This window comes from Rhodanobacter sp. Root561 (assembly GCF_001427365.1).
Lineage (GTDB): Bacteria > Pseudomonadota > Gammaproteobacteria > Xanthomonadales > Rhodanobacteraceae > Rhodanobacter.
This window is the reverse complement of sequence record NZ_LMGH01000014.1, coordinates 56,227-113,735: the sequence shown is the minus strand read 5'-3', so window position 1 is coordinate 113,735 and position 57,509 is coordinate 56,227. Positions and strand designations below refer to the sequence as shown.

General features: G+C 66.9%; 45 protein-coding genes and 2 pseudogenes (2 of these 47 only partly in view). 25 read left to right on the top strand and 22 right to left on the bottom strand.

Annotation, left to right across the window (positions count from 1 at the left end; genetic code table 11):
* Positions 1-6 carry the start of a phosphoribosylformylglycinamidine cyclo-ligase gene (gene purM, locus ASD55_RS14515; protein WP_056767139.1) on the bottom strand. The gene continues 1,023 nt to the left of window position 1, outside the view, so the window shows 6 of its 1,029 coding nt (coding positions 1-6); the start codon lies at positions 4-6; the stop codon falls past the left edge of the window.
* Between the two features lie 166 nt (positions 7-172).
* Here purM and ASD55_RS14510 point away from each other — a divergent pair, with 166 nt between their 5' ends.
* The 4 genes from ASD55_RS14510 to ASD55_RS18540 all read left to right on the top strand — a co-directional run bounded on the left by ASD55_RS14510 (position 173) and on the right by ASD55_RS18540 (position 3,342).
* Positions 173-1,156: a DUF2066 domain-containing protein gene (locus ASD55_RS14510; protein ID WP_056767137.1), complete on the top strand. Its 984-nt coding sequence runs from the start codon at positions 173-175 to the stop codon at positions 1,154-1,156.
* Positions 1,157-1,160: 4 nt separating this feature from the next.
* Positions 1,161-2,336 (top strand): AI-2E family transporter, encoded by a 1,176-nt coding sequence (locus ASD55_RS14505; RefSeq protein WP_056767135.1) that lies wholly within the window; start codon positions 1,161-1,163, stop codon positions 2,334-2,336.
* The gene (gene hda, locus ASD55_RS14500) at positions 2,333-3,040 is read left to right on the top strand and encodes a DnaA regulatory inactivator Hda (protein ID WP_056767133.1); all 708 of its coding nucleotides are present in this window, start codon (positions 2,333-2,335) and stop codon (positions 3,038-3,040) included. Before ASD55_RS14505 ends, hda begins: the two co-directional genes overlap by 4 nt.
* Positions 3,041-3,168: 128 nt before the next feature.
* Positions 3,169-3,342, top strand: a complete 174-nt coding sequence (locus ASD55_RS18540; RefSeq protein WP_157581863.1) for a hypothetical protein — start codon at positions 3,169-3,171, stop codon at positions 3,340-3,342.
* Positions 3,343-3,416: 74 nt separating this feature from the next.
* Here the strand turns inward: ASD55_RS18540 and ASD55_RS14495 are convergent, their stop codons facing one another.
* A complete protein-coding gene (locus tag ASD55_RS14495) occupies positions 3,417-4,220 on the bottom strand; it encodes an inositol monophosphatase family protein (RefSeq protein ID WP_056717059.1) in 804 nt (267 codons plus the stop codon).
* Between the two features lie 113 nt (positions 4,221-4,333).
* Here ASD55_RS14495 and ASD55_RS14490 point away from each other — a divergent pair, with 113 nt between their 5' ends.
* The gene (locus tag ASD55_RS14490) at positions 4,334-5,092 is read left to right on the top strand and encodes an RNA methyltransferase (RefSeq protein ID WP_056767131.1); all 759 of its coding nucleotides are present in this window, start codon (positions 4,334-4,336) and stop codon (positions 5,090-5,092) included.
* A 55-nt stretch (positions 5,093-5,147) separates the two neighbouring features.
* Here the strand turns inward: ASD55_RS14490 and ASD55_RS14485 are convergent, their stop codons facing one another.
* Positions 5,148-6,470, bottom strand: a complete 1,323-nt coding sequence (locus ASD55_RS14485) for a hemolysin family protein (protein WP_056717061.1) — start codon at positions 6,468-6,470, stop codon at positions 5,148-5,150.
* Between the two features lie 146 nt (positions 6,471-6,616).
* Between ASD55_RS14485 and ASD55_RS14480 the strand changes: the two genes are divergently transcribed.
* On the top strand, positions 6,617-7,246 hold the full coding sequence (locus tag ASD55_RS14480) for a hypothetical protein (protein WP_007805738.1): 630 nt from the start codon (positions 6,617-6,619) through the stop codon (positions 7,244-7,246).
* Positions 7,247-7,324: 78 nt separating this feature from the next.
* Positions 7,325-8,437, top strand: a complete 1,113-nt coding sequence (locus tag ASD55_RS14475; RefSeq protein ID WP_056717062.1) for an inorganic phosphate transporter — start codon at positions 7,325-7,327, stop codon at positions 8,435-8,437.
* Between the two features lie 12 nt (positions 8,438-8,449).
* Here the strand turns inward: ASD55_RS14475 and ASD55_RS14470 are convergent, their stop codons facing one another.
* Complete coding sequence (locus ASD55_RS14470; RefSeq protein WP_056717063.1) at positions 8,450-8,854, bottom strand: hypothetical protein; 405 nt, start codon at positions 8,852-8,854, stop codon at positions 8,450-8,452.
* A gap of 66 nt (positions 8,855-8,920) precedes the next feature.
* Between ASD55_RS14470 and ASD55_RS14465 the strand changes: the two are divergent.
* The 5 genes and pseudogenes from ASD55_RS14465 to ASD55_RS14445 form a co-directional block, all read left to right on the top strand.
* Positions 8,921-9,247, top strand: a pseudogene (locus tag ASD55_RS14465) (MGMT family protein); the annotation flags it as partial.
* Between the two features lie 244 nt (positions 9,248-9,491).
* Positions 9,492-11,318 (top strand): DNA helicase RecQ, encoded by a 1,827-nt coding sequence (recQ, locus tag ASD55_RS14460; RefSeq protein WP_056717065.1) that lies wholly within the window; start codon positions 9,492-9,494, stop codon positions 11,316-11,318.
* 305 nt (positions 11,319-11,623) lie between these two features.
* Entirely contained in the window at positions 11,624-13,048 is a 1,425-nt protein-coding gene (locus tag ASD55_RS14455; protein WP_056767129.1) for a sugar porter family MFS transporter, read from the top strand.
* 156 nt (positions 13,049-13,204) lie between these two features.
* Positions 13,205-14,227, top strand: a complete 1,023-nt coding sequence (locus tag ASD55_RS14450; RefSeq protein WP_056767127.1) for a LacI family DNA-binding transcriptional regulator — start codon at positions 13,205-13,207, stop codon at positions 14,225-14,227.
* 96 nt (positions 14,228-14,323) lie between these two features.
* Positions 14,324-17,206 (top strand): EAL domain-containing protein, encoded by a 2,883-nt coding sequence (locus ASD55_RS14445; protein WP_056767125.1) that lies wholly within the window; start codon positions 14,324-14,326, stop codon positions 17,204-17,206.
* Here the strand turns inward: ASD55_RS14445 and ASD55_RS14440 are convergent.
* Positions 17,203-18,126, bottom strand: a complete 924-nt coding sequence (locus ASD55_RS14440) for a LysR family transcriptional regulator (protein WP_056767123.1) — start codon at positions 18,124-18,126, stop codon at positions 17,203-17,205. The genes ASD55_RS14445 and ASD55_RS14440 overlap by 4 nt on opposite strands.
* Before the next feature lie 103 nt (positions 18,127-18,229).
* Here ASD55_RS14440 and ASD55_RS14435 point away from each other — a divergent pair, with 103 nt between their 5' ends.
* The 9 genes from ASD55_RS14435 (at position 18,230) to ASD55_RS14395 (ending at position 26,843) form a co-directional block, all read left to right on the top strand.
* A complete protein-coding gene (locus tag ASD55_RS14435; RefSeq protein WP_056767121.1) occupies positions 18,230-18,979 on the top strand; it encodes an SDR family oxidoreductase in 750 nt (249 codons plus the stop codon).
* A 129-nt stretch (positions 18,980-19,108) separates the two neighbouring features.
* Positions 19,109-19,849 (top strand): SDR family oxidoreductase, encoded by a 741-nt coding sequence (locus ASD55_RS14430; RefSeq protein ID WP_056767119.1) that lies wholly within the window; start codon positions 19,109-19,111, stop codon positions 19,847-19,849.
* Between the two features lie 157 nt (positions 19,850-20,006).
* Complete coding sequence (locus tag ASD55_RS14425; protein ID WP_056767118.1) at positions 20,007-20,465, top strand: MarR family transcriptional regulator; 459 nt, start codon at positions 20,007-20,009, stop codon at positions 20,463-20,465.
* Positions 20,466-20,521: 56 nt separating this feature from the next.
* Positions 20,522-22,027 carry an efflux transporter outer membrane subunit gene (locus ASD55_RS14420; protein WP_056767116.1) on the top strand — a complete coding sequence of 502 codons (1,506 nt, stop codon included), beginning with the start codon at positions 20,522-20,524 and terminating at the stop codon, positions 22,025-22,027.
* The gene (locus ASD55_RS14415; protein ID WP_056767114.1) at positions 22,024-23,175 is read left to right on the top strand and encodes an efflux RND transporter periplasmic adaptor subunit; all 1,152 of its coding nucleotides are present in this window, start codon (positions 22,024-22,026) and stop codon (positions 23,173-23,175) included. Before ASD55_RS14420 ends, ASD55_RS14415 begins: the two co-directional genes overlap by 4 nt.
* Positions 23,176-23,195: 20 nt before the next feature.
* Entirely contained in the window at positions 23,196-24,725 is a 1,530-nt protein-coding gene (locus tag ASD55_RS14410; protein WP_056767112.1) for an MFS transporter, read from the top strand.
* A 146-nt stretch (positions 24,726-24,871) separates the two neighbouring features.
* On the top strand, positions 24,872-25,201 hold the full coding sequence (locus tag ASD55_RS14405) for a hypothetical protein (protein WP_056767110.1): 330 nt from the start codon (positions 24,872-24,874) through the stop codon (positions 25,199-25,201).
* A gap of 250 nt (positions 25,202-25,451) precedes the next feature.
* A complete protein-coding gene (locus ASD55_RS14400; protein WP_056767109.1) occupies positions 25,452-25,892 on the top strand; it encodes a DsrE family protein in 441 nt (146 codons plus the stop codon).
* 30 nt (positions 25,893-25,922) lie between these two features.
* The gene (locus ASD55_RS14395) at positions 25,923-26,843 is read left to right on the top strand and encodes an SDR family NAD(P)-dependent oxidoreductase (RefSeq protein WP_056767107.1); all 921 of its coding nucleotides are present in this window, start codon (positions 25,923-25,925) and stop codon (positions 26,841-26,843) included.
* Between the two features lie 25 nt (positions 26,844-26,868).
* Here the strand turns inward: ASD55_RS14395 and ASD55_RS14390 are convergent, their stop codons facing one another.
* From ASD55_RS14390 to ASD55_RS18150, 5 genes are all read right to left on the bottom strand, one after another.
* Positions 26,869-28,110, bottom strand: coding sequence for a patatin-like phospholipase family protein (locus ASD55_RS14390; RefSeq protein WP_056767105.1), 1,242 nt, complete (start codon positions 28,108-28,110; stop codon positions 26,869-26,871).
* A gap of 81 nt (positions 28,111-28,191) precedes the next feature.
* Entirely contained in the window at positions 28,192-28,596 is a 405-nt protein-coding gene (locus ASD55_RS14385; RefSeq protein ID WP_056717072.1) for a GFA family protein, read from the bottom strand.
* Positions 28,593-29,147, bottom strand: a complete 555-nt coding sequence (locus ASD55_RS14380; protein WP_056717073.1) for a GNAT family N-acetyltransferase — start codon at positions 29,145-29,147, stop codon at positions 28,593-28,595. The genes ASD55_RS14385 and ASD55_RS14380 overlap by 4 nt, the downstream gene beginning before the upstream one ends.
* Positions 29,148-29,194: 47 nt before the next feature.
* Positions 29,195-29,686, bottom strand: coding sequence for a hypothetical protein (locus ASD55_RS14375; RefSeq protein WP_056717074.1), 492 nt, complete (start codon positions 29,684-29,686; stop codon positions 29,195-29,197).
* Positions 29,683-30,207, bottom strand: a complete 525-nt coding sequence (locus ASD55_RS18150) for a lysozyme inhibitor LprI family protein (RefSeq protein ID WP_162248792.1) — start codon at positions 30,205-30,207, stop codon at positions 29,683-29,685. The genes ASD55_RS14375 and ASD55_RS18150 overlap by 4 nt, the downstream gene beginning before the upstream one ends.
* A gap of 1,326 nt (positions 30,208-31,533) precedes the next feature.
* Between ASD55_RS18150 and ASD55_RS18875 the strand changes: the two are divergent.
* Positions 31,534-31,674: pseudogene (locus ASD55_RS18875) on the top strand (IS110 family transposase); the annotation flags it as partial.
* 350 nt (positions 31,675-32,024) lie between these two features.
* Here the strand turns inward: ASD55_RS18875 and ASD55_RS14365 are convergent.
* The 5 genes from ASD55_RS14365 to ASD55_RS14345 all read right to left on the bottom strand — a co-directional run bounded on the left by ASD55_RS14365 (position 32,025) and on the right by ASD55_RS14345 (position 38,801).
* Complete coding sequence (locus ASD55_RS14365; protein ID WP_056767101.1) at positions 32,025-32,609, bottom strand: hypothetical protein; 585 nt, start codon at positions 32,607-32,609, stop codon at positions 32,025-32,027.
* A gap of 23 nt (positions 32,610-32,632) precedes the next feature.
* The gene (locus tag ASD55_RS14360) at positions 32,633-32,968 is read right to left on the bottom strand and encodes a hypothetical protein (RefSeq protein ID WP_056715970.1); all 336 of its coding nucleotides are present in this window, start codon (positions 32,966-32,968) and stop codon (positions 32,633-32,635) included.
* Between the two features lie 420 nt (positions 32,969-33,388).
* Entirely contained in the window at positions 33,389-35,071 is a 1,683-nt protein-coding gene (locus tag ASD55_RS14355; RefSeq protein ID WP_056717346.1) for an alpha-amylase family glycosyl hydrolase, read from the bottom strand.
* Between the two features lie 35 nt (positions 35,072-35,106).
* Complete coding sequence (locus ASD55_RS14350; RefSeq protein ID WP_056767099.1) at positions 35,107-36,585, bottom strand: MFS transporter; 1,479 nt, start codon at positions 36,583-36,585, stop codon at positions 35,107-35,109.
* The gene (locus ASD55_RS14345; protein ID WP_056767375.1) at positions 36,582-38,801 is read right to left on the bottom strand and encodes a hypothetical protein; all 2,220 of its coding nucleotides are present in this window, start codon (positions 38,799-38,801) and stop codon (positions 36,582-36,584) included. Before ASD55_RS14345 ends, ASD55_RS14350 begins: the two co-directional genes overlap by 4 nt.
* 257 nt (positions 38,802-39,058) lie before the next feature.
* Here ASD55_RS14345 and ASD55_RS14340 point away from each other — a divergent pair, with 257 nt between their 5' ends.
* Together ASD55_RS14340 and ASD55_RS14335 are read left to right on the top strand one after the other, a co-directional pair.
* Positions 39,059-40,069, top strand: a complete 1,011-nt coding sequence (locus ASD55_RS14340) for a LacI family DNA-binding transcriptional regulator (RefSeq protein WP_056717343.1) — start codon at positions 39,059-39,061, stop codon at positions 40,067-40,069.
* Between the two features lie 350 nt (positions 40,070-40,419).
* Positions 40,420-42,903 carry an exo 1,3/1,4-beta-D-glucan glucohydrolase gene (locus ASD55_RS14335; protein WP_056767097.1) on the top strand — a complete coding sequence of 828 codons (2,484 nt, stop codon included), beginning with the start codon at positions 40,420-40,422 and terminating at the stop codon, positions 42,901-42,903.
* 425 nt (positions 42,904-43,328) lie between these two features.
* On the opposite strand, the gene ASD55_RS14330 is transcribed toward ASD55_RS14335, so the two are convergent.
* The gene (locus ASD55_RS14330; protein ID WP_056767095.1) at positions 43,329-45,737 is read right to left on the bottom strand and encodes a TonB-dependent receptor; all 2,409 of its coding nucleotides are present in this window, start codon (positions 45,735-45,737) and stop codon (positions 43,329-43,331) included.
* A gap of 169 nt (positions 45,738-45,906) precedes the next feature.
* Between ASD55_RS14330 and ASD55_RS14325 the strand changes: the two genes are divergently transcribed.
* Complete coding sequence (locus ASD55_RS14325) at positions 45,907-47,487, top strand: tryptophan halogenase family protein (RefSeq protein WP_056767374.1); 1,581 nt, start codon at positions 45,907-45,909, stop codon at positions 47,485-47,487.
* A 37-nt stretch (positions 47,488-47,524) separates the two neighbouring features.
* On the opposite strand, the gene ASD55_RS14320 is transcribed toward ASD55_RS14325, so the two are convergent.
* The 6 genes from ASD55_RS14320 to ASD55_RS14295 form a co-directional block, all read right to left on the bottom strand.
* Positions 47,525-49,078, bottom strand: a complete 1,554-nt coding sequence (locus tag ASD55_RS14320) for a glycosyl hydrolase family 39 (RefSeq protein ID WP_056767093.1) — start codon at positions 49,076-49,078, stop codon at positions 47,525-47,527.
* Positions 49,079-49,239: 161 nt separating this feature from the next.
* Positions 49,240-51,267: a glycoside hydrolase family 13 protein gene (locus tag ASD55_RS14315; protein WP_056767091.1), complete on the bottom strand. Its 2,028-nt coding sequence runs from the start codon at positions 51,265-51,267 to the stop codon at positions 49,240-49,242.
* Positions 51,268-51,330: 63 nt separating this feature from the next.
* Positions 51,331-53,583 carry a TIM-barrel domain-containing protein gene (locus ASD55_RS14310; protein WP_056767371.1) on the bottom strand — a complete coding sequence of 751 codons (2,253 nt, stop codon included), beginning with the start codon at positions 53,581-53,583 and terminating at the stop codon, positions 51,331-51,333.
* A gap of 147 nt (positions 53,584-53,730) precedes the next feature.
* Entirely contained in the window at positions 53,731-55,263 is a 1,533-nt protein-coding gene (locus tag ASD55_RS14305; RefSeq protein ID WP_056767089.1) for an alpha-amylase family glycosyl hydrolase, read from the bottom strand.
* A gap of 22 nt (positions 55,264-55,285) precedes the next feature.
* Complete coding sequence (locus ASD55_RS14300) at positions 55,286-56,794, bottom strand: tryptophan halogenase family protein (RefSeq protein WP_056767087.1); 1,509 nt, start codon at positions 56,792-56,794, stop codon at positions 55,286-55,288.
* Positions 56,795-56,901: 107 nt separating this feature from the next.
* Positions 56,902-57,509, bottom strand: the end of a protein-coding gene (locus ASD55_RS14295; protein WP_056767085.1) for a TonB-dependent receptor. It continues 2,293 nt past the right edge of the window; the window shows 608 of its 2,901 coding nt (coding positions 2,294-2,901); its start codon lies beyond the right edge, outside the window — the gene reads right to left on this strand; its stop codon occupies positions 56,902-56,904.

The window sequence follows — 57,509 nt, the reverse complement described above, 5'->3', positions numbered from 1 at the left end:
AGACATGGCGAGGACCTTGGTCAGGATCTGCGGCGTGGGTGAAACGCGCAAGTTTACCAGCTTGTGGCGCCGTTGCCGTTCGCCTTCGCCGGCTTCGACACCGTCGCGATGGACGCTGGGGACACTATTGGGCAGACTTCCCGGGAGATTTCTCCAAGAAGATGCCTGCCCCATGCGCCTGTCCCGCCTGCTGATGCTCACCTTGCTGCTGGCTTTTGCCGCCTTGCCGTCCCTGCATGCCCAGCTCGCCGGCTCGCCGTATTCGGTGGTGGTGCCGGTGGCCGACACCAGCGACGCCCAGCGCGACCAGGCGTTCTCCACCGCGCTGGCCCAGGTGCTGACGCGGGTCGCCGGCGGGCAGGACCTGCGCAGCAACGCCGGTTACGCCGATGCCCTGGGCAAGGCCACCTCCATGGTGCAGAAATTCCAGTACCAGCGCGCCGCCACCGGGCTGATCCTGAACGTGGATTTCGAGCCCGGTTCGGTGCGCCGGCTGGTCTCGAAGCTGGGCGTGCAAAGCGCGGGCATCAAGCCGCCCGTGCTGTTGCTGGTGCAGGACGGCAATGGTCATCTGCTCGACCAGACGGCACTGGCCAGCCTGGCGGCCAGTGCCAACGCGCGCGGCATCAACGTGGTGTATCCCGATGCGGCCAGCGCGCCCGATCCGGCCAAGATCGCCGCCGCCGACCCGGCGGCGCTGGCCGGGGTCAACCAGCAATACCGCACCGGCCTGGTCCTGCTGGGCAAGCTCGCCGGCAACAGCGCGGACTGGACGCTGATTTCCGGCGGCCAGGCCCAGCACTGGACTGCGCAGGGCGCGAGCGCGGACAGCCTGCTGGGCGATGCCGGCAACGGCCTGGTCGACCGGCTGGGCAAGCAGCTCAACGTGATTGGCGCCGGCCCCAGCGAGGGCAAGCTGTGGGTCAGCGGGCTGGACAGCGCGATGGACTACGCCAGGCTGATCTCCACCTTGCAGGACGACCCGACGGTGAAACAGGTGCTGACCCTGGGCGCGCAGAACGATGCCGTGCTGCTGGACATCAAGGCGGCGGTTCCGATCAGCGCGCTGGCCGCCAACCTCGCCGCGGGCGGCCACCTGCTGCTGCAGGGCGAACCGCATCCGGGCGCCGACGCGAACCTGCGCTGGCTGAGGTGACGGGATGAATCAGGACAGGGACATTTCGCGGCGCTGGCAGCTGCTGGCGATCGTGCTGGTGATCGGCTACCTGATGTGGCTGCTGGCGCCGGTGCTGATGCCGTTCGCGGTGGCCGCGATGCTGGCCTATCTGGGCGACCCGCTGGCTGACCGGCTGGAGCGGCTCGGCCTCAACCGGATGTGGGCGGCCACGATCGTGTTCGTGGTGATCCTGGTGGCGGTGGTCGGCGTGCTGCTGCTGCTGATCCCGCTGATCGCGCGCCAGGTCGAGAACCTGGTCGGCAACCTGCCGCGCTATGGCGATTGGGCGCAGAACACCGTGTGGCCGTGGCTGCAGGCGCGACTGCACCTGGACCCGCACACCTTCGACAGCGATCGGATGCTGACGGCGATCAAGGAACACATCGGCTCGATCGGCGGCGTCGCCACCGCGGTGATCGGCAAGGTCTCGCGTTCGGGCCTGGGCATCGCCATGGCGCTGACCAACCTGGTGCTGATCCCGGTGGTGGCGTTCTACCTGCTGCGCGACTGGGATCGGCTGGTGGCCAAGATCGACGGCATGCTGCCGCGCTCGATCCAGCCCACCATCGCGCACCTGGCCAGCGAGTCGGACAAGATCCTCGGCGCCTTCGTGCGCGGCCAGTTGCTGGTGATGCTGGCGCTGGGCGTCTTCTACGGCGCCGGCCTGGGCATGGTCGGGCTGCAGGTGGGCCTGCTGATCGGCATGGTCGCGGGCCTGCTCAGCTTCGTGCCGTACCTGGGTTTCATCATCGGCTTCGTGGCGGCGATCATCGCCGCGCTGGTGCAGTACGGCGACTGGACCCACGTGCTGCTGGTCTGCGGCGTGTTCGCGGTCGGCCAGTTGCTGGAAGGCTACGTGCTGGTGCCCAAGCTGGTCGGCGACAAGATCGGCCTGCACCCGGTGGCGGTGATGTTCGCGGTGCTGGCCGGCGGCTACCTGTTCGGCTTCCTCGGCGTGCTGCTGGCACTGCCGGCGGCGTCGGTGATCATGGTGCTGCTGCGCTACCTGATCGAACGCTACCGGATGAGCGAGCTGTACAACGAGGAAGGGCCGGACGATCCGGTGATCGCCGAGGTGGATGTGGCCGTGCACCGCGATGGTGAGGTCGAGACTTCCGCGGTCGACGTGGCATCGCCGGGTGACTCGTCCACGCCATGATCCCGCAGTTGCCGCTCGCGCTGCGCTGGCCGCGTCGGCAGCGCTTCGAACATTTCCACGCCGGCGCGAATGCCGCCGCACTGGCCGCGGTGCAGGCGCTGGCGCTGCAGCCCGGTGCACCGTGGGTTTACCTGCATGGCGCCAGCGGCAGCGGCCGCAGCCATCTGCTGATGGCCGCCTGCCAGGCCGCCATCGCCGCCGAACGGCGCGTGCAATACCTGCCGCTGGCGACGATCGCCGACCACGCCGCGGCCTTGCGCGGCGTCGCCGGCAGCGAACTGCTGGCGCTGGACGATCTGGGCGCCATTGCCGGCAACCGCGACGCGGAACACGCGCTGTTCGACCTCTACAACCGCGCCCGCGCCGAAGGCAGCGCCCTGCTGTTCGCCGCCGACGCGACGCCGGCTCAACTTGGCATCGAACTGCCCGACCTGCGCTCGCGTCTGGGCGCCTGCACCCAGTTCGCGCTGAAACCGCTGGACGACGACGAACGCCGCATGGTGTTGAAAGCGCAAGCCGCGTCGCGCGGCATCGAACTGGACGACAGCGTGCTGGACTGGCTGTTCACCCGCTACGCCCGCGACCTCGGTGCGCTGCTCGATCTGCTCGACAAGCTGGATCAGGCGTCGCTGGCGGCGCAGCGGCGGATCACCGTGCCGTTCCTGCGCAGCTTCCTGCGCGAGGCTGACGAATCAGGATATTGAGTCGACTCGGACGATTGTCGATTACTCGCAAGATGCCGGTTTCCGCCTTCCTTTCGTTGGTTGCGCAAGTTCCGTTCAGCCTGCGCGGCATTGATCTTGTTACTTCCATTTATTGACCTGGAACACCGATGAGTGCACTCGAATTCACAGACAGGGAACTGACGTATCTGCTGCTTTCGCTGAAAAAGTACGAGGCGCAATTGCTCTTGAGCGAAGACGAGGATATGGGCGATTCCGTCACCGACCTGCTTTTCGTGCAGGCTCTCATGAAACGGCTGCGGCAGGCGCAGGCGTCACGCTGACGCAGAACCAGTTTCGTTATGACAAAAACAACGGTGCCCATGGGCACCGTTGTTTTTTCACGGAAGGGGGGCGCTCAGGCCTTCAGCAGCGCCGGCGTCGCCTGCTGACCGATCGCGTCGACCATCGCCTTGGCCACGTTGAGGTTGCCGGCGACGATGTTGCCGCTTTCCGGGATGCCGTCGCGGCCGGCGAAGTCGCAGTAGCGACCGCCCGCTTCATGCACCAGCAGCACGCCGGCGGCCATGTCCCACGGCTTCAGGCCGATCTCGAAGTAGCCGTCGTAGCGTCCGGCGGCGACGTAGGCCAGGTCGAGCGCGGCGGAGCCGGAGCGGCGGATGTCCTCGGCCTGGCCGAGGATGGCGCGGGTCATGTCCAACTGCGGCACCAGGTGCTCGCGCTGGCGGTACGGGAAGCCGGTGGCGATCATCGCGCCGCCCAGGTTCTCGCGCTTGGATACGCGCATGCGGCGGTCGTTGAGGTAGGCGCCATCGCCCTTGCTGGCGGTGTACAGCTCGTCGCGCAGCGGGTCGAACACCACGGCGTGGATCGGCACGCCCTTTTCCAGCAGCGCGATGGAGACGCTGAAGTGCGGGATGCCGCGCAGATAGTTGTGGGTGCCGTCCAGCGGGTCGATCACCCAGGTCAGCGGGCCCTTGCCGATCGCGCCGCTTTCCTCGGCGAGGATCGCGTGGTCGGGATAGGCGCGGCGCAGTTCCTTGATGATTTCCGCCTCGGCCAGCTTGTCGACTTCGGAGACGAAGTCCATCTGCTGCTTCTCGACGATGTTGAGGCCGTCGATGCGGTTCATGTAGCGCAGGATCACATTGCCTGCTGAACGCGCGGCGCGCGCCGCGATCGTGACGTGTGGTCTGGCCATGGGTATCGACTTTGGAAGAGAGCGGGTTTGCGGCCGGCGATTCTAGCAGAGGCGAGCCCCGGGCGCCCTTGTCCACTATCCTTGTCGACCCGCACCGCCAATCCGTCCAGCGCATGACCGATCTCCACGACCTCGCCGCCCGCATCCGTTACGTGCTGGTGCGCACCTCGCATCCGGGCAATATCGGCAGCGCGGCGCGGGCGATCCGCACGATGGGCTTCCAGCGACTGGAGCTGGTGACGCCGTACCGCTTCCCCGACCCGGAGGCCAACGCGCTGGCTGCGGGCGCGGACGACGTGCTGGCCGGGGCCGGCATCCATCGCGAGCTGGTTGAAGGCCTGGCCGGCACCAGCCTGGCGCTGGGCTTGTCGGCGCGCCGGCGCGGGGTGAATCTGCCGGAAATTTCCCCCCGCGAGGCGGCGCAACAGGTGCTGGCGGCGGCGATGCGCGGGGAGCAGGTGGCGCTGGTGTTCGGCAACGAGCGCACCGGGCTGGAGAACGAGGAACTGGCGCGCTGCCACGCGATGGTGCGGATTCCCAGCGTGGACGACTTCAGTTCGCTGAACCTGTCGCAGGCGGTGCAGGTGATGGCCTACGAGGTGCGCCTGGCGATGCTGGGCGACGACTTGCCCGCGCCGCCGCCCGAGCACGACGAGCCGCCGGCCGACGCCGCGCAGATGGAGCAGTTCTACCGCCACCTGGGGCAGACCCTGGACGATATCGAATTCCACAAGGGCCGCGAACCCACCACGATCATGCTGCGCCTGCGCAAGCTGTTCCAGCGCGCCCAGCCGGACGAACGCGAGTTGCGCGTGCTGCACGGCATCCTGGCGGACGCCCAGCGGATGGCCGGGCTGGCGAAAGATCGGTAATGGCCTGCTCCCTCCCCTGTGCAGCAGGGGAGGGCCGGGTGGGGTGCTCCTGGCCTTACTGCTCGTCGTCGGACGGTTCCAGCGACGGTGCCGGCGTGACCAGCAGCTTGTCGATGCGGGCGCCGTCGAGGTCGACCACCTCGAAGCGGATGCCGTGCCAGGCGAACACTTCGCCGGTCTGCGGCACGTGGCCCAGCGCGGTCATCACCATGCCGGCGACGGTGCGGAAATCGTGTTCGTCCTCGCCCGGTAGCGTGCTGATCTGCAGCAGTTCGCGCAGGTCGTCGGTGGGCAGGCTGCCGTCGATCAGCCAGCTGCCATCGGCGCGCTGCATGATCGGGCTGGCCTCGTTGCCGCCGCCGTGGCCGATCTGGCTGGCGCCCACCACGGCCGCCAGCAGGTCGTTGACGGTGACCACGCCCTCGATGTCACCGTACTCGTCGACCACCAGCGCCAGCGGCGTCTCGGCGTCGCGGAATTCCTCCAGCAGGTCCAGCGCGCGGGCGGCGGCGGGCACGAACAGGGGTTTCGACAGGTGTTCGAACAGTTCCGGCATGCCTTCGGCGAAGCTGTGCAGCAGGCGCTTGACCTCGACCACGCCGACCACGTCGCTCTCGTCGCCGCGGTAGACCGGGTAGCGCGAATACGGCGTTTCGCGCAGCACCTCGATGTTTTCCTCGCGGGTGCCGGCGATGTCCAGCCAGGCGATGCGCATGCGCGGGGTCATCACGCTGTCCACCGTGCGGTCGCCCAGGCGCAGCACCCGGTTCACCATGTTGTGCTCATCCGGGTCGAGCACGCCCTGTTCGGCGCTCTCGGCCACCAGCAGGCGGATCTCCTCCTCGGTGACCATGCCGCTACCGAGCTGGTTGACCCGCAACATGCGCAGCAGCAGGTTGCTGGAATGGTTCAGCAGCCACACGAACGGCGCGGTGATCCGCGACAGCACCAGCATCGGGATGGCCACGTAGGAGGCCACCTTCTCCGGCGAGGCCAGCGCCAGCCGCTTGGGCACCAGTTCGCCGAACACGATCTGGATGTACGAGATCAGCACGAAGCCGAGCACGATGCCGATGATCCGCGCGTAGGGCAGCAGCCAGGTCAGGCGCGTGCCCTCCAGGGCGGCGGCAATGTGGCCGCCCAGCGCGTCGCCGGCGATCGCGCCGGTGATCAGCATGACCAGGGTGATGCCGACCTGCACGGTGGACAGGAAGTGCTCCGGCGCCTCGGCGTGGCGCAATGCCGCGGCTGCCTTGCGGCTGTTCAGGGCCATCTGCTTGAGGCGGCTCTTGCGCGAAGCCACCAGGGCCATCTCCGACAGCGCGAAGAAGCCGTTGCACAGGGCCAGGACGAGGACGAGCGCGATTTGGGTCAGCATCGCGGCGATGATGGGCGAGGGTGCATGGGCACAGTGTAAGTGGTGTTGACCCTGCGCATCACCCTGCCGATGGACGCGGATTGATGCAGGGCAGCACGGCAGTCCTGTAACATCCCGGTCATTCCGTTCGATCAGGCGTAGCCCGCATGTTTTCACTGCAGACGATTTTCGGCAAAGGCGACAAGTTCTACGGTTTGCTCGAACAGAGCGCCGAGACCGCCCACGAAAGCGCCAAGGCGCTGCACGAACTGCTGACCCGGCCGGGCGCCGAGCAGGTGATGGCCGCGTTCGCGGTGACCCGGGCGCGCGAAAAGGAACTGGCTGCGCAGATCAGCGAAGGCCTGGTCAACACCTTTGTCACCGCGCTGGATCGCGAGGACATCGAGGCCCTGAACTCCGCCCTGTACAAGATTCCCAAGACCGTGGAGAAGTTCGCCGAGCGCTATGAGATCGTGGCCGGGCGCCTGGTCGGCGTGGATTTCGCCCAGCGCGCGCTGGTGCTGGAGCAGTCCAGCGCGGTGGTGGTGCAGATGGTGCACGAGCTGCGCCGCGGCCTGCGCATCGACCCGGTGAAGAAGCTGCAGGATCGCCTGCAGGCGCTGGAGTCCGAAGGCGACCGCATGCTGCTGGCGCCGTACCGCACGCTGTACGTGGAAGGCGGCGACGTGATGCGGGCGATGTTGTCCAAGGATCTGTTCGAGCTGATCGAGAAGGCCATCGACAAGTGCCGCGACGTCGGCAACATCGTCTATTCGATCGTGCTGAAGAACTCCTGAGGCCACGCCCGTGACCCTGTGCATTGCAAGCCGGCCTGCGACGCCGTGCGGGATTTCTCCCAGCTGCGGTGAGCGCCCATGAGCATCGTCATAGCGGTGGTGGTGATCGCGCTGGCCTTCACCTACATCAACGGTTTCCACGATACCGCCAACTCGATCGCCACCGTGGTGGCGACCAAGGTGCTGACGCCGGGGCAGGCCGTGCTGATGGCGGCCGGCACCAACCTGGTCGGCGCGTTCATGGGCACGGCGGTGGCCGCCACGATCGCCTCGGGGCTGATCAATGCCGGCGTCATCGAGATGAGCTCGCAGTTGCTGATCTGCGCGCTGCTGGCGGCAATCGTGTGGAACCTGATCACCTGGTGGCTGGGCCTGCCGTCCAGCTCCAGCCATGCGCTGGTCGGTTCGCTGGTCGGTGCGGCGATCGCCGCCTCGGGCAACAACTTCGATTCGGTGATCTGGGTCGAGGGCAGTGTGTTCAAGGGCCACGGCGTGATCCCCAAAGTGATCGTGCCGATGGTGCTGTCGCCGCTGGGCGGCTTCATCATCAGCTTCCTGCTGATGGGTGCGCTGTACGCGTTGCTGGCCTGGTTCGCCAACCGGCAGGGCTGGTCGCGCCGGTTCGGGCGCACGCCGTTCGTCAACGCGTTCTTCGGCAAAGCGCAGATCCTGTCGGCGGGCGCGATGGGCGTGGCGCACGGCATGAACGACGCGCAGAAGAGCATGGGCATCATCGCGCTGGCACTGGCCGGCGGCACCGCCGCCCACCAGTTCGACCAGTTGCCGCACTGGTTGAGCTTCCTGCGCATCGACGGCAACCCGGCCGGCGGTTTCGAAATCCCGGTGTGGGTGAAGGTGGTATCGGCACTGACCATGGCCGCCGGCACGGCCGGCGGTGGCTGGCGCATCATCAAGACGCTGGGCCACAAGATGGTCAAGCTGCATCCGATCAACGGCTTCGCCGCCGAAACCAGCTCCGCCGCGGTGATCCTGGTGGCGTCGGTGTTCGGCATTCCCGTGTCGACCACCCACAACGTGTCCGCCTCGATCATGGGCGTGGGCGCGGCCAAGCGCTTCAATGCGATCCGCTGGTCGGTGGTCGAGCGGATGGTGTGGGCATGGATCCTGACCCTGCCGATCACCGCGCTGCTGGCCTACGGCCTGGTGCTGCTGTTCCGGCTGGTGTCCTGAACGAAGTTTCGGCTACAGCGAATCGCTGCTGTTGGCGATGAGCTGCTCCAGCTCGTCGCCCAAGGTGCCTAGCTCGCCGACCACGCGTTGCAGCTCGGCCTGGTCGAGGAATTCGTAGGGACGGTTTTCGCACAGGTGCAGGTAGGGCGAGCCGTCCAGGTCGGCGACCGCGAGGAAACCGGTGCGCTGTTGCCAGTTGAAGCGCAGGCAGCGGTTCGGGTCGGTGCCGGCCAGCGGACCCACCGGCGTGGAGATGCGCAGATAGCGTCGTCCCGCCTCGTCCTCGAGCTCGGCCAGGTAGATCCCCTGGCTGCGATCCTGCGCCAGCTGCAGGTCAAAGCTGATCAGGTAGGGATCGTTGTGGCGCAGCTCGTGCAGGCTGCCGATGTGGGAACGCACGGCTTCGAAGTGGCGCATGGTGCGGCTTCCGCTGGCGAAGGTCGGAAGCTACTCTGACACGGATTCCCTTGCGCCGCGTGAACCATGAACGATGCCGCCGCCCGCATCTACGCCGCCATCGCCGCCATTCCGCCAGGACGCGTGGCCAGCTACGGCGCGATCGCCGCGCGCGCCGGCCTGCCCGGTCGCGCGCGCCTCGTCGGCCGGCTGCTGGGCGAAGTGCCCGACGGCATGGAACTGCCGTGGTACCGCGTGCTGCGTTCCAGCGGGCACATTGCGATGCCGCCGGGAAGCCGCGGCTTCCGCGAACAGTCGCGCCGCTTGCGCGCCGAAGGCGTCGAGGTAAAGAACGGCCGTGTTCCCCTGTCGCGGTTCGGCCTCGACGCCGATCTCGACCACGCGCTGTGGGGCCCCCCCCCCCGCTCCAATAAAGTAAAAGCGCCTCTTGCCTTCGCCTCCTCTCCCGCTTGCGGGAGAGGATTGAGGAGAGGGAAGCCCCCGCTCCCATAAAGCCAAAGCGCCCCTTGCCTTCGCCTCCTCTCCCGCCCGCGGAAGGGCCCCAGCCCCCTGTCATCGCCAACCCACACGCCCTCGCGCGTCCCACGCACACCCGCTTGCGCCAAGCGGCGCCCCTGCATTTGCTAGCATTCCCGGAATGCCCACTTCCCTCGACATTCTTCAAAGCGTTTTCGGCTATCCCAGTTTTCGCGGCCAGCAGCAGGCGGTGGTCGAGCATCTGGGCGAGGGCGGCGATGCACTGGTATTGATGCCTACCGGCGGCGGCAAGTCGCTGTGCTACCAGATCCCCGCGTTGCTGCGTCAGGGCACCGGCATCGTGGTGTCGCCGCTGATCGCGCTGATGCAGGATCAGGTCGACGCCTTGCGCGAGGCCGGCGTGGCGGCGGCGTTTCTCAATTCCAGCCTGGCGGGGGACCAGCAGCGCGAGGTCGAGAGGCAGCTGCTGGCCGGTGAGCTGAATTTGCTCTACGTGGCGCCGGAGCGATTGCTGACCTCACGCTTCCTCGACCTGCTCGAACGCACCGAAGTGGCGCTGTTCGCAATCGACGAGGCGCACTGCGTGTCGCAATGGGGCCACGACTTCCGCCCCGAATATCGCGAACTGGCGATCCTGCACCAGCGCTTCCCCGACGTGCCGCGCATCGCGCTCACCGCCACCGCCGATCCGCGCACCCGCGAGGAAATCGTCGAGCGCCTGTCACTGCAGGACGCGCGGCAATTCGTCTCCAGTTTCGACCGGCCCAACATCGGCTACCGGGTCGGCCAGCGCCACAACGCGAAGCGCCAGCTGGGCGAGTTCCTGCTCGGCCACGAGGGCGAGTCCGGCATCGTGTACTGCCTGAGCCGACGCAAGGTGGACGACACCGCCGCGTGGCTGGCCGAATCGGGCATCGAGGCGCTGCCGTACCACGCCGGCCTGGATGCGGCCACCCGTGCGAAGAACCAGCAGCGTTTCCTGCGCGAGGACGGCGTGGTGATGGTGGCCACGGTCGCCTTCGGCATGGGCATCGACAAGCCCGATGTGCGCTTCGTGGCGCATCTGGACCTGCCGCGCAGCATCGAGGGCTACTACCAGGAAACCGGGCGCGCCGGCCGCGATGGCCTGCCCGCCGAGGCGTGGATGATCTACGGCCTGTCCGACGTGGTCACCATGAGCCAGATGATCGCGCAGTCCGAATCGGCCGATGAGCGCAAGCGGGTCGAGCGGCAGAAGCTGGAATCCCTGCTGGCCTACGCCGAGGCGATCGATTGCCGCCGCCAGCTGCTGCTGGGCGCGTTCGGCGAAAGCTATCCCGGCCCCTGCGGCCATTGCGACAACTGCGTAGCGCCACCGAAAACCTGGGACGCCACGGTGCCCGCGCAGAAGGCGTTGTCGGCGGTGTACCGCACCGGCCAGCGCTTCGGCTCCGGCCACGTCATCGCGGTGCTGCGCGGGGAGGAGAGCGAGCGCGTGCTGAGCTTCGACCACCATCGCCTGAGCACCTTCGGCATCGGCGCGGAGCTGGACGACAAGCAGTGGCGCTCGGTGTTCCGCCAGTTGCTGGCGGCCGGCCTGCTCGAAGCCGACGCCGAAGGCTATGGCACGCTGCGGCTCACCGCTGCCAGCCGCGCTGTGCTCAGCGGCGGCAAGCAGGTGAGGCTGCGCGAGGACGCCCGCCCCGAACGCGCCACCCGGCGCCGGCGCGACAGCAAGCTGGTCACCGGCGATCCCCGTCATGGCGGCAGCCTGGGCATCGAGGCCTACGAGCAGCCGATGTGGGACCAGCTGCGCGCGCTGCGCACCCAGCTCGCGAAACAGCAGGGCGTGCCGCCCTACGTGGTGTTCCACGACGCCACCTTGCTGGCCATGCTGCGGGCGTTGCCGGCCAACGAGGACGAGCTGGCCAGCGTCAGCGGGGTGGGCGAGGCCAAGCTCAAGCGCTACGGCCGCGACTTCCTCGCGGTGATCAACGCGGCGGACTAGCTTTCGCCGCGGCGCACCGGTGGCGCCACCGATGATCCGCAAACGCCCGGCGCACGGCTGCGTCCGGGCGCCGTCGGCCGTTCCGCAAGCAGCATGGGAGCGCGGTCCCTGCGAGGTTTCCGGATCACGCTTGGCGAAACATGACAGCGCTGTCATAGTAGCCCCCGATGGCGTCAGGTGTGGGAGCGGGCAGGGGCGGGCACGGGCAGTCCGTGTCGGTTCCTGCATACGTATTCAGCCGGACAGCGCCGCACGCACACCGCAGAATCGACTGCGATGACTGGTCATGACGTTGGGGAGACGCGATGAGCACGATGGATGCAACCGGAGATGGCCTGGGGCGGCACGCCACGGCGCGAGTGGTACTGATTTCGGCGGCGGCCGCGCTGGGCGGATTCCTGTTCGGTTTCGACACGGCCGTGATCAACGGCGCGGTCGACGCGATCCGCGGCAGCTTCGCGCTGGACGCGGCGCAGATCGGCTTCGCGGTGTCCTGTGCCCTGCTCGGTTCGGCGCTGGGCGCCTGGTATGCGGGCATGCTGGCCAACCGCTTCGGCCGCGTGCGCACCATGCAGGTGGCGGCGGTGCTGCTGGTCGCCAGCGCGATCGGTTCGGGCATGGCCACCGCGGTGTGGGACCTGATCCTGTGGCGACTGGTCGGCGGCATCGGCGTGGGCGTGGCCTCGGTGATCGCGCCCACCTACATTGCCGAGGTATCGCCGGCAAACATTCGCGGCCGGCTCGGCTCGATGCAGCAGCTGGCGATCGTGCTGGGCATCTTCGCCGCCCTGCTCAGCGATGCCTGGCTGAGCGGTGCAGCGGGCGGAGCCAGCCAGCCGCTGTGGCTGGGCCTGGCGGCGTGGCGCTGGATGTTCCTGGTGGCCACCCTGCCGGCGCTGGTCTACGGCGTGCTGGTGCTGGGCGTGCCGGAATCGCCGCGTCACCTGGTGGCCAAGGGCCGCATCGACGAAGCCCGCATCGTGCTGCGCAAGGTGCTGAACATGCACAGCGAGGCAGCGCTGGACAGCAAGCTGCATGACATCGAAGGCAGCCTGCGTTCGGAACACAAGCCGCGCCTGAGCGACCTGCGCGGCAAGGCGGCCGGGCTGTTGCCGGTGGTCTGGATCGGCATCCTGCTGTCGGTGTTCCAGCAGTTCGTGGGCATCAACGTGATCTTCTACTACTCGTCCACCCTGTGGCATTCGGTGGGCTTCAGCGAGGCCGACTCGTTCACCATTACCGTGGTCACCTCGATCGTCAACGTGCTGGTGACCCTGGTGGCGATCGCGCTGGTCGACAGGATCGGCCGCAAGCCGCTGCTGGTGGTCGGCTCGGCCGGCATGGCGATCACCCTGGGCGTGATGGCGTGGTGCTTCTCGCAGGCCACCGGCAGCGGCGCGGAGCTGAGCCTGCCCGGTTCGGTCGGCATGGTGGCCCTGGTCGCGGCGAACGCCTACGTGGTGTTCTTCGGCGTCAGCTGGGGCCCGGTGGTCTGGGTGCTGCTGGGCGAGATGTTCCCCAATTCGATTCGCGCCACCGCGCTGGCGGTGGCCGCCGCGGCGCAGTGGCTGGCCAACTTCGCCATCACCAGCAGCTTCCCCGCGCTGGCCGAACTGGGCCTGACCTTCGCCTACGGCCTGTATGCCGGCTTCGCCTTGCTGTCGCTGCTGTTCGTATTGTCCGGCGTGCGCGAGACCCGCGGCGTCGAACTGGAGGACATGCGCGCATGAACGCCTTCCCGCAGAAAAAGCCTGCCGCGGTGCAGCTGGCCTGTGCCGCGCGCGAGCAGCGAAGGAGCCGATACGACGCGCGCCGCGCAAACCGGCTAGGATTCGGAAACGACGGCACGGCGCCGTCGCAAGGGATGCCGGCGGATCGCGTTGCGGATGAAGGCAAAGGCCACTTCAATCGACATTGCCCACCTGGCCGGGGTATCCCAGGCCACGGTGTCGCGTGCGCTGCGTGGCAGTCCGCTGGTCAATGAGGAAACCCGGCGGCGCATCCAGGCCGCCGCCGACCAGCTCAACTACAAGGTCGACAAGAACGCGTCCAACCTGCGCAAGATGCACACCGGCACGCTGGCGCTGCTGTTCTTCGAGGACCCCACCGCCGACGAGTCGCACATCAATCCGTTCTTCCTGTCGATGCTGGGCTCGATCACCCGCGCCTGTGCCCTGCAGGGTTACGACCTGCTGATCTCGTTCCAGCAGTTCTCGCACGACTGGCATGCCGACTTCGCCGACAGCAAGAAGGCCGACGGGCTGATCCTGCTGGGCTACGGCGATTACCTGGCCTATACCGACAAGCTGGAAAAACTGGTCGGCCAGGGCACCCGCTTCGTGCGCTGGGGCGCGGTGCTGCCGGACCAGCCCGGCGTGTCGATCGGTTGCGACAATTTCGCCGGCGGCCTGGCGGTGGCCGAGCACCTGCTCGAGCGCCGCTGTCGCCGCATCGCGTTCCTGGGCGATGCCTCCAGCCACTACCCGGAATTTTTCGGCCGCTATCGCGGCTACGTGCAGGCGCTGGAACAGGCCGGCATCGCGGTCGATCCGGAGCTGCAGCAGAACGCCGAAAGCACCGAGCACTCCGGCTACGAGGCGATGCGCGGACTGATCCTCAACGAAACCGGCTTCGATGCCGTGTTCGCTGCCAGCGACCTGATCGCGATCGGTGCGATGCGTGCGCTGAGCGACCACGGCATGCGCGTGCCGCAGGATGTTGCGCTGGCCGGCTTCGACGACATCCCCATGGCCAGCTTCGTCAACCCGCCGCTGACCACTGTGCTGCAGGACACCCGCCAGGCCGGCGAAGTGCTGGTCGACAGCCTGCTCGGCTTGATCCGGGGCGAGCCGGTGGACAGCGAAGTGCTGCCGGTGAAGCTGATGGTGCGCCGCTCCAGCCTGCGTTGATGAAGGCCTGGCCGGCCGCCGTTGCGGCTGGTGCGGGTGATCCCGTAGTCTGCGGAGGTTGTCCGGATTCCTCCGCATGACAGGATCGAGAGCGCCATGGATCGCACCACGTCCGAGCTGGAATTTCACCAGGTGTTCGAGCGCATCACCGATGCGTACGTCGCGCTGGATCGGGACTGGCGCTACATCTACCTCAATGCGAAGGCCTGCGAGTTTTTCGGTCGCCGGGCGGAAGACCTGATCGGCCGGCACATCTGGACCGAATTCCCCGAAGGCGAGGGCCAGCCGTTCCAGCGCGCCTACGAACAGGCGATGGCCGACCAGCAGCCGCGGCAGATCGAGGCATGGTATCCGCCATACCAGCGCTGGTTCGAGAACCGCATCTATCCGTCGGCGGAAGGCCTGACCATCTACTTCCTCGACATCACCGAACGCAAACGTGCCGAACAGGAATTGCTGCAGCACCAGCGCATGTTGTCGCAGGCGCAGAAGGTGGCGCACGTTGGCAGCTGGGAATGGGACATCGCGGAAAACCGGGTGACCTGGTCGGAGGAGCTGTATCGCATCTATGGGGTGACGCCGGGGCAGCACGCCGCCACGTTCGAGTCCTACCTGGCGCTGGTGCATCCGCAGGATCGCGAACGCGTGCAGCAGACGATCGCCCAGGCCGTGACCGGAACGCAGCCGTTCGAGTTCGAGGAACGCATCGTGCGTCCGGACGGTGCGGTGCGCACCCTGCTCAGTCGCGGCATGGTCGAGGTCGACGCCGCCGGTCGCGCCGTGCGCCTGATGGGCGCCTGCCAGGACATCAGCGAACGCAAGCGCGCCGAACAGTTGGAGGCCGGCCAGCACGAAATCCTGGCCGGCATCGCGGCGCAGCGTCCGCTGGCGCAAAGCCTGGCGCAGATCGCCCACCTGCACGAGGCGATGAACCCCGGCGCGCTGTGCTCGCTGCTGCTGCTCGACGAAAGCGGGCAGCACGTGCTGCACGGCGCCGCGCCGAGTCTGCCCGAGGCCTACAGCCGCGCCCTGCATGGCCTGGAAATCGGCGAAGCCAGGGGTTCCTGCGGCACCGCTGCGTGGCGGCGCGAGCGCGTGGTGGTGGCCGACATCGCCAACCATCCGTACTGGGCCAACTACAAGTCGCTGGCGCTGGCGCACGGCCTCAAGGCGTGCTGGTCCACGCCGGTGCTGGGCAGCGGCGGCAAGGTGCTGGGCACCTTCGCGGTGTATTTCCGCGAACTGCGCGAGCCACGTCCGGAAGAGCTGTACAGCATCGACCGCATGTTGCCGCTCACCGGCGTGGCGATCGAAAGCGAGCAGCTCATCCGTCGCCTGCGCGAGCGCGACCGCTTCTTCGAGATGTCGCTGGAAATCTTCTGCATCATCGATCCGGCCACGCAGCGGCTGGTGCAGTTCAACCCCTCGTTGCCGCGCGTGACCGGCTACTCCGCCGACGAATTGAAGTCCCGCAGCTACCGCGAATTCCTGCGCGTGGAAAGCGACGTGTTCGACGTCGATCCGATGCAGCAACTCGATGCGGCCGGCCAGCGCATGCACGATTTCGTCAGCCGCTGCATCTGCCGCGACGGCAGCGAACGGCAGCTGGAGTGGGTGTCATTCGTGGCGCCCGACGGGCTGGTCTATGCCGTGGCGCGCGACATCACCGAGCGGCGGCGGGTCGAGGCCGAACTGGCCTACGCCTCCAGCCACGACCCGGTCACCGGCCTGCAGCACCACCTGCTGCTGGAACACGCACTGGCGGAAATCCTGTGCTATCCGAACGTGCCGGCGTCGGTGCTGGTGGTGGGCCTGGACCGCTTCCAGCTGGTCAACGCCTCGGTCGGTCATCCCACCGGCGACGACGTGTTGCTGCGCCTCGCCACCCGGTTGCAGACGGCGCTGGGCGGGCGCGGCCGGATCGCCCGTTTCGCCGGTGATGAATTCATGGTGACGGTGGCCGGGATGCCTCCCGCCGCGGTGCTGGAACTGGCCGAGGTGCTGCGGGCGGTGGTGGCCGAGCCGATCGAGGGCGAGGATTACCGACTGCTGCTGACCGCCAGCGTGGGCGTCAGTCATTCGTCCGCGCACGGCACCGATGCGAGGAACCTGCTGCGCCGCGCCGAGGCGGCGATGAGTCAGGCCAAGCAGGAAGGGCGCGACCGCGTCTGCGAATTTTCGCTGGCGCAGATGCAGGAACTGGAAGACCGCCTGCTGCTGGGCAATCACCTGCGCGATGCGATCCGGCTGGACGAGCTGGAGCTGCACTACCAGCCGCAGCATGCTGCCGCCGGCCTGCGGCTGACCGGTTTCGAGGCGCTGCTGCGCTGGAACTGCCGCCAGCTCGGGCAGGTTTCACCGGCCCGCTTCATCCCGATTGCCGAAGCGCTCGGCCTGATGCACGAGATCGGCGGCTGGGTGCTCGACGTGGCCTGCCGCCAGGTGCGCGAATGGCTTGACCTGGGCTATCGCGACTTCACCGTTGCGGTGAATGTCTCGGCCCAGCAACTGCAGCGGCCCGGGCTGCTGGCCCAGGTGGCCGCTTCGCTGCAGCGTCATGCCGTGCCGCCGGCGATGCTGGACATCGAGATCACCGAAAGCTCGCTGATGGAAAACGTGGGGCGGGTACAGCGCACCCTGGCCGAGCTGAAGGCGCTGGGCATCAAGCTGTCGCTGGATGATTTCGGCACCGGCTATTCCAGCCTGGCCTACCTCAAGCAATTCCCGATCGACAAGCTGAAGATCGACCAGATCTTCGTACGCGACCTGCCGCAGGACGCCGCGGATGCAGCGATCGTGCGCACCATCATCGCGGTGGCGCACGAGCTGCACATGGGCGTCGCAGCCGAAGGCGTGGCGACCGCGGAACAGGCGCAGTTCCTCGTCGGCGCCGGCTGCGACGAACTGCAGGGCCACCATCTCGGTCACGCCCTGAGCGCCAGCGACGCAGCCCGACGCCTCGACGCCGCGCGCGGCTAGCGGTTCTCCGCGGGCACCGGCAGTCCCTGGATCAGCCGCTTCGCCAGCCGTGGCTGGCGCAATTGCTCCAGCCACCAGCTCAGCGCGCGACCTTCCTGGTCGCTGCGCCAGGCGACGTAGAGCGTGTTCGGCTCGCGCGGCTCGCTCATGCTCTTCTCGACCAATTGGCCACTCCGCAGCAGGGCGCTGGCGCGATGTCGCGGCAGCCAGCCCGCGCCCAGGCCATCGCGCTGGGCAAGGATCTTGGCGCGCATGCTGGGCACCGCCAGCGTCGCCTGCCCACCGACGATGCCGTAGGCGCGGCCGACGTTGCGCGAGGAGTCGGCCACCACCACCGAACGATGGGCGCCGACCGCGTCCTGTGACAACGGCGCGGGCGCCTTCGCCAGCGGGTGTCGCGGCGATACGGCGAACACCCAGTCCATCGTGCCCAGCTCGAACCAGCGCAGCTTGGGCATCGCCGGCGGCTCGTTGGTGGCGCCGACCACCAGTTCTGCCCGGCCTTCGCGCAAGGCTTCCCAGGTGCCGCCGAGCACCTCGTGGGTGAGGCGCAGGCGCACGCCGGACTGCAACGCATCGAACGCACGGATCACCGGCAGCAGCGTCTCGAACTCCAGGATCTCGTCGGTGACGATGTGTAGCCGGTCTTCCCAACCGTTGGCCACCTGCTTTACGCGCTGGTTCAAGCGGGCCACGTCCTGCACCAGCCGCGCGGCCTCGTGGGTGAGCAACTCGCCGGCCGGGGTCAGCTGCAGGCGGTAGCGGCGGCGGTCGAACAGCAGCGCGTCGAAACGTGTTTCCAGCTGGCGTGCCGCATGCGAGACGGTCGAGGGCGCCTTGCCCAGGTGCGCCGCCGCGCGGGACAGGCTGCCGGTGCTGCGGATCGCCTCCAGCAGGGCCAGTTCGTCGTCGGACAACATGTGCAACTCCTTCGAACGAGTTCGTCGAAACGATGGTACGGCAAACACCGCGCCGGCGATCAGGATGGCTCCACTGAAACACCACCCATCGCTGGAGCACATCATGAATCGTTTCGAAGGCAAGTCCGTACTCGTCACCGGCGGCAGCAGCGGCATCGGCCTGGCCGCCGCCCATGCGTTCGCCGCCGAAGGCGCGCGCGTCATCATCACCGGCCGCGACAGCGCCGCGCTGGCCGAGGCCAGGGCAGCGCTGGGCGGCAACACCATCGCCCTGCGCAACAATGCCGGCGTAGTCGCCGAGGCGAAGGACCTGGCTGCCGCGCTGGCCAGCCAGCAGATCCGCCTCGACGCCGTGTTCATCAACGCGGGCATCGCGAAATTCGCCTCGCTCGCCGACGTCGACGAGGCGCTGTGGAACCAGGGTTTCGACACCAACGTCAAGGGCGCCTACTTCCAGATCCAGGCCTTGCTGCCGCTGCTCAATGCGGGCGCCTCGATCGTGCTGAACGGTTCGATCAACGCGCACATCGGCATGGCGAATTCATCTGTCTACGCCGCCAGCAAGGCCGCACTGATCTCGCTGGCCAGGACATTGTCGGCCGAACTGTTGCCACGCGGCGTGCGCGTCAACGTGGTCAGCCCCGGCCCGATCAGCACGCCGCTGTACGGCAAGCTGGGCATGGACGCCGCGACTTTGGAAGCCACCGCCGCCCAGATCCAGGGCCAGGTACCGTTGGGCCGTTTCGGCACGCCGCAGGAAGTGGCGGCCACCGTGTTGCATCTGTCGGCTGCGGAATCGTCCTTCATCGTCGGCAGCGAAATCATCATCGACGGCGGCATGAGCCAGTTGTAAGGCAGGGCAGGCGCCTCGGATCGCCGTATTGATCAAGGTCTGGCGTGTTCCTGCAAGACCGGCGGCGATCCGTGCGCGATCGTCGCGATCGTACCCGTCACTCATGCAGGGAATTCCAGGAACACCTCATTGCAGGGCAAGGTTGCCTTGGTCACCGGCGGCAGCGCCGGTATCGGCCTGGCCACGGCCAGGGCTTTCATCGACGCCGGCGCGTTCGTCTACATCACCGGCCGGCGCCAGCCGGAGCTGGATGCGGCGATCGCCGCGCTGGGCCCGCAAGCCGTGGGCATTCGCGCCGACGCGGTCAGCCTGGATGACATCCGTCGCGTGCTTTCGCGGATCGCCGAAGATCATCGCCGGCTCGACGTGCTGTACGCGAACGCGGGCTTCTACGAGTTCGGCCGCCTGGGTGACATCACCGAGGAACACGTCGATCGCAGTTTCGACACCAATGTGCGCGGGCTGGTCTTCGCAGTGCAGGGCGCGCTGCCACTGATGCGCGACGGCGGCTCGGCGATCCTCACCGGCTCGATCGTGGCCACCCGGGGCGCCGAGGCCTTCAGCATCTACGCCGCCAGCAAGGCAGCCGTGCGCTCGCTGGCGCGCAGCTGGGCGGTGGAACTGAAGGACCGTGGCGTACGCGTCAACGTGGTCAGCCCCGGCCCGATCGACACCCCCGGACTGGGCGGCCTTGCCGGTGAGCCAGCCAATCTGGCGCCACTGAAACAGCACCTGGCCTCGACCGTGCCGATGGCACGCATGGGCCGACCGGAGGAAGTGGCCCATGCCGTGCTGTTCCTGGCTTCGGACGAGGCCAGCTTCATCACCGGCGCCGAGCTGACCGTCGATGGCGGGGCCAGCCAGCTCTGAGGCAAGCCGATCCTTTCGTCCATGGGCGGCCTGTTTGTTACATGCGTGAAGGCCACAGTGGCCGATGATTCGCGCACATCCGTGACGCCATCTTGAATTATGACTTGACAGAAACAGCCTAGGCAGATAAATTGCGGCCGTCATCGAGGAGACGGGCATGAAAACGCCGGAAGCAGGCATCGTTGCGCAACTGGGTACGGGCGAACTGGGTTTCCTGGTCACCGGCGTGCGCACGGCGATCTGGAACTCGATCGAGAAGGAGTTGCAGCCACTGGACATCACCGCCGCCCAGTTCGTGGTGTTCAACAGCATCGCCAAGGGACGCGGCAGCAGCATCGGCGAATTGTGCCGAGTGCTCGGCTACGACTCCGGCGCGATGACGCGGCTGCTGGACCGGATCGAGAAGAAGGGGCTGGTGCGCCGCGTGGCCAACCCGGAGGACCGGCGCAGCTACCTGATCGAACTGACCGAGGAAAGCGCGGTGCTGGTGCCCAGGGCGCGCCGTCTGGTGCAGAAGGTGTTCGGCCGCCTGCTGCAGGGCTTCAGCGATCGCGAGGCGGCGGCGCTCAAGTCGTCGCTGGAGAAGATCCTGGAAAACGCCGCAAGCACGGACTGACTCGTTTTTTCCGGCATATATCTGCCTAGGCTGTATTTGCACTTGAGGCTTTGAAGATGCTCCAGATTTCGCGCCGCTCCCCATTCGCCACGCCCGTGCGGGCCTGGTTGCCGCCACTGCCTGTCGTGATGCTGGCGCTTTCGCTGGCCGGCTGCGCCAGCATGGGCGGACTGCACACTCATGCCACGCCGATCGATCCGGCCGGGGTGGCGGCCAGGAACAGCCTGGCGGACACCGCGTTCTCTCCCGCCGCGTGGCCGCGCGAGCACTGGTGGAAGGGCTACGGCGATCCCCAGCTCGATCGTCTGATCGACGGCGCGCTCGACGGCCAGCCCGGCCTGCGCATCGCCGAGGCACGGGTGCGCCAGGCGCAGGCGCTCGCCGAGGTGGCCGGTGCGTCGCTGTATCCGCAGGCGAATGCCAGCCTGCGCAGTACGCGTCAGCGCTTCAGCGAGAACGGCACGGTGCCGCCGCCGATCGCCGGCAGCTGGCAGACCATCAACGACCTGTCGCTGGGTGTCGGTTACGAGCTGGATTTCTGGGGCAGGAACCGGGCCGCGGTGGACGCGTCGCTGGGTCGCGCGAAAGCCGCCGAGGTCGATCTGCAGGCCGCGCGGCTGATGCTCACCACGGCGCTGGCGCGCACCTATCTGCGGCTCGACCTGGCCTGGGCGCAGCGCGATCTGGCGCAGGCCACGCTGAAGCAGCGCGAGCAGACCCTGGAACTGACCCGCCGGCGCGTCGTCGCCCAGATCGACTCGCAGCTGGAACTGACCCAGGCCGAAGCGGCGTTGCCGGCGGTGCGCGAACGCATCGCGGCGATCGACGAATCGATCGCCCTGATCGACAACCAGCTGGCAGCCTTGCAGGGCAAGGGGCCGGATGCCGGTCTGGATATCGTCCGGCCGCGGCTGGCCAAGGTGGGCGAAGTCAGCCTGCCCAGCCAGCTGCCGGCCGAGCTGATCGGCCGCCGCCCCGACGTGGTCGCCGATCGCTGGCGGGTCGAAGCGGCCAGCCAGGAGGTCAAGGTCGCGAAAGCGCGCTTCTATCCGAACATCAGCCTCAACGGCCTGGTCGGCCTGCAGAGCCTGGGCTTTGGCAACTTCCTCGACGCGGGCAGCCGCGAGCTTGGCGTGGGTCCGGCGATCTCGCTGCCGATCTTCGACGGCGGTCGCCTGCGCGGCAATCTCGGGGCACGGCAGGCCGGCTACGACGTCGCGGTCGAGCACTACAACGCCACCGTGATCGCGGCGGTGCACGACGTGGTCGACCAGTTGGTATCGCTGCACTGGCTGCAACAGCGCGTGCACGAACAGGACCAGGCGCTGGCATTGAGCCAGCACGCCTGGGAGCTGGCCCGGGCGCGCTATCACAGCGGATTGGCGAACTACCTGCAGGTGCTTGCGGCGGAAGGGCAGGTGCTGGCGCAGAAACAGCAACTGCTCCAGTCGCAGTCGCGCCAGCGCGAACTGCGCCTGAACCTGATCCGCGCACTGGGCGGCGGCTACCAGCCCGCGGCCGCACCCGATCCCGTTTCCGTTGCCCAAGGGAGCCAACCATGAACACCGAAGCCAATACCACGCCGACACCGCCGCGCTCACGCGCCGGCCAGCTTCTCGGCATCGCCGTGGTGGTCCTTGCGCTGATCGCAGCCGCGCTGTGGTGGCTGCTGGCCGGCCAGTACCGCGAGACCACCGAAGACGCCTACGTCGACGGCAACGTGGTGGCGGTCACGGCCCAGGTCAGCGGCGTGGTCACCGCGATCGCCGCGGACAACACCGATCACGTCGACGCCGGCAGCAACCTGATCAAGCTCGACGACACCGATGCCCGGCTGGCGTTGGCTCGTGCCGAGGCGCAGCTGGCGCGGACGGTGCGCCAGGTGCGTGCGCAATACGCCAACGTCGGCCAGACCCGCGCCAACCTTCAGTTGCGCCAGGTCGAGCTGACCCGCGCGAAGGCCGACCTGGCGCACCGCCGCGAGCTGCTCGCCAGTGGCGCGATCTCGGGCGAGGAGGTCAGGCACGCCGAGGACGCCGTGCGCGCCGCCACCGCCGGGCTCGACGTCGCCACCCAGCAACTGGCCGGCAGCAGCGCGCTGGTCGGGCGCACCTCGATCGCCAGCAACCCGGACGTGCTGGCTGCGTCCTCGCGGGTGCGCGATGCCTGGATCGCCGTCCATCGCACCGAGGTGCCCGCGCCGGTCACCGGCATGGTGACCAGGCGCAACGTGCAACTGGGACAGAAGATCAACCCGGGGGTGTCGTTGATGTCGGTGGTGCCGCTGGATCACCTGTGGGTCAACGCGAACTTCAAGGAGTCACAATTGCGGCATATCCGCATCGGCCAGAAAGTGGAACTGGTCGCCGACGTATACGGCAATGACGTGGTCTACCACGGCAGCGTGATCGGCCAGGAGCCGGGTACCGGCAGCGCGTTCTCGCTGCTGCCGGCGCAGAACGCCACCGGCAACTGGATCAAGGTGGTGCAGCGCGTGCCGATCCGCATCGCGCTGGACCCGCAACAGGTGGCGAAGCACCCGTTGCAGCTGGGCCTGTCGATGAAGGTCAGCGTGGCCACCCGCGATCGCCGCGGCAGCCGGCTGGTGATGCGCGATTCGGGCGACCACGGCTATCGCACCGACGTCTTCGCGCACGAGCTGGCCAGCGCCGATGCGGTCGTCGACCGGATCGTCGCCGCCAACCAGTAGATGCGCAGGAGAGCCTGGCCATGAATGCACGCGCGCCCGGATTCACGCTGTACGCCACGATCTTCGTGCTGACCGCGATCGAGTTCCTGCAGCTGAGCATGGTCGCCTTCAGCGCCGGTCCGATCATGGGCGAGGTGAGCATCACGCCGGAGGATTTCAGCCTGATCGCGGCGATCTATGCCAGCGTGGCGATCCTGGTGATCTCGATGCAGCGCTGGTTCGTCACCCGCCTGGGCGGTCGCCTGCTGATCCAGTGCGCCACGGCGATCTCCCTGCTCGGCGCGGTGCTGTGCGCGACCAGCCACGACTTCGCCTCGTTCCTGCTCGGCCGTTTCGTGATGGCGCTGGGCGGCGGCGCGCTGTTCACCTCGGCGCGCATGATCATCCACAACCGCCTGGCCGGGCCGAAGCGTTTCGTCGGCATCAAAAGCCTGGCCTACGGCGTCGCCTCGTGCATCGCCGCCGGCCCATGGCTGGCCGCGCAGGCGGTATCGGCCGATACCTGGTCGGCGATCTTCTGGTTGCTGGCGCTGCTCGACGTGGCGGCCTTCCTGCTCGCCAGCCGCAGCCTGGACAACAGCCTGCGCGGCTACGAGCCCGGTCGCAGCGATTGGAACCCGTGGTTGCAGCTGTTGCTGGCCGGCGGCAGTTTCGGACTGCTGTATGCCCTGCAGCGTCTCTACTACGACTACTACGGCGATGCCGCGTTCGTGGCTGGCGTGCTGGTGCTGGCCGTCATCGCGCTGATTTTCTACGCGCATCGCCAGCGGGTGCATGGTCGGCCGCTGCTGCATCTCGGCGGCATGCTGCACACCCGTTTCGTCGCCGGGGTCAGCCTGTTCCTGTTCGGCTACCTGATGCTGGGCGCGAACAACTACGTCATCCCGTCCATGCTGCTGCGCAGCCTGGGCTACTCATGGGAAACCGTGGGCCACTTCGAGGCGATCGGCGCGCTGGCGGCGGTGGTGACCTTCACGGTGGTGTCGAAGCTGCTACCGAAGCACCCCTCGCCACGCAAGTTCTGGATCACCGGCTTCGTGGCGCTGGCCGCGTTCGGCCTCATGCTGGGCCGGATCGATCCGGCGGCCAATCCCTGGCTGCACATCCTTCCCGCGCTGGCCTGTTACAACGTGTTCCTGCTGACCGTGCTGCCGATCACCGCGATGCAGGCGTTCCGCCAGATGGAGGGCGACGAGACACTGTTCTCCAATGCCCAGCAGGTGAAGAACATGCTGGCCCAGGGTGGCATCGCGCTGGGCATCACGCTCGCCACGCTGGGCCAGCAGTGGCGCACCACCGTGCACTACAACGTGCTCAACGCCCAGGTGGCGCCGGACAACCCCGCCTACCTCGACACCATCCACCATCTGCAGGCTGCGCTGGCCGGCAGCGTCGGTCCTGCCCAGGCCGCGCAGATCGCGGTGGCCCGCGTGGCGCAGGCACTGGCGCAGCAGTCGGCGCTGCTGGCGAACATCGACCACTTCATGCTGATCGCCGCGCTCGGCCTGCTGGGCATCGTGGTCACGCTGGTGCAACGGGTGTTCCGCTGACGGTCGGTCATCGGTACCCGCCTGGTCCGCGCGTTCGGACGGCAGCGCAGGAAAGCAAGAAAAGGACAATGCGGCGCAAGAACGCGCAAGCCCCGCCGCCACGGCATGCCTAATCTCACCAGGTAACGACGAGGAGGAGCATCGCGATGAAGGCAGGCCACGTATCGCGCCCCGCCACGGGCGCCGCCCTGAGCGCCTTGCTGAGCGCGGCCTACCGCGCTGATCCGCGTGACCGGCTGATCTCGCCGATCGGCGACTGCGAATACAGCACGCTGTTCGGCCGCATTCCCGCGGCGCAGGCGGTCCTGCGCGTGGCTGCGCAGATCGAGCCGGAGCCGGCGGCGGTGATGGACTGGTATCGCCAGGAACGCATTGCCGAGTTCGGCCACCTCACTGCCGAGCAACTGGTGTCGCTGGGCCGCGCCGAGGCGGTGGTCGTCTTCCTGTGCTCGATCCGCGATGGCCAACGTGACTGAACTCCCCGGCGCGCCGCGCCAGGCCCTTGTCGACACGGCGTGAGTTCATCTCCGGGCGCCAGGCTTGTCCGGATCGCGCGACGCCCGCACGGGCCGGCGGACGGCTGAAGAAGTTTCGCCAGGTTGCGTTGCGTTTGAGCCAGGTTGCGCAGTGATGGAGAAACATCGCAAGAAGCATTGACCGGGCTTCGGGCGAGGCGTTTCCTCGCCTCGTGACGATTCGTCGCGCTCTCCAGAAAGGCACTTCCCCATGACCAGTCAGGATCAGGCACTCCACATTGACATACCGGTCAAGCTGGACGAGGTCAGGAACGTCTTCAGCATCGCCTCGCTTTCGTTCGAGGGCGACCTGCCCGCGGCACTGTTCCATGCAGGCCTGATTGTGAACGACATCGCCGCATGGCAGGCGAGGTCCCGCATCGTCGTGATCTTCCATACCAACGCAGGACACGCGACGCTGCACGACGAGGCGTACGACAGGGAGCGGCACATCTCGACCGGCAACCCGTACCGGGAGCTCATCGAGGACCTCATGGCCCGGGGCGTCGAGTTCGAACTGTGCGGGGCCACGGCGCAGGCGCATGGCTGGGTCAACTCGGACACGTTGCCCGGCATCAAGGTCAACACCGACGCCATGGCAAGGACGACACAACTCGTGCAGGAAGGCTTCGTGAAGATATCCGAGTCCTGAACGGCCGCGAGATCCCCGCAGGAGCCGCACATGCCATTGATCCAGACACCCTTCGACTTCCATTCCACCGCTGACCAGGTGCTGTCCGGCGTGAACCTCGCGGGGAAACGCGCGATCGTTACCGGCGCGTCTTCCGGCATCGGGGTGGAAACAGCACGCGCGCTGGCGCGTGCCGGCGCGCACGTCACGCTGGCCGTGCGGAATGTCGAGGCTGGCGAGCGCGTCGCGGCAGAAATCGCGGCGGCGGTCGAAGGGGCGAATGTCACCACCCATCGACTTGACCTCGCCGAGATGGCGAGCGTGCAGGCGTTCTGCGATGGCTGGTCGAAGCCGCTCCATATCCTGGTCAACAATGCAGGAATCATGGCCAATCCGGGACTGGAGCGAACCGGACGCGGCTGGGAAGGACAATTTGCGACCAACTACCTCGGCCATTTCGCGCTGACGCTCGGTCTGAAGGATGCGATGGCCGAGGCCGCCGGTGCGCGCGTGGTTTGCGTCAGCTCAAGCGGGCATCTGCTGTCGCCCGTGATATTCGACGACCCGCATTTCAGGTTCCTGCGCTACGACCCGTTGACCGCTTACGGCCAGTCCAAGACGGCTTGCGTGCTGATGGCGGTGGAGATCGCGCGGCGCTGGGGCAACACCTGTGGCATCCAGGCCAACGCCCTGAACCCGGGGGCCATCCCGACCCGGTTGCAACGGCATGTTGGTGGATTGAGGACGCCCGAGGAGCGGCGCAAGACGATTGCACAAGGCGCGTCCACCTCCGTCCTGCTGGCAGCCTCGCCGTTGCTTGCGGACGTGGGCGGACGCTACTTCGAGGACTGCAACGAGGCCGCCGTGGTGAGCGAGCGTCCGGACAATTACACGGGTGTCGCGGCCTATGCCCTCGATGCGGAAAACGCCCTGCGCCTGTGGGAGATGTCGTTGTCGCTGCTGAGCCGATAGCCGCCGGCGACTACGCGACGACGATTCAATGCGCCGCGTCGAATGCCGCCGCCGGACAGGCCGGTGCGTCCGATGCCGTGGCGGCGTGATTCGCGCCCATGTTGCGCCGTACCGATTGCTCCGGGGTCATCCACGCCAGCCCCTGCGCGGCGCAACCGGCGGCGAAGTCGAACAGCGCCAGCATCTGCGTCTGATCGAAGTCGATGAAGCTGGTCTGCGGATAGTCCACCGGAATTTCGGTCAGCAGGAATTGCATGCCCAGCCGGTGCGAGGCGGCGATGTTGTCCACGATCGCCTCGCGTGTCTTGTAGGTGAGTTCGGCGGCCAGCGCGCTGGAGACGATGTCGATGGTGTTGTAGCGGGTGGTCTGCGGCGCCCGCGCCAGCTGGCCGTTGACCAGCATGTACAGATGCGCGCCGCGCAGCAGCGGCAGATCGGTGGACTGGATGCCGGCGATCAGCGGCGTGCTGAACACCGAGGTGGTGACGCCGCCGTCCACGTGCATCTCGTCGTAGACGTGGTCACCGTCTCGCACGCGGATCAGCACCGGCGGGAACACGCCCGGCACGCTGGCCGAGGCGATCAGCACGTCGCGAAACAGCGTGCGCGCCGCGTCGCCGCCATGCCGGGCGATCTTGCCCAGGTCCCACAGCACGGTCTCGTGCTTGTCCAGGTCGGTGGTGGCCACCACCAGCCGGCGGCCAGTTGTCGCTTCGCGCGCCACCGCTTCGATCATCTGCGGCGTGACGAAATGATCGACCAGCTGGAACAGCGCGTTGTGGTGCGGCAGGCCGCGCGGCGACAGCAGTCGGGACAGCACGGTGCGGGTGGGCGAATGCAGCAGCCGCGCGCTGCGCTCGCCGGTGAACGCCTCCTGCATGCGGGCATCCCACTGCGGCCCGAGGAACGCGAACGGGGCCAGCAGCGCGCCGGCACTCACGCCGGTGACCATCTCGAATTGCGGTCGCGCGTGCGCGCGCGTCATGCCGGCCAGCACGCCGGCACCGTAGGCGCCGCCCGAGCCGCCGCCGGACAGCGCCAGGATGTCGACGGTGCCGTCGTGCGCCGCGCTGCGCATGCCGCCGAAGAAGTCGGGGGCCAGCGCGGTGAAGTTCTTCAGGTCGGTGGTGACCAGTCGCACGTCAGGCGAAAAGCCCTCCGGCGCCGCCGCGCCGATCAGTTCCGGTGGAGCGGGCAGTCGCGGGACGGTCCCGCAACCGGCCAGCAGCACCAGCGCGAACATCAGCAACCCCGGCTTGCATCGCATCGCGTGGTCCCCGGCGATGAACAGTGTTCGCTCAGTATGCGGTCTGGCGCCATGGCGCATCAATGCGCCACCGCCGGCGTCTCAGTCCGGGAATCCCGCCATGCGTGGAATCGTCTCCAGGCCCTCGTCCCAGTCGGCCCTGCTGGCCACGAAGAGGTGCGCGTCGGGTTGGAGGGTGACAGCGGTATCAAGGCTGCCGGCCGGAACGACCAGCACCTGGCCGTCCATCGGGGTCACCGGCAGGGCCGAGCCGCAGATCGAGCAGAAGCACCGGACGTGCCGGGTTTGCGGCAGCTCGAAGCGCGTCACCTTGTCTTCGCCGCTGAGCCATCGCAAGCGGGCCTGCGCGGAAAACAGGTTCGCGCCGTGGGCCGAACCGGAATCCTTGCGGCAATACATGCAGTGGCAAAGGTAGAAGTGCTCGAACTCGCCTTCCACCTCGAAACGCGCCGCGCCGCAAAGGCAGGAGCCGGCGTGGACACTCATGTGCCGACGTCCTCGCCGCATCGCGCAGGCGACTCCGAAGCAAGCGCCCTGACCATCACGAGGTCCCGCTGCTGATCGCCGCCCAGCGAAAACACATGCTCACCCGCCACGACAAAGCCGAATTTCCCGTAGAACGCGATGGCCCTCGGATTGTGCTCCCACACACCGAGCCAGACGGCGTCTGCGCCGCGTCGTTGCATCGCCTCGATGCAGGCATCCATGAGCGCCTGCGCAACTCCCTTGCCGTGCCAGTCCTCAACGACATACAGGCGCTGGATCTCGCCCGGTCGCTTCGCCGCCACACATCCCGGTGCCTCGCCCAGGCGCAGCTGGGCATAGCCGACCAGGCGCCCCTCATCCTCGCTGAGCAAGGTGAGCAGGTCGGGGTCGGCGATCTCGGCTGACTGAATGTGCAAGCCGTAGCTGCTTCGGCAATGAAGCTCCATGTGCTCGGTGGTGTTCGTTGCGCCGAACGTCGCCCTGAAAGTCGCCTCGGCAACTTCGGCCAGCCTGCCGGCATCACCGGCATGCGCTCTTCGTATCGTTGGCATCGTCGCTCCGCGGGGTACGGCAAAGGTGCATGAACTGGCCCATCCAGCTAGGGCTTTGATGTGGAACCCCGGGAAGGATGCCGCAACAATGGCGATGCCTTCGCGCGGGACATGATGGAGGTGACGAGCGGTGCTGGGAAAACCGAAGAGACCTGGTCGGGCGAGGTGCGAACAACGGAGCCAGGCAGGAAGTCGGTGACCTGGAAGTAAGACCGTTCAATGGCGGCGACCCTCGCCGCACCCTGCGTCAACAGACGTTTTCCTTGAAAGACCTCGACCCACAAGTAGAACTTCGGGTATGCCACTCCCGACTGCGTGGGCCCGTCTCTGAGCGGCGAGAAGCTGACCGAAGTTGCCTGAGGGAAGCCATGGATCTGGAGGTAGCCGAGCAGGTCACGCTCGAGGAACTTTGGGAAGTTCACAGCCGCGGGAACGTTTGCGTCGATATGTGACCGCCGAACATCTGCGAGGGATGACTGAGCAAGCGCCATCCCTGGAACCAAGAAGGCAAGCAGGATCACGAGGCCAACGGTTTTCATGAGATATCGCGCCGGAGCTGAACAGATGATTGCCGGCCTGCCCGCAGGCGATTTGCGATGGGTGCAAGCTGCTGCAGGCAGTTGCTTTCCTCGAATTCCTGATTTTTCGCGATAGCCCGATGGATACATCTGGTAGCAGAGCGTACTCGTCGCAAACGTTGATCAGTGAGGTTTGCCTCGCACCTTGCTGCGTACGTTGAGGGCCACGTTCCACCGGCGCCGGTTAGCGCGCCGACGAGTTCACACTCCGCATCACGATATTTGAGCCACTCCACTTGTTCGGCTTTAAGTGCTTCGACGACGCGAGGGCCGAGCATCGACGCAGATTCCGTCAGAAGGACCAACTGTCCATATGCTCTGTCAAGGCGCTTTTCAGTTGCTTGTCGTTTCTGCACCAAAAGCAGCCCGGTATTCATCGAGCTGCCCTCCGGCCAGCATGCTGGTCGATCCGTGCAGTTCGCACTCGCGAAGGCAGTCGATGTTGCGGTCGAGAGGATCAAACTAAGCAGCAGCTTCGTCATTTGCGTTCCACAGAGGCCAGACACCGGAACTGCGCGGCGGCACAGTCGTTCATTTCGAATGAATAGTTGGTTCAGCCGTCCCGGCATGCGCCTATTCGTGGGGGCAGGCAGGCGTGGTTGCAGGGGCTGGGCTGATGTAGGTGACACGCAAAGCGATTGCAAGATTCTTCATGCCACACCTCCAAATTGTGTGTTGTGAAGCCCGACGCCTGGATAATTGGTCATAAGGCGCTGGCGTTGACCGCGAAGTCGCCACCCGCGCGAACGTCGTGGCCGTACTTGAACGTATGATTTTCAACCACCTTGTTGTTGCAGCTCAACGCGATTCTGTGCCCTTTGTGCGATGGTGCAACGGCGAAACTTTCCCGGAAGCTGCCGGACACAACCCGCTCTTGCGGTGCAGATTTGGAACCAAGCGAAGTGACGGAAAGCTGACAGCTGGAACTGCCTGGCGTAGCGCCAACGGCGAAAAAGTAACCGTCTGCCGGACCGAGCAGGCCTGCACAGCCTGAAAGTAGAAAACAGCCTACTGACGCAGCGGTACGTCTCATAAGCCCCCTAATGCTTAAGTTAAAGCGAATTGCAGCGCGTACCCGGCAACATGGCAAGCTCTATCGATCATGTTGTCGGGGGCGGCGACGCAATTTCGGTTTGTACGCATTGTTACGGCGTACCCTGAATGAACCTGTCGAGAAGCGTCATGGCTCGGTCCACTGATCGGTCGCTCTCGACGGAATCATCCGGTTGCACAGAGTAGTAGCGACCGTGTATGTCCAGGAATACCACGCATGTCGTATGCATGGATCGGGTGGGCTGTTTGGGCGGGCTGTCGCGATGAGCTGCAACCAGGAGATCAGAGAGCTCTGCGAGCTGAGCTGTGGACGCGTCCAGTCGCTTGGTCAAGTCGGCTGTTTGCCAGATTAGCCGCTGTGTCCCGTCCAAGTAGGCGAAGTTGGCGACCAGGTAGCTATCCCCCAGGAAGAACAGTCCGCCGGTGAGCTTGGCGGGTGGAGCGTCGTCGGCGACTTCGTCTCGCCAGAAGTCCAGCGAGCTCAGGCAGCCGTTCTTCGTATGGCTGTCGAGGGATGAGCCCTTCAAAGCCCCGGCGATTCCTCGCGATATTGATTCGGCGGAACTGGGGCGTGCTTGACCGGAGCTGGTCGCGCAGGCAGCCAGAGTAGAGATTGCCACAGCACCGAGAATGGCTTTGCCGTTCATTATCCGAGATCCGATGCGCGCGTCCTGACGCTGGAATTGGGTGGCGGCGTAGTCATCCGCCATAATCCTGATGCTGCGTTCCGTGGAGGATACGCTCACTCGACGGCGTTCGGCAAGGTGATCGTGGCCATCGCCAACAAACACGCACGACAAATCTGGGCGATGCTGGCGCACGAGGTGGACTACGATCCGCACGCCTGCCTCCGCCATCCCATGCACCAGAAGCACCACACGACCAAGGCCGCGTAGCCACAAGGTTTCGTTCCATCGTCAGTGCGAAGTGGTAGACAACGGTTCAGGCCGACCCAGAGGAACCTGACTAACCAGATGGACGTCCAGACGGTATAACGGCTGATCCCCGGGCACCGGACAGTCCGATAAACGAATGAGGTCTTCGGGTGCGGTTTGTACAGAGGTCCGAGTCAGCGAAACCGACTCAACAAGACCGGTTACGGAAATGCAGCCTGACACTCGTTGCAGTCGCGCAGCACTGATACGCAGCACGCACCATCGAACAACGCCCTCACCAGCAGTGGCGCGAAAGCTCAGGGCAAAAGCCTCATGCGGCCGGGATTGACGGGAAGTCTCTTACGGAGTTGTTAGAGTGCGCCCGCGGGTTGATCCCGATCGAGTTCATGAACTTCCTCCAAGCGTGACTCTGTGTCAGAGCAAAGACCCTGTATGTACTGCATCCGCTCAACAACGGTGGTGCATAGGTTGATCAAACTCTGGTCACCATTGCCCGTGGCTTTATGAACTGCAATGGCAGATGCGATCATAGGGTTATAGCCCTCTACAACATCCCACGTAGTATTAGCCAGAATTCCGGTGTCACGATCGAAGAGAGTGAAGTGCGATCTTAAATCGCCAAATGTGGGGAGTTGATCTAACAAGAACAGTTTTTGAAATGCGGTATCGTCGAGCTGCGGAACAGCTCCTTCATGCACTTGATTTGCAATGACGGAAGCGAAATGCGCTTTCTTGTTTAGCTCGACGCCGAGAAGATGCAGCTTTGTTGAGATCGTCGAGGCAACGATATCCGCTTGACGCCGCCTCTCTCGCTCAACCAGTTCGCGTGACTGACGAGCGCTTCGCTCGCCGAGCCAGATAGCAACCATGATGGCCGCAATAGAGCCAATGGCCTGTACCCAAGCGGCAGCTACGCTCCAATCAAATTCGCACATCGACGATTACCATATTGTGCGCTCTAACGCTTGAGTTGAGCGGCGGCGTAGCCGTCCGCCTCGAACGAGTGGTTAAGGCCCGCTGCGGCTACTAGTTTGTCTACCAACTCACCAAACGTAACCGAGCCGGAATGCTCCCAAAATGTTTTGCCCATTTGTGTGCCTACGAGCTCTTCGATAACTCCAATAGCATCACGAACATCCGTAGTGTCAAGGGCGCCGAACTTCGGGCCACTGGCAATGACCGCCACATTGTCACTAGGCAGGAAGAACGGCTTGGACCAGCCGCAATATTTGGCGAAGGCGGCGCCTGCGACGGTAGCAACGGCTTTGCGCGCGGCGCCGCCCCAAACCTCCATGGACGCAGCGGAGCGAGATGCTTGATTAGTGCGAAGGTCTTTTAGAAATGACAGATCTGGACCAAGCCACCTCACGCCGATAAAGAAGCGCTTCCACCTGGTCACGGGCGGAAAGTGAGCGGGATACTGAAGTGGCTCGCTAGGCTGCATGGTATGGGCCCTAACGCTAAGTAGATTTCAAATTGAAGTCTAATCCAGCAGCCTATCCCCGGGTGATGAATTCTTGGACTTAACCGTAGTGTCCAAAGAGCAACAGGTTAAATGGGTTGCGGCAGCCTAATCCAGCAAGCTAATCCCGCCACGTTGAGTTTCGGAGATGAGGACGATGATGCCATCTTTTTGGGGGCATCGCGGGAGGTTTGATCAAGGGAGGTCTGCGCGGTGGATGGACCGGGTTCCTTGAACGATGGCCAGTGCGGTTCAGTCGGCGGGATGGGCGCGCTCCGCCATCAGGCGGGTCAGCTCCACGGTGAGGTCGTTGCGGCTGGCGGACGCGTCGAGCAAATAGATCTTTACGTCGTGTGGCGCCACGTTGGCGCGCAGTTTTCCGGCCGCGCGCACTTCGATTGGCGGGCCGCCAAATGCTGGCGTCCATGTGCCGGATTGCAGGTAGTCACCGATGTCGAACTGCGCGACAGCGTCGCCCTTGTTGAGCAGCACCAGCGCGATCTGGTGCACGTCACCCTTCTGGTACACGCGATAGAACGCCGCCCGGTTGCCGGCGAAGTGCAGCGGCAGCATCAGGCCGCGTTGCAGTGCCGGGGTCTTTTCGCGCAACTGGGCGATGCGCTTGAGCTGGCGATAGATCGGACTTTTCGGTGCGGCGTCGATGCGTTGCTGGCCGTAGTAGTTGCGGTTGCCCTGGTGTTCGGCCTTGCCGCGCTCGAAGCCGGTTTCGGAGCCGTAGTAGATGGCCGGGATGCCGCGTGCGGTGAACAGCCAGTTGTTCGCGTCGATGAAGCCGTTGTCGCTGGCGGCCAGGCGCGCCATGTCGTGGTTGTCGTAGAAGGTGACCAGTTCGTACGGGTTCTGGTACGGGCCGTTGGTGAGGTAGAGGCGGTCGAGCAGTTGGGCGTAGTCGCTGCCGGGATGCTCGAACACGTCGGCGATGCGCCCGCGCAGCGGGAAGTCGAGCACGCTGATGCCGCCGTTTTCGGGCCAGGTGTACTGGCCGATGTTGTCGGGGCTGTAGTCGAACGCTTCGCCGAACATGAAGAAGCCGGGATGCTTCGCCCGGATGCGCGCGGCGAACTGTTTCCAGAACGTGTTGGACATGTGGCTGATGGTGTCTATGCGGAACGCGTCGGCGCCCTGGTCGGCCCACTGGTTGTACGCGCCCGCGAAGTAGTCGAGCACGGCCGGGTTCCGGTCGTCGTTGTTGGACAGCTGAACCAGGTCGTCGTAGGCGTGGTAGAAGCGGTGCAGCGGGTTGCGCACGGGATCGAGCCTGTACGGCGGCAGGTTCTGCTGGTCGGCGACGAGCTTGCCGTCCTTGTCGTAGATCTGGCCGAACATCGGTTGCGCCTGCGGCATGCTGAAGGCGGGCGAGCCGTGGTTGGCCACGATGTCGAGCACGGTCTTCAGGCCCTGCGCCCGCATCGCCGTGGTGAACTGGCGGAAGTCGAGGTTCCTGCTGGGCAGGTGTTCGTCGAGCTTGTAGAAGTTGACGCCCCAGTAGCCGTGGAAGCCGGTCTTGCCGCGGTCGGTGAACTTGGAACCCCAGCTCACCGGATCGCCGCCGGTGAAGGCTTCGTCGGGGTTGTCCACGATCGGGGTGATCCACACCGCGCCGAAGCCCATGCCGCGGATGTAGGCGGCGTTGTCCAGTACGCCCCGGAAGTCGCCGCCGAGGTAGCCGATGTTGGCGCTTTCGCCCTTCGGCGCGCCGGCCACCGGGACGTCGAACGTGCGGTGGGCGCCGCCCTGGTCGCGCTGGTCGTTGGACGGATCGCCGTTGACGAAGCGGTCGGTCATCACGAAGTAGATCGCGTTGGACGCCATCGGCGCGTCGGTGCCGACGAATTCGGGCGTGGTGTCCGCGGCGCGCGCGCCGCCGCAGTGCAGGGTGAGCGTGGCAAGCGCCAGTACGGTGGTGCGGATCATCTCGTCGTTCCGGTGATGGCGTTGGCGAGGCTGGGCTAGCCGGGCTCGCGCACGCGCAGGGTGAACAGGCCGGCGACCAGCAGGCAGGCGCCGCCCAGTGCCAGCGCCCAGATCGGCTGGTTGTGGAAGCACAGCCGCAGCAGCAGGCCGAGCACGCTGGCGGCGAGCAGCTGCGGGATCACGATGAAGAAATTGAAGATGCCCATGTAGACGCCCATCTTCCCCGCGGGCAGGTTGTCCGACAGCAACGCGTAGGGCAGCGACAGGATCGAGGCCCAGGCGAAGCCCACGCCGACCATCGAGGCCAGCAGCCATACCGGGTCGCGGATCAGCAGGAACGACAGCAGGCCGGCGCCGCCCAGGCACAGGTTGATCAGGTGGCTGATGCGCAGGCCCCAGCGCCGCACCATCAGCGGAATCACCACCGCGGCCACGGCGGCGAAGCCGTTGTAGGCGGCGAACAGCACGCCGACCCAGTTGGCGCCCTCGTTGTACAGGGCCGAGTGCACGTCGGTGGTGCCGTAGATGGTCTCGGTCACGCTCGCGGTGGTGTAGATCCACATCGCGAACAGCGCGAACCACGAGAACAGTTGCACCCACGCCAGTTGCCGCATCGAGACGGGCATGCCGTAGAGATCGCCCATCACTTCGCGCAGCATGCCGCGGCCGCGGCTGAAGCTGAGCCAGACGAACAGCAGGCCGAACACGAGCAGCCCACCGCCCAGCACGTAGACCTCTTTCTCCAGCGCGAAATGCTGGATCGCGAACAGCACCGCGACGCCGACCACCAGCAGCAGCACGCCCCAGCGCCAGGCCTGCGACACGTCCACCGCCAGCGGTTCGGCCACGCTGTCGCTGAACGACTGCAGCCGGTCCGGCGGGTATTCGCGGGTGCTGAAGATGGTCCACAGCACCGCACCGAGCAGCACCGCGCCGCCGGCGTAGAAGGCATATTTCACCGTGTCGGGAATGCCGCCGTCAGGCGCCACGTTGGCCACGCCGAATTGCGTCAGTATCCACGGCAGCGCCGAGGCCACCACCGCGCCCACGCCGATGAAGAAGCTCTGCATCGCGTAGCCGGAGGGCCGCTGGCGGGTCGGCAGCTGGTCGCCCACGAAGGCGCGGAACGGCTCCATCGACACGTTGATCGAGGCGTCCAGAATCCACAGCAGGCCGGCGGCCATCCACAGCACCGGCGCGTTCGGCATCCACAGCAGGGCCAGCGAGGCGAATACCGCGCCAGCCAGGAAGTAGGGGCGGCGCCGGCCCAGCCGGTTCCAGGTGCGGTCGGAGAAGTGGCCGATGATCGGCTGCACGATCAGCCCGGTCAGCGGCGCGGCGATCCACAGCGCGGGGATGTCGTTGAGGTCGGCGCCCAGGGTCTGGAAGATCCGGCTGACGTTCGCGTTCTGCAGCGCGAAGCCGAACTGCAGGCCGAGGAAGCCGAAGCACATGTTCCAGATCTGCCAGAACGACAGCGCCGGTTTGGAGTTCGCGGAAGTACCGTCGTTCATGGTGAGCCGTGGCCGGGGGCGAGCGGAGCGATCAGCAGATCATGCACCACCGCCCGGTTCAATGGGCCATCGCTGCCGCCCTGTCCGCCGGTGTAGTGGGCGAAGTGGGCCAGGTAGCTCATGTTGAAGCCGTCGTCGAGCGTGAACCGGCAGGTCGCGCCCGCCTTCGCGCCGAAGCGGCCCCAGCTGGATGACTGGGTGCGCACGCTGTGCGGCATCACGATCGGCAAGCGTTGCTCGGCGCTGCCGTCGCAGCGGATCACCAGCATCTTCACCGCCGCGGTGATGCCGGTGTTGATCGGGCCGTGGTCGTTGGCGTAGTCCAGCGCGACGCGCCAGTCGCCGCTGGCTGGCGCCGTCCACTGGCGTGGCCAGTCGCCGCCGATCCGGTTCGTGTCGCCGACGCAGACGGTGGGGCTGTGCAGCGATTCCAGCCCCTGTGCGCCGATGCGCGTGGCGCTGAAGCAGGCCAGGCCCGGCTGTCGTGCGAGCGTGCTGCTGGCGTCGATGTCGCCGTGCGCCATGCCATTGAGGTAGAGCCGCTGCTTGCCCTCGACGCGGATCTGCCAGCGCTTGCCGACGGCCTGCACCTGCGGCGCGGCGGGGGCGAGCGGCGCGTACAGGGGCGCGTCGGTGCGCAGCGGCACGTCGGCGACCTGCACCGCTTTCAGCGTGACGGTGGTGGTGTTGCCCTGCGTGCGCAGCTGGTCGGCGACGAGCAGGTTGCCGTCGAGCGTGGCGGGAAGCTGCAGGGTGATCCGGCGTCCGGGCAGTTCGAGGGTGATCGCATGGCGCGCGCCGAACAGCATCGGCACCAGCGCGGTGGGCAGCTTCGGTGCGACCCGGCCATTCTCCTCCAGGCCGAACACGCCTTCGCTGACCATCGCCAGATACGCCGCCACCGACCACAGCTGTCGCGGCGAATTCACCACCGGTCCGCTCAGCCTGCCTTCGTCTACGTGCTGGCCCTGGGTCAGCAGTTCGTAGTTCTCCATGTTGGAGCCGTACAGCGCGGCGCCGCGCATGATCGAGGCGATCTCGTGGGCGATGCGGGCGGGCTGCTGCGTTTCGCGTGCGGCGCGCAGCGCATACATGCTGACGAACGGCCAGATCGCCCGGTTGTGGTAGATCGGCTGGTCGGCGCGCTCGGGCCAGATCACCGGGCTGCCGGCCGGCCACGTGGGGTAGTTCGCCAGCGTACGGCGGGCGCGTTCGCCATCGGCCACGCCGCTGTCGACCGCCAGCGCGATGCCGAGCAGGTCGTAAGTGTCGTACGGCGTGCCGTCGCCGCCGAGGTAGCTCATGTACATGCCGCGATCGGCGCGCCAGAAGCGGGCGTTGATCGCCGCCTTCAGCGCCACCGCCTCGTTGCGGTAGCCGGTGGCGGCTTTCGCGTCGTGGTGTTGGTCGGCCAGCGTGGCGGCCAGTTGCAGCGCTTGGTAGTGCAGCACGTTGGTGGACAGCGCGAACGATTGCGCGATGAAGCCCACCTCGTCCGCGGTCCACGCCGGATAGCTCTGTTCACGCCAGTCGAGGAAGGAGGTCTCGCCCCGATACAGGCCGAGGCGCTGGTCGAACGCGTATTGCCGATCCTGCGCCAGGGTGGCGCCGAGTGCCTGGTAGACGTCGCCGGCGAACGCGGCGTCGTCGAGCAGATGGCGCGCACCGAGGAACCACACCACGCGATCGGTGCTGATCGGCCAGCTGCCGCCGGAGCCGGTGTCCTGCATCGGATAGTACGGTTTTGAATCCGGGCCTTGCGCTGCGCCGGCCACGCGCACGCCGGACAGCTTGAACTTCAGCCCGCTGCGCGAACGGGCGGGATCGAAGCGCCACAGGCCGAGGTCGATCGCGTAGGACAGGTCGCGCGTCCACACGTAAGGCCACTTCAGCCCGGTGACGAAACAGCGGCAGGGAATCGGCTGGCCGTGGTCGAACGCGCCGTCGCGGATCGCCTCCACCGAGTCGAGCGCGAGGTCGTCCTGCGCCATCGCGAACAGGCCGTCGAACAGCGGGCTGGCGGTGTCGCTGCGCAGCGGCTGCGGGGCGATCACCCGCTGGCCGTAGGGCCACGCCAGCGTGTAGCGGTGCTGCGCGTCGTGCTCGATGCCGACGTGCACGCCGTGCCAGTCCAGGCCGTCCTGCGCCAGGCCTTCCTGCCACGCAGGCGTCGTGGCGCTGGCGGCCAGCGCGGCTCCCAGCAGCAGGCTCAGCACGGGCGGGAACGCGGTGGCGGAAGGCGAATCGTGGTGGTCATCGGTGACAACGCTCCGGTGGCGGCGGGCTGGCGCGACGTCCGCAGGGACGATGCTTCCTGCATGGTAGGCAGCGTCGCACTGCAGCAGCCAGTGGTTGCATACGTATTCATGCCGCTCGTGCGTTTTCGCCCGGCGCGCCATTCGCGCGGCGCCTTGTAAAGCGGCGGGCGATGACGGCATAGTCGTTCGACGGCCACGATCACACGGGAGATTCCATGCGGGTACGCCTCGAAGAAGTGGCGCGCGCAGCGAGCGTATCGCCCAAGACGGTGTCCCGCGTGCTCAACGACGAGGCCAACGTGAGCGAGGAGACGCGCAAGCGCGTGCGCGCCGCGATGGAAGAGCTGGACTATCGCCCGCATCCCTCGGCACGCAGTCTCGCCGGCAATCGCTCGTTCGTGGTGGCGATGCTGTACGACAACAACGACAACCCGGCCTCGACCTACCTGGCCGAGATCCAGGACGGCGTGCTGGAAGCCTGCGACGCGCATCGCTACAGCATGATGGTGCGACCGCTGCGGATGCGCGGCGACGACTTCATCCGCCGGCTCGACGCGCTGATCTCCGACCATCACCCCGACGGCGTGGTGCTGACCCCGCCGATCACCGACTACGCGCCGCTGCTGAAGCGCCTGCGCGAACGCAACGTGCCGTATGCCAGCGTGTCGCCGCAGAGCGATGCCAGCATCGGCGTGCGGATGGACGAGCAGGCCGCGGCGCGAGCCATCGTCGAGCATCTGCTGGGCCTGGGCCACCGGCGCATCGCCCACGTGCTGGGCATCGCCGACCACGGCGCCAGCCGCTGGCGGCTGGCCGGTTACCGCGAGGCGATGGCGGCGGCCGGCGTGCCCGAAGACCCGGCGCTGGTGGTGCAGGGCGCCTTTACGTTCGGCTCCGGCGTCACCGCGGCACGCGAACTGTTCGCCCTGAAGCAGCGGCCGACGGCGGTGTTTGCCGCCAACGACGACATGGCCACCGGGGTGATGTGGGCCGCCGGCGAGTACGGATTGAAGGTGCCGCAGGACCTGTCCGTCTGCGGCTTCGACGATACCCCGCTGGCGCGCCAGCTGTGGCCGGCGCTGACCACGGTGCAGCAGCCCAGCCGCGAGATGGGCCGGATCGCCGCCCAGCAGTTGCTGAACCTGCTGCGCGGCCGCGGTGCCGGCGAGCTGGTGCAGATGCCGTTCTCCCTGCAGATCCGCGGCTCCACCGCGCGCGTTTCCTGAAGTTCGCCGCCCGGTCGCGAAGAGCCGGCGGACGGTGTCCGCCCTACGCTTCCCTCTCAGCCGCCCCTCCGTAGGGCGGGCACAGCCCGCCACACGCCGTCGCAGGCCGCCACTTCCCTTGGCTGATGCGTCGGCCGATGCGTCACACCGCCACGGCGTGCCTGACCGGACCCGCCGAATCCGGCCATGTTGCGCAGCGAATTGACAGCGCTGTCATCCGTGTCACTATGCGGTTCAGACCGCGTGCCGTCGGCGCGCCAGCCAGGAGCCTTGCCGTGCGATTTCCGCCCCCACCGAACTCGTTGCCGGGTCGTCTTGCCCTCTCCGTCACCTTCGCCGGCGCGTTGATCATGCCCATCCATTTCGTGCTCGCCGGGGACACCGCCGCCACCGTCCATCCCGATGCCTGGCCCCAGGTGCGCTCGCCGTTGCCGCCCGATCCGGCGCTGGAGGCGCGAGTGAAGGCGCTGCTGGCGAAGATGTCGGTGGAGGACAAGGTGGGCCAGATGATCCAGGCCGACATCAAGTCGGTGACGCCGGAGGACGTGCGCGAGTATCGGCTCGGCTCGATCCTGGCCGGCGGCAATTCCGGGCCGGACGGCGGCCAGTACGGCACCGCGGCGCAGTGGCAGAAGCTGTCCGACGCGTTCTACCGCGCCTCGATGGATACCTCGGGCGGCCGGCTGGCGATCCCGGTGTTGTTCGGCATCGACGCGGTGCATGGCCACAACAACCTGGTCGGCAGCACGCTGTTTCCGCAGAACTCCGCGCTGGGCAACGCGCGTGATCCGCAGCTGATCCATGCGATCGGCGCAGTCACCGCCCGCGAGCTGCGCGCCAGTGGCATCAACTGGACCTTCGCGCCCACACTGACCGTGCCCCAGGACGGCCGCTGGGGCCGCGCCTACGAAGGCTATTCGGAAAACCCCGCGCTGGTGGCGCAATACGCCGGCGCGGTGATCGAGGGGCTGGAAGGCAAGGTCGGCACGCCGCAGTTCCTCGACGCCGACCACGTGATCGCCACCGCCAAGCATTTCGTGGGCGACGGCGGCACCAGGGACGGCAAGGACCAGGGCGATGCCGAGGTCAGCGAAGCGGTGTTGCGCGACGTGCACGCGGTCGGCTATCCGCCGGCGATCCGCGCCGGGGTGCAGGTGGTGATGGTCTCGTTCTCCAGCTGGAACGGGGTGAAGATGGCCGGCAACAAGGGCCTGATCACCGACGTGCTGAAGCAGCGCATGGGCTTCGGCGGCATCGTGCTAGGCGACTGGAATGCCCACGGCCAGGTGCCCGGCTGCACCAACGAAGACTGCCCGGTGGCGTACAACGCCGGGCTGGACATGCTGGAGGCGCCCGACTCGTGGAAGGGTCTGTACAGGAACACCCTGGCCGAGGTGAAGTCCGGGGTGATCCCGATGGCCCGCGTCGACGACGCGGTGAGCCGCATCCTGCGGGTGAAGCTGCGCCTGGGCATGTTCGAGGCGGGGCTGCCTTCGGCCAATCCGCTGGTGCGTGATTCGGCCAAGGTGATCGGCAGCGCCGAACATCGCGCGCTGGCCCGCCGTGCCGTGCGCGAATCGCTGGTGCTGCTGAAGAACGACGGCGTGCTGCCGATCGATCCGCGCAAGCACGTGCTGGTCGCCGGCGATGGCGCGGACAACATCTCCAAGCAGAACGGCGGCTGGACGCTGACCTGGCAGGGCACCGGCCTCACCAATGCAAACTTCCCCGGCGCCACCTCGATCTGGGCCGGCATCCGCGACCAGGTGCAGGCCGCCGGCGGCAGCGCCGAGCTGTCGGTGGAAGGCAAGTACGAACGCAAGCCCGATGTCGCCATCGTGGTATTCGGCGAAGACCCGTACGCCGAGTTCCAGGGCGACCTGCCGAACCTTGCCTACCGGCCGGGCAACGATCACGACCTCGACCTGCTGCGTCGCCTGCGCCAGCAGGGCGTGCCGGTGGTGGCGGTGTTCCTGACCGGACGGCCGCTGTGGATGAACCGCGAGATCAATGCCGCCGACGCCTTCGTGGTGGCGTGGTTGCCGGGCAGCGAGGGCGAGGGCATTGCCGACGTGCTGCTGCGCACCCGCGACGGCCACATCGCCCACGATTTCCACGGCAGGCTGGCCTACTCGTGGCCGCGCACCGCGGTGCAGATTCCGCTGGCCGGCGGCAAGGAACACTACGACCCGCAGTTCCGCTACGGCTTCGGGCTGAGCTATGCCGAGCCCGGCAAGGGCGGCAAGCTGTCCGAAGATCCGGGCATCGCGCTGAGCAGCGCGCGTGCCGGCGTCTACTTCACCCACGGCAAGCCGGCGCAGGGCTTCGTGCTGCAGCTCACCGGCGCCAATGGCGCGGACAGCAACGTCACGGCGACGCCGTCGGTCACGGCGGACGGCACGCTGCGCGTCGGCGCGCTCGACTACAAGGCGCAGGAAGACGCCCGCAGCCTGGCCTGGTCAGGCGGCGGCAAGGCGCAGGCCGCGCTGGTCGCGCCGGCGCCGCTGGACGTCGAGCGCGAAACCAATGGCGACGTGATGCTGGTGACCACGCTGCGCGTCGATGCGCTGTCGGCGCAAGGCGCCAGCATCGGCGTCAGCTGCGGCAGCGGCTGCGGTGCGCAGCTGCCGATCGGCACGCAGCTCAGCGCCCTGCCGCGCGGACAATGGCTGAGCGTCGGCATTCCGCTGAAGTGCTTCCGCGACGCGGGCGCCGACATGAGCAAGCTGGACCGGCCGTTCGAGTGGACCAGCAGCACCGGCGAACGCATCGCCGTGGCCGAAGTGTCGCTGGGCACGGTGGCCGACCACACGCTGGACTGCCCCGCGCACTGAGCCGCGCAGCAAGGCCGGAGCCGGGACAGGTTCCGGCAAGGCGCGGAATGAAAACTAGCGGCCTGCGGGCCGCTTTTTCGTGGGCGTCGCCTGCCGGGGCGACGCCGGCCCGCTCATATGGACGGCCAAAAAAAACGGATGCCCCGTTGCCGGTGCATCCAATGGGCGACCCGGAGCGGGCGGTCGCGGGGAGAGCGTCCTGATCGTCGGTTCGGTGAGGCTGCGGTTCCCATTCAAGCGTCAGGCGCGGCGCGTGTCCGTGTCCGGCTACGCAGATTGCGGCGGCAGCGCCAGGTGATCGCGCGGAGTCTGCGGACGATCACACTTGTGGGTGCGAGCGCCCCAAAAAAAAGGATGCCCCGTTGCGGGGGCATCCAGTGGCGATGGGAGGGGAGGAATCCGTCGCCAGGAGAACGGTGTCAGCCTTAGAACCAGACCCCGACGGTCACGCCGTAGGTGCGTGGCGGCAGGTACTGCGAGGTGTAGATGAAGCTGCCGTTGGGCAGGGCGAAGCGACCGGCGCTGGTGCGCACCTTGCCATCGGTGACGTTCTGCACATAGGCCGAGACCCACCAGCGATCCTGCGGTTCGGTGTAGCGCACCGAAAGATCACCGCGTGTATAGGCTTTCTGCTGATCGCCTTCGCCGAGGTTGAACGTGCTCAGCCACTGCGTGCTCTGGTACTGCGCGGACAGGCGCGGGGTGACGCGGCCGCCGTTGGTCAGGTGGAAGTCGTGCTCGTAGATCGCGGTGAGCGAGGTGTTCGGCGCGTGCGGCAGGTCGTTGCCGCTGACGTCCACGCAGGCGCTGATGCCCGAGGCCGGATCGCAGGCGGGCAGGCCCTGGTAGTCGTTGCTGCCGGCGTATTTCAGCGTGCCCAGTTCCTTCTTGGGAATCGCCGAGAACACCAGGTTGAGGCGGTCGTCCTGGCTGGAGTAGGCCAGTTCGGATTCGAAGCCCATCACCTTGGTGGTGCCCTTGACGTTGGAGAAGCCCAGCCCGCGGTTGCCGTCGGGGTAGGTGATCGGCGCGGCCAGCTGGAAGTTCTTGAACTGCTCGTAGTAGATCGCGCTGTTCCAGGTCAGGTGGCCGTCGAGGAAGCTGAACTTCGAGCCGACTTCGTAGTTGGTCAGCGTCTCCGGCTCGTACAGGGTGCCGGCATCCTGGGTGCCGCCGGACTTGTAGCCGGTGGACACGCTGGCGTACACGAGGCCGTGCTGGCCCACGTCGGCATCGAGCCGGCCCAGCCAGGTCACCTTGCTCTTGTCGTACTTCGCATCGTTGACGGTGGAGACGTTGAAGCCCACGTTGCCCGGGTCGACGTCCGGCGCGATCGGCACCTGCGGCACGTTCGGGTCATACCCCCAGCCCCAGCCGCGGCCGCCCACGTTTTCCTTCTTGTCCTTGGACCAGCGCGCGCCGCCGGTCAGGCGCAGGCCGTCACTGATGTGCCAGGTGGCCTGGCCGAAGAACGCGGTGGACTTCACCGTTTCCTTGGGCTGGATGAACGAACCCTGCCAGCTCACCGTGCCCTGGGCGGTGCCGTTGAGGATCGGGATGTCGAAGCGGATGTTGTTGTCTTCGGCCGCGTAGTACGCGCCAAGGATCCAGTCGACCGCGTTGTCGCCGGTGGACTTCAGGTCCAGCTCGTGGCTGTAGTTGCTGTAGTTGGAGAAATTGGTGCGGTCGGCCTGGTACGAAGCGCCGGTGTTGAAGCTGGTCGGCACCTGGGCGCCGTTGTCCTGGTCGAAATTGCTCTTGCCGGAGAAGCGGTTGAAGCCCGCCACGTAGCTCAGCAGCATCGAGTCGCCGATCTTGAAGTCCATCCGGCTGCGCACCGTGTTGGAGTCGCGCTTGAGGTAGGGCGCGGTGTCGATCAGCGCGGACCAGAAGTCCTGCCCGGCGCGGGGATGCTGCATCAGGCTCATGCCCGGCGTGCCCCGGTCGCGGAAGTATTCCCACGACAGGTTCCAGGTGAACTTGTCGCTGGGCTGCCACAGCGCGCTGACGCGCGCGGCGGACTGGTCCTGCGCGTTGTACTTGTCGCCGGCGGTCACGTAGTTGGCGGCGTTGATCGGCTGGAAGCTGGCCAGCGAGCCGCCGCTGGCCAGGTACGCCGCCTGCTGGTCGGCCACGCTGGGCAACTGCTGCGACGGGTTCTGGTAGTCGACGTAGCCGTCGTGCTGTTCCTGCGCCATCGCCACGCGAATGCCGAAGGTGCTGCTGATCGGCAGGTTCACCGTGGCGCGCGTGCCGACGTGGCTGTAGTTGCCTGCCTCGAATTGCGCGTTGCCGTAGAAGCCGCTGAGGTCGGGCTTGCCGGTCTGGAAGTTCACCACGCCGGCGGTGGAGTTGCGACCCCACAGCGTGCCCTGCGGACCGCGCAGCACTTCCACGCTGTCGATGTCCAGCAGCAGGCCGGCGGCGGCTTCGGGGCGCGGCGAGTAGACGCCGTCGATGAACATCGCCACTTCCGGATCGGCGTATTCGGTCTTGGCGCTGTCGTTGCCGATGCCGCGCATGGTCAGCGTGACCACGCCGTGGTCGCCCTGCGAGGTGGCCTGGAAACCGGGCACCAGCTTGGTGATGTCCTGCACCGTCATCACCCGCTCCTTGTCGAGCGAGTCGGCGCTGATCACGCTGATCGCGACCGGGGTTTTCTGCAGCGGCGTTTCGCGCTTGGTCGCGGTGACCTGGACGCTGTCCAGGTCCTTGACCTTGGTGCGTGTGGCGGCGTCGGGCGCAGCAGTCGTGTCCTGACCGGCTGCATGGACGGCGCCCGAGGCGAGTATCGCGGTCATCGCGAGGTACAAAGCCGAGTAGCGTAATTTCATTTCACCCTCTCCCCAAAGATCGTCGTGGACATGCAGTGGTCGCGGACATGCGCTATTGTGCTGAATGACAGCGCTGTCAAAATGTATGACAGCGCTGTCATCGGGGCCGATCCTACTGCGAATTTCCATGCTTGGCTTGTTGCTCCGCAACAAGCCGCGGAGGGGCGAGATGTCACGCATTCAGAAGATCCTGGTGGTGGGCGGCGGCACGGCCGGCTGGCTCACCGCCTGTTACCTCGCCAAAACGCTCAACAGCGCCGCGCCCGGCAGCATCCGGGTCGAGCTGGTGGAGTCGCCGAACATCGGCCTGCTCGGCGTGGGCGAGGCCACGTTTCCCTCGATCCGCGGCACCCTGGCCGCGATCGGCCTGGACGAGCGGCGGTTCCTGGTGGGCGCCACCGCGACCTACAAGCAGGGCATCCAGTACGTGAACTGGGTGCGCCCGCCCGGCGAGGCGGGTGCGGATCGCTTCTTCCATCCTTTCAGCCAGCCCAGCCAACGCCCCGGCAGCCCGGAGCTGTTGCCGTACTGGTTGCTGGGCGGTGCGCCCGAAGGCATGTCGTTCGCCGAGGCGGTGAGCATGCAGCAGCGCCTGATCGAACAGGGTCGCGCGCCGAAGCGGGCCGGCGATCCCGACTACCAGGGGCCGATGAACCACGCCTATCACTTCGATGCGGCCTGCTTCGCCAGGGTACTGGCCGAGCATGGCCAGGAGCTTGGCGTCACCCGTCATCTGGCCACGGTGGAGCGGGCGGAGCTGGACGCATCCGGTGCGATCGATCGCATCGTCACCCGCGAAATCGGCGAGCTGCGCGCCGACCTGTACGTGGATTGCACCGGCCTGCGCGGCGCGTTGATCGGCGGCGCGATGCAGTCGCCATTCCACAGCCGGCGCGACGTGCTGTTCGGCGATCGCGCGGTGGCGCTGCAGGTGCCGTATGCGCGGCCGGACGCGCCGATCCTGCCATTCACTCGCGCCACCGCGCAGGAGGCCGGCTGGATCTGGGACATCGGCCTGCAGAAACGCCGCGGCATCGGCTACGTCTACTCGTCGCGACACACCGATGCGACGCGTGCGGAGGAAGTGATCCGCCGCTACGTGGGCGAGCAGGCGGCGGGGCTGGATGCGCTGCACATCAAGTTCGAGACCGGCTACCGGCCGGAGCACTGGCGGCGCAACTGCGTGGCGGTGGGCCTGGCCGGCGGCTTCGTCGAGCCGCTGGAATCCACCGGCATCGCCCTGGTCGAACTGGGCGCCTACCTGATCACCCATCTGCTGCCCGGCGACCTCGACGACATGGAACGCAGCGCGCGCCATTACAACCAGATGATGGTGGCGCGCTACGAGCGCATCATCGACTTCATCAAGATGCACTACTGCCTGTCGCAGCGGCGCGACCACGCGTTCTGGATCGACAACGCCGACCCCGCCAGCATCCCGCAGACGCTGCAGGACCGCCTGGCGCTGTGGCGGCATCGCCCGCCGCACCGGCTGGACTTCGTCACCGACCTGGAAATGTTCCTGCCGTGCAGCTGGCAGTACGTGCTGTACGGCATGGAATTCAGGACCGACCTGGAGCCGATGCGCAGCGCGTATCCGCAGATGGCCGCGGCGCAGCGCGAGTTCGCGATGATCCGCGAGATGGCCGGCCATGCACTTGTCGATCTGCCCGACCATCGCACCCTGGTCGAGCAGTTGTGCCGCGAGCACGCGCAGCGGACGGCGCAGCACGAGGGTTTTGCCGCCTAGGGCGGAGCTCGCGCCGCGCTGCGCTGTCGGGGCCGCTTCAGCGCAGCTCGATCACCACCAGGCCCTGCACCGGCACGTCGACCGCGAGCTTGCCGTCGCGCAGGTCGATCGACTTCGGCGCGGCCAGCTTGCCCGCTTCGCGCAGTTGCACGATCTGCGCGCGGCTGGGCGCGTCGGGGCGGCCCATGCGGTCGAACGCGGCGACCGCGTTGCCATGGGTTTCATCGACGCGCCACGCGGTGGCGCGGGCGGCGGCGGGCAGGTGCCGCACGTCGAGGCTGAAGTGCTTCGTGCTGCCGGCGGGCCTGCCCGATGTGTAGCTGGCGGTATCGCCCACCGGTGGGGCGTAATTCCACAGCGCGATCACCAGCGTGCCGTCATCGCGCCGGGTGACCAGGGCGGAGTCGGAGGCGACGGCCAGCCGCTGTCCGCCCAGCTTGTGCAGGATCGCGAACGCGTTGAACGCGGGCTTGGGAATGCGGTTGGCGGCGATCAGGCCGAAGCCGCCGTAGAACGGGTTGCGCACGATGCCCTGTTCCTCGAACACGTCGGAGAACGACCAGTAGCTCATCGCCTCGACCTTGCCCGCGCACTCGCGGATGGTGTTGGCCAGCCACGGGCCCATGAACACGGTGTCGGTGACGTTGGGCAGGCTCGCGTAGCTGGCGTTGTACTCGCTGAAGATCAGCGGCATGTGCGGGTAGGGCGAGGCGGCGATTTCCCGGTGCACCTTGTCGACCGAGCGGCAGACCATGTCACGGCGCTGAATGTTCTCGCCGGTGTGGAACACGTTGTCGGCGGTGTCGTCGCCGTAGACGTGCGTGCTGACGAAGTCGACCGGCACGTTGTTCCTGTGCGTGTGGGCGAGGAAGTCGGTGGCCCACGCCGCCTGGGCCGTGGCCGGGCCGCCCACGCGGATGCGCGGGCTGACCGTCTTGAGCGCGCGCGCGGTATGGTCGTACAGGGTGAAGTAGCTGGACTGCGCGGGCTTGCCGACCCAGAAGCCGATGTTCGGCTCGTTCCAGACCTCGAAGTACCAGCTGGCCACTTCATCGATGCCGTAACGCTCGACCAGGTGCCTGGCCAGCGCATCGATCATCGCGTCCCACTCGGCATAGTCCTTCGGCGGCGCGATGTTCGGGTGATACCAGAACGGGTGCAGCGCGGCCGGGTCGGAGGTCAGTTCCGGCGGCATGAAGCCGAGTTCCACGAACGGCTTGAAGCCGTGTTCGAGCAGGCCGTCGTAGATCTGGTCGATGTAGGAGAAGTTGTAGGAGATCTTTCCCTGTGCATCGCGCTGGACCAGGCCCACGTCGTGGTCGAGGATGCCGTGGAAACGGATATAGCTCACGCCGGTGGCCTGATGCACGGCGTCCAGGTCCTTGCGGTAGTCATCGCGCAGCGCCAGCGCGGCGCGGCCGGAGCCCAGCATCTGTTCCCAGAAATGGGGGAAGGGCGTGCCCTGCGCCTGCGCGTCGATGCGCAGGCTGGTGGTGGTCGCGGGCGGCGTGGCGCTGGCCGTGCCGCCGAGCAGCAGGGCGGTCGCGCAAAAGCCCAGGGCCAGGTGGCGAAGCGAGGCGGAAAGAGTCATGGCGAGATCCTGTTCGACGCGTGGGGTGGCGCGGGGACGCCGCAGCGGAAGCCGGCAACCAGCAGGATGTAAACGTTTACATCGCGGGCCAGTTTCCTACGCGCGAGGGGCGGCGTCCAGCGACGCGTGGCCCATGCGCCACGCGCCTCCCCGGGCCGGAATCACTGCGCCAGGATCGCCCCGTAATGGCCATTCACGCTCACGCTGACCTGGCCGTTCTGCACGGTGTAGTGCGTGCCCGAGATCAGCTCGGTGACCGTGCTGCCGTTGGTCATGCTCAGCTGCCACACCGGCACCGTCACCGTGTGCGTCACCGAGTCGTTGTTGAGCGCCACCGCGATGCGGTTGCCCGCGTCGAAGCGGCCGTACGCGTACAGCTTGTTGCCGTCGTCGGTGAGCAGGGTCATGAACGAGCCGGTGCGCAGCGCGGGGTAGGCGTTGCGGATCGTGGTCAGTTTCCTGGTCAGCGCCACCGCGCTGTTGGTGCTGCTGCCGACGGTCCAGTCGAAGGTGCGGCGGTTGTCCGGATCGGCGCCGCCCTGCATGCCGTACTCGTCGCCGTAGTAGATCGTGGGCGTGCCCACGTAGGTCATCTGGAAGAACAGCGCGAGGTAGGTTTTCCAGATGTCGCCGCCGGCGCGGTTGCCGAAGCGGGTGATGTCGTGGCTGCTGAGGAAGTTGCTCATCGCCTGCTGCACGTTGGTCGGGTAGTTCGCCCGGGTGCCGTGCAGCCAGCTGTCGAACTGCGACACCGCGATGCTCGCCGTGCCGCCGCCGTAGTCCTTGCCGGTGACCCACTCCGACACCGGCTGGGTGAAGCCGTCGTAGTTCATCGCGCCGTCCCACTGGTCGCCGCCGGCGGTCCACGGCCCGGCATTGCCCCAGAACTCGCCGAGGATGTCGGCGTTGGCGTTGACCGATTTCACCGCGCTGCGCAGCTCGGCCATGATCTGGTGGTTGGCGGTGTCGCTGCCGTTGCCGCCGCCGGCGTCGAGGTATTGCGCCGCGTCGAGGCGCCAGCCGTCGATCGAGTACGGCGACTTCAGCCAGGTCTTCACCACCGAGCTGGTGCTGCCGTAGATGGCGTTGCGCACCGCCGAGCCGCTGGCGCCGTAGTCCAGCTTGGGCATGGACGAGAAGCCGAAGAACGCGGAGTAGGTGTTGGGCCAGCTTTGGAAGGTGTAGTAGCCGTAGGTCGGACTGGACTGCGACTCGTAGGCGCCGGTGATGCTGCTCCACCAGTGGAAGCGGTCGAACCACTTGTGGGTGTCGCCGGTATGGTTGAACACGCCGTCGAGCACCAGGTAGCCCTTCGGTCCGTTGCTGGTGGCGTGGATGTCGGCGCTCAGCGTCTGCAGCGTGCTGTTGCTGCCGAACGCCGGGTCCACCGTCATGTAGTCCTCGGTGTCGTACTTGTGGTTGCTCGGCGAGAGGAAGACCGGGTTGAGATAGATGATGTTGGCGCCCACGGTGTTCTTGATGTAGCCCAGCTTCTGGTCGATGCCGGCCAGGTCGCCGCCGAAGAACACGGCGGTGTTGCAGCCGCCGACGTTGGCCACCACGCTCGACCCCCAGGCATGCTTCTCGGTGGCGCAGCCCGCGTATGTGTACTGGCCATTGGTGACGTCGTTGGCGGTGCTGCCGTTGTAGAAGCGGTCGGGGAAGATCTGGTACATCACGCCGTTCTTCATCCACGCCGGCGTGGTGAAGCCGGGCAGGATGAAGAAGTCGCCGGAGGACGGCTCGGTCGACGTGGTGCCTGCGGCGTTGAGCCAGGCGCTGGCGCTGCCGTCGTTGATCTGGAAGCGGTAATACTTCTTCGAGGCGCTGGCCGGGACGGTGCCTTTCCAGTAGTCGAAGTTGCCGGTGGCATCGTTCGCCGACCAGCTCATCGCGACCCAGTGGAAGGCGCCGTCGGCGCTGTCGTAATACTTGATGTTGGCGCTGCTGATGTCGCCCTTGAACGTGCGCAGGGTCAGCGTGACCGCTTGGGCGGAAGTCGGCTCGACGTGGTTGTCGTAGAGCGGTCCCTGGTCGTGGAACAGGCCGCTCCATTCCACGTTGTTGTCGTTGCTGGCCGCGCGCGCCTGCTCATGGATGGCCGGTAGCGCATAGAGCGCCAGCGCCGCGGCGAGCGCGCACGCCAGGCTGGATTTCGAACCGCGTGACGCCTTGCCTTGATTGCCCATCGAACATCCCTCCGCAGGTGGGTGGAGCGAAAAGCTTTCGGGTGAGTCGGCTGTTTCCCAGGCTCACGGATTCAGGTTGAGGGTGAGCTCGGTGGCGCGTGCGGCGGCGACCCGCACCCAGGTGACGTCGCCGTAGCGGTCGTGGCCGCTGGCCCAGCCTTCGCCGTCCGCCTGCTGCAGCGCGTCCAGGTTCGCGAAGGATTTCAGCTGGCCGACGCGGGTCGCCGCGCTGCCGTGGATCTTCAGCAGGTAGTAGCGCAAGGCCGGCTTGAAGCTGCCGCTCGCGGCGGCGATGTCCAGTTGCACCGTGTCGCCCTTGCGCTGCGCCGACAGCGACTGCAGGAAGTACGCGCCGTGCTCGTAGTCGTAGGTGCTGCCGTCATCGTCGTAATAGTCGAACGTGCTGCGCTGCGCGGCGGGGAAGATGTCGACGTCGAGTTCGGTCAACGGGTGCTGGCCGACATAATCCTCGGGTGAACGATTCGGGATGATCGCGCCGGCGCGGATGAACAGCGGAATGTCGCTCCACGTCTTGCCGTCGATCGCCAGGTGGATGGTCCGGCCGCCGTCGTAGGCCTTGCCACTGAACCAGTCGATCCAGCGGCCGGCGGGCAGATAGACGTCCTTCGCGGTCTGGCCCTGTTCCACTACCGGCGACGCCAGCAGCCAGTCGCCGAACAGCCAGCTGTCGACGTCGTTGCGCACATGGGCATCGTGCGGCCAGTCGAACAGCAGCGGGCGCACCAGGCCGACGCCGTCGACGCGACGCGCGTGCTCATAGCTGTAGATGTACGGAATCAGCGCGTAGCGCAGGCGGATCGCCGCGGTCGCGGCCTTCTCGGCGATCGGGCCGTACACCCACGGCTGGCGTTTCTGGCCCAGCTCGCCGTGCACGCGGAAGATCGGCGTGAACGCGCCGAACTGGATCCAGCGCGCGTAGTTCTCCGGCGTCGGCGTGCCGTTGCGGAAACCGCCGCCGTCCATGCCCCACTGCATCGCACCCACGTCGATCGCGCTGAGCATGCGCGCGCGCTGGCCGGCCATGCTGGCGAAACCGGTGTCGATGTCGCCGGACCACAGGCCGTAGGCATAGCGCTGCGAGCCGAGCCAGAAGTTGCGATTGATCGACCACACGCGTTCGTTGGAGACCGCACGCTGGCTGTCGTACAGCGCGCGCTGCATGTTCATGAACTCGGTGTCGCTGCCGGTGGTGTCGGCCTCGTCGTTCCACCAGCCGACGATGCCGTCGTCGTAGCCGTACTTGATCGCCAGCTCGCCGAACCAGTGGCGTGCGGCGGGGATGTCGAAGTCGATGTTCTTCACCGGCTTGTGCGAGAAATAGTCGTCGCTGACCTTTTCGCCGGGCACCCAGAAATCGTGGGCGGTGGCGTAGCGTCCTTCCACCGTGTCGACATGGATGCGCGGCTTCATGATGCCGGTCAGGCGGATGCCGCGGGCATCCATCTGCTTCTTCAGCGCACCGCTGGGGCCGTCGGGAAACTTGATTGGGTTCCAGCGGAACTCGCCGTAGTCGTCCTCGCCCCAGGCCTTCCAGTCGAAGTCCAGCGTGATGTTGTCGATCGGGATGTGCCTGGCGCGGTAGGTGTCGACGATCTGCAGCAGTTCCTTCTGGTCGATGCCCCACTGGCTGTTGGTGAAGCCCATCGCCCACTTCGGGAACAGCGGCGTGCGCCCGCTGAGCTGGGCCAGCGAGTCGAAGATCTGCGCCGGCGTGCCCAGCAGGATGTAGACGTCCGATGTCTTGCCCGGGCTGCTGGCGGCGATCGTGCCGGGTTGCAGCCCGAAGGTGGCGCCGTCGCTGTCCAGCAGCACGCCGTAGCCGGCGGTGCTCCACACGAACGGCGCGCCAGCGTGACCCTGCTCGCCGGATTTTGCCTGCAGCGTGCCGCTGCGCAGCAGGCCGGCGGAGGCATCCTCGGTCGCGTTGTAGCCGCCGATGCCGTACAGCGCGTCGCTGGCATCGTGCTTGGCGTCGAGCTTGCCCTGGCGCAGGGCGTCGGTGTCGATGCGCAGCAGCGGATGCTGTTGCGCGTCGTCGAACTGCAGCTGGTGCGTCTGTCGGTTCCAGCGCACCGAAGCGACCGCGGAGGCGAGGGTCATGCCGTCCGCCAGCTGCGCGCCGCGAACCTGCGCGAACGTCGATCGGCGGCCGGCGAGGTCGAGTATCGGCGTCGGCGCAGCGGCATGGCCGTCTCGCGTGGCGTGGATGTGCACGATGCCGGGTGCCACGAAACGGACGTCCAGACGATCGGTGCCGAGATCGATCGCGATGGCGTGGTCGACGAGTTGTGCCATGCGAGGTGCCTGCGGGGTCGACGCGGGAGCGGTCGCGGCGAAGTTGGCGGCCGGGGCGAGGGCGAGGCCGAGCCACAACCAGGCGTTTGCACGCCGACCGAATTTGCGGGGAGGGGATGTCATGCGGGGTTCCTCGTGGATCAAGGCTCAGTCCAGGATCGCGCTGGAATACGGCGGCAGGGAAAGCTCCTGGCGCTGCAGCGTGGTGTCGGGTTTGCTGTGCAGCCGCAGCGTGCGGAATCGGCTGGTGCCCAGCGGCACCTGTTGCGTCTGCCCGGACAGGTTGTGCAGCACCAGCACGTGGCTGGCGTCGTCGTCGAGTTGCCAGGCGGCGATGTGCGGATTGGTCTGGGGATATTCGCGGATGGTGCCGTCGCGCAGCGCCGGGACCTGGCGGCGCCAGCCGATCAGCGTCGTGTAGTAGTGCAGCAGCGAATCGTCGGCCTGTTGCTGCGCCTCCACCGAGACCGCTGGGCCATCGCCGGCGCTGAAGGCTTTCCAGTGCGTCTCGCCCGTGCCCTGCGGATCGCGGTGCCAGCGCATCGGCTCGCGCAGGTCCGGGTCGGGCTTGCGCCCGCGCATGCCCAGCTCCTCGCCGTAGTAGACGAATGGGTGGCCGGGCAGGGTGAGCAGCATCGCGGCGGCCATGCGCATGTGCTGCGGGTTGCCGTCGAGCTGGCTCATCACGCGGTCCTGGTCGTGGTTGGACAGGAACGGTGCATCGACGCCGGACTTGCCGGCGACCTTGCGGTAGGCGGCATCGGTGCGCGCGAGCAAGGCACCGAGCTCACCGGCGCGTTCATCGCGTGCGCTGTTGATCAATTGCACCGCCAGCGGAAAATCGAACACCGCGTTGAGCGGCTTGAAGTACGGCGCCAGCGCATCGGCGGAGTCGCGGGTCACCTCGCCGACGACGTAGGCCGCGGGGTTCACCGCATCCAGGCCGCGGCGGAATTCGGACCACCAGGCGAGATTCTTCTTGAGCGTGAGCGGGTTGTGGATGTCCGCCTTGAAGTCGTAGTAGATGTGCTGGGCGGCGTCGAGGCGGAAGCCATCCACACCTTTCTTCAGCCAGTACTGGCCGAGCTTGACCATCTCCCTGCGCACCCCCGGCGTGTCGTAGTCGAGGTCGGGCATGTTGGCGGAGAAGTCGCCCAGGTAGTGCGCCTTGCCGAGCGCGTGCCAGGCCTGCGCGCCCGCGGCGTCCTCGGCGTGCAGGTCGGTGCGCGGGCCGGCCCAGCTGTACCAGTCGTGATGGGGATCGGCGGGATCGCGGGCGGCGATGAACCACGGGTGCCGGTCGCTGGTGTGGTTGATCACCAGGTCGATGATCACCTTGATGTGGCGCCGGTGCGCCTCTCGCAGCAGTCGCTCGAAGTCGGCCATCGTGCCGTACTGCGGATTGATGGCGTAGTAATCGGTGACGTCGTAGCCGTGGTAGCTGGGCGAGGGATTGATCGGCATCAGCCAGATGCCGCTGACGCCCAGCGACTGCAGGTAGTCGAGCTTCGCGGTGACGCCGTTGAGGTCGCCGATGCCGTCGCCATCGGTGTCGACCCAGCTGCGCACGAAGATCTCGTACCAGACGCCGGAGCCGACCGGATCCGGTGACGGACGCGCTGCCGCCGCGGGCAACGTCGTGCCGAGGATCAGCAGTGCCAACAGCAGGTAACGGATCATCTGCGACTCCAGCAGTTGCGGATCAGTCGGTCGCCTTGAAATGGCGGGCGATGAAGTCGGCGTGGCCGGGCATGCTGGCCACGGCGCGGTCGACCAGGGTGCGGATATTGCCCAGGAACTCGCCGAGCTGCGCCTGCGGCAGGCCGTCGGCCAGCGGCGAATGGCGCTGAGGAACGATGCCCTGGCCGATCATCACCTGCAGCCAGCCGGTCGGGGTGAACAGCTCTTCGCCGTCGCGGAAGATGTGGCCGCTCTGGCGAAACAGTTCGATCCGGTGGGCCAGTCCCTCGGGCAGGGCCATCGTGGCGCATTGCCGCCAGAACGCCGTGTCGTCGCGCTCGGTGGCGTTGTAGTGCAGGGCGATGAAATCGCGCGTGCGCTCGTATTCGAAACGCGTCTGGCGATTGTATTCGGCGATTAGCGCGGGGTCGAAGTGCTTGTCCGGGAACATCGTCAGCAGGCGGCCGACCGCGGACTGCATCAGGTGGATGCTGGTCGATTCCAGCGGTTCGATGAAGCCGCTGGCCAGGCCCATCGCGACGCAGTTGCGGTTCCACACCTGCTTGCGGATGCCGGTGTGGAAGCGCAGCTGGCGTGGCTCGCCGATCATCGGGCCTTCGAGATGGGAGAGCAGGGTGGCGCAAGCCTCGTCGTCGCTGAGGTGGCTGCTGCTGTAGACGTGGCCGTTGCTGTCCAGGTGCTGCAGCGGAATCCGCCACTGCCAGCCGGCCTGCTGCGCGCTGGCCTGGGTGTACGGGCGCAGCGTGTCGCCGTGTTCGCTGGCGACCACCACGGCGCGGTCGCACGGCAGCCAGTGTTGCCAGCTGTCGTAGCCGGTCTTCAGCGCGCCTTCGGTCAGCAGCCCGCGGAAGCCGGAGCAGTCGATGAACAGGTCGCCGGCGATGGTCTCGCCGCTGTCGAGTCTTATCGATTCGATGAAGCCATCGTTGCCGCGCAGCGCGACGTCGACCACCTTGCCGTCGGTGCGCTTCACGCCACGCTGCTCGGCATGCCGGCGCAGCAGCTGGCCGAAGCGCGCGGCATCGAAGTGGTAGGCGTAGCGGATGCCGGTGAGCGGGCTGTCGCCGACCTTGTCCATCCGGGCGAAGCGATTGGCGTTGGCAGCCTGCGCGTTGATCGAGTACGCCCACAGGTCGGGCGTGTCGGGATCCAGTTCGCGGCCTCTCAGCCAGTAGTGCTGGAACGCGGCCAGGCCCAGCGGCAAGCCGATGTCGCTGAACGCGTGCAGGTAGGAGTCGCCGATCCGTCGCCAGTCGTTGAACTGCACCGCGAGCTTGATCGTGCCGCGGCTGGCCTTGAGCAGCTCGTCCTCGTCGATGCCGAGGAACTGGCTGACGTGGCGGATCTGCGGGATGGTCGCCTCGCCCACGCCGACGATGCCGATCTCGCTGGACTCGACCAGCCGGATGTCCAGTTGCGGGCCCAGCGCCTGGGCGAGCAGGGCTGCCGTCATCCAGCCGGCCGTGCCGCCGCCGACGATGACCACGCGCTGGATGCGGGGATCGTTCACGTCACTGCTCCCAAGGTGCCGCTCCTGCTTTCATGCAGGCGCGGATGAAAAAAAGCCCCGCTGGAAAGATCGCAGCGGGGCAGGTTGGGGAGTTACATTGCTGCGCCTTACTGGAACTTGTACGAGACGCCGATATCGAAGCGGCGGCCGTAACGTTCCCACGTCAGCACCTGGCGGGGATCGTTGTTCTGGTAGGTGATGAAGGTCTTGTTGGACAGGTTCGAACCCTGCGCGACCAGGGTCAGGCCCTTGAGCGCGCCGCTGTCGAACGAGTAGCTCACCTGGGCGTCGTAGGTGCTGCCGCCCTGGATGGTCTGCTCGATGCGCGAGGCGCTGATGCCCGACACCTCGCCCAGGAAGCTGGAGCGGTAGCTGTCGCTGATGCGCGCCTCGAAGCCGTCATGCTGGTAGTACAGCGTGCCGTTGGCGACCCACTTCGACAGGCCCGGCACGGTGATCGGGTTGCTGTTGCCGGCGAACACCAGCGAGCTGTTGGTGCGGTTGCCGGTGAGGATCGCGCCGAAGCCGTTGAGCGATGGCGTGAACAGGTTGAACGGCAGGTTGAGGGTGAGCTGGGCGCCCTTCACGTAGCCGTGGCCGTCGTTGGTCGGACCGGAGACGGTGCCCAGGGTGGTACCCAGCTGGGCCTGCTGCGCCGGCGTCAGGCCGAACGGCAGGAACGAGCTGAAATCGTACAGGTAGGCCGCGTTCGGAT

What these genes read in the sequence shown, in the direction of transcription:
- ASD55_RS14510 (WP_056767137.1), top strand. Translation starts at nt 173, where the DNA reads ATGCGCCTGTCCCGCCTGCTGATGCTCACCTTGCTGCTGGCTTTTGCC.
- ASD55_RS14505 (WP_056767135.1), top strand. Translation starts at nt 1,161, where the DNA reads ATGAATCAGGACAGGGACATTTCGCGGCGCTGGCAGCTGCTGGCGATC.
- hda (WP_056767133.1), top strand. Translation starts at nt 2,333, where the DNA reads ATGATCCCGCAGTTGCCGCTCGCGCTGCGCTGGCCGCGTCGGCAGCGC.
- ASD55_RS18540 (WP_157581863.1), top strand. Translation starts at nt 3,169, where the DNA reads ATGAGTGCACTCGAATTCACAGACAGGGAACTGACGTATCTGCTGCTT.
- ASD55_RS14495 (WP_056717059.1), bottom strand. Translation starts at nt 4,220, where the DNA reads ATGGCCAGACCACACGTCACGATCGCGGCGCGCGCCGCGCGTTCAGCA.
- ASD55_RS14490 (WP_056767131.1), top strand. Translation starts at nt 4,334, where the DNA reads ATGACCGATCTCCACGACCTCGCCGCCCGCATCCGTTACGTGCTGGTG.
- ASD55_RS14485 (WP_056717061.1), bottom strand. Translation starts at nt 6,470, where the DNA reads ATGCTGACCCAAATCGCGCTCGTCCTCGTCCTGGCCCTGTGCAACGGC.
- ASD55_RS14480 (WP_007805738.1), top strand. Translation starts at nt 6,617, where the DNA reads ATGTTTTCACTGCAGACGATTTTCGGCAAAGGCGACAAGTTCTACGGT.
- ASD55_RS14475 (WP_056717062.1), top strand. Translation starts at nt 7,325, where the DNA reads ATGAGCATCGTCATAGCGGTGGTGGTGATCGCGCTGGCCTTCACCTAC.
- ASD55_RS14470 (WP_056717063.1), bottom strand. Translation starts at nt 8,854, where the DNA reads ATGCGCCACTTCGAAGCCGTGCGTTCCCACATCGGCAGCCTGCACGAG.
- recQ (WP_056717065.1), top strand. Translation starts at nt 9,492, where the DNA reads ATGCCCACTTCCCTCGACATTCTTCAAAGCGTTTTCGGCTATCCCAGT.
- ASD55_RS14455 (WP_056767129.1), top strand. Translation starts at nt 11,624, where the DNA reads ATGAGCACGATGGATGCAACCGGAGATGGCCTGGGGCGGCACGCCACG.
- ASD55_RS14450 (WP_056767127.1), top strand. Translation starts at nt 13,205, where the DNA reads ATGAAGGCAAAGGCCACTTCAATCGACATTGCCCACCTGGCCGGGGTA.
- ASD55_RS14445 (WP_056767125.1), top strand. Translation starts at nt 14,324, where the DNA reads ATGGATCGCACCACGTCCGAGCTGGAATTTCACCAGGTGTTCGAGCGC.
- ASD55_RS14440 (WP_056767123.1), bottom strand. Translation starts at nt 18,126, where the DNA reads ATGTTGTCCGACGACGAACTGGCCCTGCTGGAGGCGATCCGCAGCACC.
- ASD55_RS14435 (WP_056767121.1), top strand. Translation starts at nt 18,230, where the DNA reads ATGAATCGTTTCGAAGGCAAGTCCGTACTCGTCACCGGCGGCAGCAGC.
- ASD55_RS14425 (WP_056767118.1), top strand. Translation starts at nt 20,007, where the DNA reads ATGAAAACGCCGGAAGCAGGCATCGTTGCGCAACTGGGTACGGGCGAA.
- ASD55_RS14420 (WP_056767116.1), top strand. Translation starts at nt 20,522, where the DNA reads ATGCTCCAGATTTCGCGCCGCTCCCCATTCGCCACGCCCGTGCGGGCC.
- ASD55_RS14415 (WP_056767114.1), top strand. Translation starts at nt 22,024, where the DNA reads ATGAACACCGAAGCCAATACCACGCCGACACCGCCGCGCTCACGCGCC.
- ASD55_RS14410 (WP_056767112.1), top strand. Translation starts at nt 23,196, where the DNA reads ATGAATGCACGCGCGCCCGGATTCACGCTGTACGCCACGATCTTCGTG.
- ASD55_RS14405 (WP_056767110.1), top strand. Translation starts at nt 24,872, where the DNA reads ATGAAGGCAGGCCACGTATCGCGCCCCGCCACGGGCGCCGCCCTGAGC.
- ASD55_RS14400 (WP_056767109.1), top strand. Translation starts at nt 25,452, where the DNA reads ATGACCAGTCAGGATCAGGCACTCCACATTGACATACCGGTCAAGCTG.
- ASD55_RS14395 (WP_056767107.1), top strand. Translation starts at nt 25,923, where the DNA reads ATGCCATTGATCCAGACACCCTTCGACTTCCATTCCACCGCTGACCAG.
- ASD55_RS14390 (WP_056767105.1), bottom strand. Translation starts at nt 28,110, where the DNA reads ATGCGATGCAAGCCGGGGTTGCTGATGTTCGCGCTGGTGCTGCTGGCC.
- ASD55_RS14385 (WP_056717072.1), bottom strand. Translation starts at nt 28,596, where the DNA reads ATGAGTGTCCACGCCGGCTCCTGCCTTTGCGGCGCGGCGCGTTTCGAG.
- ASD55_RS14380 (WP_056717073.1), bottom strand. Translation starts at nt 29,147, where the DNA reads ATGCCAACGATACGAAGAGCGCATGCCGGTGATGCCGGCAGGCTGGCC.
- ASD55_RS14375 (WP_056717074.1), bottom strand. Translation starts at nt 29,686, where the DNA reads ATGAAAACCGTTGGCCTCGTGATCCTGCTTGCCTTCTTGGTTCCAGGG.
- ASD55_RS18150 (WP_162248792.1), bottom strand. Translation starts at nt 30,207, where the DNA reads ATGACGAAGCTGCTGCTTAGTTTGATCCTCTCGACCGCAACATCGACT.
- ASD55_RS14365 (WP_056767101.1), bottom strand. Translation starts at nt 32,609, where the DNA reads ATGTGCGAATTTGATTGGAGCGTAGCTGCCGCTTGGGTACAGGCCATT.
- ASD55_RS14360 (WP_056715970.1), bottom strand. Translation starts at nt 32,968, where the DNA reads ATGGAGGTTTGGGGCGGCGCCGCGCGCAAAGCCGTTGCTACCGTCGCA.
- ASD55_RS14355 (WP_056717346.1), bottom strand. Translation starts at nt 35,071, where the DNA reads ATGATCCGCACCACCGTACTGGCGCTTGCCACGCTCACCCTGCACTGC.
- ASD55_RS14350 (WP_056767099.1), bottom strand. Translation starts at nt 36,585, where the DNA reads ATGAACGACGGTACTTCCGCGAACTCCAAACCGGCGCTGTCGTTCTGG.
- ASD55_RS14340 (WP_056717343.1), top strand. Translation starts at nt 39,059, where the DNA reads ATGCGGGTACGCCTCGAAGAAGTGGCGCGCGCAGCGAGCGTATCGCCC.
- ASD55_RS14335 (WP_056767097.1), top strand. Translation starts at nt 40,420, where the DNA reads ATGCCCATCCATTTCGTGCTCGCCGGGGACACCGCCGCCACCGTCCAT.
- ASD55_RS14330 (WP_056767095.1), bottom strand. Translation starts at nt 45,737, where the DNA reads ATGAAATTACGCTACTCGGCTTTGTACCTCGCGATGACCGCGATACTC.
- ASD55_RS14325 (WP_056767374.1), top strand. Translation starts at nt 45,907, where the DNA reads ATGTCACGCATTCAGAAGATCCTGGTGGTGGGCGGCGGCACGGCCGGC.
- ASD55_RS14320 (WP_056767093.1), bottom strand. Translation starts at nt 49,078, where the DNA reads ATGACTCTTTCCGCCTCGCTTCGCCACCTGGCCCTGGGCTTTTGCGCG.
- ASD55_RS14315 (WP_056767091.1), bottom strand. Translation starts at nt 51,267, where the DNA reads ATGGGCAATCAAGGCAAGGCGTCACGCGGTTCGAAATCCAGCCTGGCG.
- ASD55_RS14310 (WP_056767371.1), bottom strand. Translation starts at nt 53,583, where the DNA reads ATGGCACAACTCGTCGACCACGCCATCGCGATCGATCTCGGCACCGAT.
- ASD55_RS14305 (WP_056767089.1), bottom strand. Translation starts at nt 55,263, where the DNA reads ATGATCCGTTACCTGCTGTTGGCACTGCTGATCCTCGGCACGACGTTG.